59 protein-coding genes, 1 tRNA gene and 1 pseudogene are annotated in these 54,581 nt (G+C 63.9%); 40 read left to right on the plus strand and 21 right to left on the minus strand.

Annotated elements, in window-relative coordinates:
- The first annotated feature begins 164 nt into the window (after positions 1–164).
- The 4 genes from AC5I5I_RS03000 to AC5I5I_RS03015 all read left to right on the plus strand — a co-directional run bounded on the left by AC5I5I_RS03000 (position 165) and on the right by AC5I5I_RS03015 (position 3,351).
- Positions 165–1,538 carry an aromatic ring-hydroxylating oxygenase subunit alpha gene (locus AC5I5I_RS03000; protein WP_495969693.1) on the plus strand — a complete coding sequence of 458 codons (1,374 nt, stop codon included), beginning with the start codon at positions 165–167 and terminating at the stop codon, positions 1,536–1,538.
- 2 nt (positions 1,539–1,540) lie between these two features.
- A complete protein-coding gene (locus tag AC5I5I_RS03005) occupies positions 1,541–2,134 on the plus strand; it encodes an aromatic-ring-hydroxylating dioxygenase subunit beta (protein WP_495969695.1) in 594 nt (197 codons plus the stop codon).
- A 210-nt stretch (positions 2,135–2,344) separates the two neighbouring features.
- Positions 2,345–2,863: a hypothetical protein gene (locus AC5I5I_RS03010; RefSeq protein WP_495969697.1), complete on the plus strand. Its 519-nt coding sequence runs from the start codon at positions 2,345–2,347 to the stop codon at positions 2,861–2,863.
- Positions 2,864–2,892: 29 nt separating this feature from the next.
- Positions 2,893–3,351, plus strand: coding sequence for a YybH family protein (locus tag AC5I5I_RS03015; protein WP_495969699.1), 459 nt, complete (start codon positions 2,893–2,895; stop codon positions 3,349–3,351).
- A 165-nt stretch (positions 3,352–3,516) separates the two neighbouring features.
- Here AC5I5I_RS03015 and AC5I5I_RS03020 read toward each other — a convergent pair whose 3' ends face one another.
- Entirely contained in the window at positions 3,517–5,214 is a 1,698-nt protein-coding gene (locus tag AC5I5I_RS03020) for a 4-hydroxyphenylacetate 3-hydroxylase N-terminal domain-containing protein (protein WP_495969701.1), read from the minus strand.
- A 212-nt stretch (positions 5,215–5,426) separates the two neighbouring features.
- Here AC5I5I_RS03020 and AC5I5I_RS03025 point away from each other — a divergent pair, with 212 nt between their 5' ends.
- From AC5I5I_RS03025 to AC5I5I_RS03050, 6 genes are all read left to right on the plus strand, one after another.
- A complete protein-coding gene (locus AC5I5I_RS03025; protein WP_495969703.1) occupies positions 5,427–7,118 on the plus strand; it encodes an ATP-binding protein in 1,692 nt (563 codons plus the stop codon).
- 25 nt (positions 7,119–7,143) lie between these two features.
- The gene (locus AC5I5I_RS03030; protein WP_495969705.1) at positions 7,144–7,758 is read left to right on the plus strand and encodes a response regulator transcription factor; all 615 of its coding nucleotides are present in this window, start codon (positions 7,144–7,146) and stop codon (positions 7,756–7,758) included.
- Between the two features lie 151 nt (positions 7,759–7,909).
- Positions 7,910–8,245 carry a hypothetical protein gene (locus AC5I5I_RS03035; RefSeq protein WP_495969707.1) on the plus strand — a complete coding sequence of 112 codons (336 nt, stop codon included), beginning with the start codon at positions 7,910–7,912 and terminating at the stop codon, positions 8,243–8,245.
- 211 nt (positions 8,246–8,456) lie between these two features.
- A complete protein-coding gene (locus tag AC5I5I_RS03040) occupies positions 8,457–9,068 on the plus strand; it encodes a TerC family protein (protein ID WP_495969847.1) in 612 nt (203 codons plus the stop codon).
- A 114-nt stretch (positions 9,069–9,182) separates the two neighbouring features.
- A complete protein-coding gene (locus AC5I5I_RS03045) occupies positions 9,183–10,367 on the plus strand; it encodes an FAD-dependent monooxygenase (RefSeq protein ID WP_495758588.1) in 1,185 nt (394 codons plus the stop codon).
- Positions 10,364–11,446 carry an enolase C-terminal domain-like protein gene (locus tag AC5I5I_RS03050; protein WP_495969710.1) on the plus strand — a complete coding sequence of 361 codons (1,083 nt, stop codon included), beginning with the start codon at positions 10,364–10,366 and terminating at the stop codon, positions 11,444–11,446. Before AC5I5I_RS03045 ends, AC5I5I_RS03050 begins: the two co-directional genes overlap by 4 nt.
- A gap of 124 nt (positions 11,447–11,570) precedes the next feature.
- On the opposite strand, the gene AC5I5I_RS03055 is transcribed toward AC5I5I_RS03050, so the two are convergent.
- On the minus strand, positions 11,571–12,401 hold the full coding sequence (locus AC5I5I_RS03055; RefSeq protein WP_495969712.1) for an alpha/beta fold hydrolase: 831 nt from the start codon (positions 12,399–12,401) through the stop codon (positions 11,571–11,573).
- 191 nt (positions 12,402–12,592) lie between these two features.
- Between AC5I5I_RS03055 and AC5I5I_RS03060 the strand changes: the two genes are divergently transcribed.
- Positions 12,593–13,063 (plus strand): MarR family winged helix-turn-helix transcriptional regulator, encoded by a 471-nt coding sequence (locus AC5I5I_RS03060; protein ID WP_495969714.1) that lies wholly within the window; start codon positions 12,593–12,595, stop codon positions 13,061–13,063.
- A gap of 34 nt (positions 13,064–13,097) precedes the next feature.
- Here the strand turns inward: AC5I5I_RS03060 and ppk2 are convergent, their stop codons facing one another.
- Positions 13,098–14,270, minus strand: coding sequence for a polyphosphate kinase 2 (gene ppk2, locus AC5I5I_RS03065; RefSeq protein ID WP_495969716.1), 1,173 nt, complete (start codon positions 14,268–14,270; stop codon positions 13,098–13,100).
- Between the two features lie 167 nt (positions 14,271–14,437).
- Positions 14,438–14,728: a hypothetical protein gene (locus AC5I5I_RS03070; protein ID WP_495969718.1), complete on the minus strand. Its 291-nt coding sequence runs from the start codon at positions 14,726–14,728 to the stop codon at positions 14,438–14,440.
- Positions 14,729–14,818: 90 nt separating this feature from the next.
- Between AC5I5I_RS03070 and AC5I5I_RS03075 the strand changes: the two genes are divergently transcribed.
- The 6 genes from AC5I5I_RS03075 to AC5I5I_RS03100 all read left to right on the plus strand — a co-directional run bounded on the left by AC5I5I_RS03075 (position 14,819) and on the right by AC5I5I_RS03100 (position 20,932).
- Complete coding sequence (locus AC5I5I_RS03075) at positions 14,819–15,661, plus strand: GNAT family N-acetyltransferase (protein ID WP_495969719.1); 843 nt, start codon at positions 14,819–14,821, stop codon at positions 15,659–15,661.
- 127 nt (positions 15,662–15,788) lie between these two features.
- On the plus strand, positions 15,789–17,168 hold the full coding sequence (locus AC5I5I_RS03080) for a PQQ-dependent sugar dehydrogenase (protein WP_495969721.1): 1,380 nt from the start codon (positions 15,789–15,791) through the stop codon (positions 17,166–17,168).
- Positions 17,169–17,249: 81 nt separating this feature from the next.
- On the plus strand, positions 17,250–18,392 hold the full coding sequence (locus AC5I5I_RS03085) for a WD40/YVTN/BNR-like repeat-containing protein (protein ID WP_495765307.1): 1,143 nt from the start codon (positions 17,250–17,252) through the stop codon (positions 18,390–18,392).
- Positions 18,393–18,491: 99 nt separating this feature from the next.
- Positions 18,492–19,313 (plus strand): LssY C-terminal domain-containing protein, encoded by an 822-nt coding sequence (locus AC5I5I_RS03090; RefSeq protein WP_495969724.1) that lies wholly within the window; start codon positions 18,492–18,494, stop codon positions 19,311–19,313.
- Positions 19,314–19,430: 117 nt separating this feature from the next.
- Positions 19,431–20,465 (plus strand): SPFH domain-containing protein, encoded by a 1,035-nt coding sequence (locus tag AC5I5I_RS03095; RefSeq protein WP_495969726.1) that lies wholly within the window; start codon positions 19,431–19,433, stop codon positions 20,463–20,465.
- Positions 20,466–20,488: 23 nt separating this feature from the next.
- Positions 20,489–20,932: an NfeD family protein gene (locus tag AC5I5I_RS03100; protein WP_495969728.1), complete on the plus strand. Its 444-nt coding sequence runs from the start codon at positions 20,489–20,491 to the stop codon at positions 20,930–20,932.
- A gap of 15 nt (positions 20,933–20,947) precedes the next feature.
- Here AC5I5I_RS03100 and AC5I5I_RS03105 read toward each other — a convergent pair.
- Positions 20,948–21,037: transfer RNA gene (locus AC5I5I_RS03105), tRNA-Ser, on the minus strand.
- Positions 21,038–21,239: 202 nt separating this feature from the next.
- Positions 21,240–22,151 (minus strand): LysR family transcriptional regulator, encoded by a 912-nt coding sequence (locus AC5I5I_RS03110; protein ID WP_495969730.1) that lies wholly within the window; start codon positions 22,149–22,151, stop codon positions 21,240–21,242.
- Between the two features lie 219 nt (positions 22,152–22,370).
- Between AC5I5I_RS03110 and AC5I5I_RS03115 the strand changes: the two are divergent.
- The 6 genes and pseudogenes from AC5I5I_RS03115 to AC5I5I_RS03140 all read left to right on the plus strand — a co-directional run.
- Positions 22,371–22,541: pseudogene (locus AC5I5I_RS03115) on the plus strand (YjiS-like domain-containing protein); the annotation flags it as partial.
- Positions 22,542–22,682: 141 nt separating this feature from the next.
- Positions 22,683–23,213, plus strand: coding sequence for a c-type cytochrome (locus AC5I5I_RS03120; protein ID WP_495969849.1), 531 nt, complete (start codon positions 22,683–22,685; stop codon positions 23,211–23,213).
- Between the two features lie 258 nt (positions 23,214–23,471).
- Positions 23,472–24,434 carry a Bug family tripartite tricarboxylate transporter substrate binding protein gene (locus AC5I5I_RS03125; protein ID WP_495969732.1) on the plus strand — a complete coding sequence of 321 codons (963 nt, stop codon included), beginning with the start codon at positions 23,472–23,474 and terminating at the stop codon, positions 24,432–24,434.
- Between the two features lie 24 nt (positions 24,435–24,458).
- Positions 24,459–25,268, plus strand: coding sequence for an alpha/beta fold hydrolase (locus AC5I5I_RS03130; RefSeq protein ID WP_495969734.1), 810 nt, complete (start codon positions 24,459–24,461; stop codon positions 25,266–25,268).
- Between the two features lie 97 nt (positions 25,269–25,365).
- Entirely contained in the window at positions 25,366–25,602 is a 237-nt protein-coding gene (locus AC5I5I_RS03135; protein WP_495969736.1) for an antitoxin, read from the plus strand.
- 14 nt (positions 25,603–25,616) lie between these two features.
- Entirely contained in the window at positions 25,617–26,015 is a 399-nt protein-coding gene (locus tag AC5I5I_RS03140; protein ID WP_495969738.1) for a type II toxin-antitoxin system VapC family toxin, read from the plus strand.
- A gap of 69 nt (positions 26,016–26,084) precedes the next feature.
- On the opposite strand, the gene AC5I5I_RS03145 is transcribed toward AC5I5I_RS03140, so the two are convergent.
- Entirely contained in the window at positions 26,085–27,071 is a 987-nt protein-coding gene (locus AC5I5I_RS03145) for an amidohydrolase family protein (RefSeq protein WP_495969740.1), read from the minus strand.
- A gap of 222 nt (positions 27,072–27,293) precedes the next feature.
- Here AC5I5I_RS03145 and AC5I5I_RS03150 point away from each other — a divergent pair, with 222 nt between their 5' ends.
- From AC5I5I_RS03150 to AC5I5I_RS03170, 5 genes are all read left to right on the plus strand, one after another.
- Positions 27,294–27,821 (plus strand): methyltransferase family protein, encoded by a 528-nt coding sequence (locus AC5I5I_RS03150; protein WP_495969742.1) that lies wholly within the window; start codon positions 27,294–27,296, stop codon positions 27,819–27,821.
- Between the two features lie 179 nt (positions 27,822–28,000).
- Positions 28,001–28,399: a 50S ribosomal protein L21 gene (rplU, locus tag AC5I5I_RS03155; protein WP_495969744.1), complete on the plus strand. Its 399-nt coding sequence runs from the start codon at positions 28,001–28,003 to the stop codon at positions 28,397–28,399.
- 150 nt (positions 28,400–28,549) lie between these two features.
- A complete protein-coding gene (rpmA, locus tag AC5I5I_RS03160; protein WP_495969746.1) occupies positions 28,550–28,822 on the plus strand; it encodes a 50S ribosomal protein L27 in 273 nt (90 codons plus the stop codon).
- 127 nt (positions 28,823–28,949) lie between these two features.
- On the plus strand, positions 28,950–29,561 hold the full coding sequence (locus AC5I5I_RS03165) for a GNAT family N-acetyltransferase (protein ID WP_495969748.1): 612 nt from the start codon (positions 28,950–28,952) through the stop codon (positions 29,559–29,561).
- 154 nt (positions 29,562–29,715) lie between these two features.
- A complete protein-coding gene (locus AC5I5I_RS03170; RefSeq protein ID WP_495969750.1) occupies positions 29,716–29,916 on the plus strand; it encodes a cold-shock protein in 201 nt (66 codons plus the stop codon).
- A gap of 123 nt (positions 29,917–30,039) precedes the next feature.
- On the opposite strand, the gene AC5I5I_RS03175 is transcribed toward AC5I5I_RS03170, so the two are convergent.
- Positions 30,040–30,999, minus strand: a complete 960-nt coding sequence (locus AC5I5I_RS03175) for a homocysteine S-methyltransferase family protein (protein WP_495969752.1) — start codon at positions 30,997–30,999, stop codon at positions 30,040–30,042.
- Between the two features lie 252 nt (positions 31,000–31,251).
- Here AC5I5I_RS03175 and AC5I5I_RS03180 point away from each other — a divergent pair, with 252 nt between their 5' ends.
- Positions 31,252–31,443: a hypothetical protein gene (locus AC5I5I_RS03180; RefSeq protein ID WP_495969754.1), complete on the plus strand. Its 192-nt coding sequence runs from the start codon at positions 31,252–31,254 to the stop codon at positions 31,441–31,443.
- A 119-nt stretch (positions 31,444–31,562) separates the two neighbouring features.
- Here AC5I5I_RS03180 and AC5I5I_RS03185 read toward each other — a convergent pair whose 3' ends face one another.
- From AC5I5I_RS03185 to AC5I5I_RS03205, 5 genes are read right to left on the minus strand one after another with little or no spacing between them, the layout of a single operon-like run.
- Positions 31,563–32,546, minus strand: coding sequence for a DUF1775 domain-containing protein (locus tag AC5I5I_RS03185; protein ID WP_495969756.1), 984 nt, complete (start codon positions 32,544–32,546; stop codon positions 31,563–31,565).
- Between the two features lie 52 nt (positions 32,547–32,598).
- Positions 32,599–33,045: a DUF2946 family protein gene (locus AC5I5I_RS03190; protein ID WP_495969758.1), complete on the minus strand. Its 447-nt coding sequence runs from the start codon at positions 33,043–33,045 to the stop codon at positions 32,599–32,601.
- Positions 33,029–33,517, minus strand: coding sequence for a copper uptake system-associated protein (locus AC5I5I_RS03195; RefSeq protein ID WP_495969760.1), 489 nt, complete (start codon positions 33,515–33,517; stop codon positions 33,029–33,031). Before AC5I5I_RS03195 ends, AC5I5I_RS03190 begins: the two co-directional genes overlap by 17 nt.
- 4 nt (positions 33,518–33,521) lie before the next feature.
- A complete protein-coding gene (locus tag AC5I5I_RS03200; protein ID WP_495969762.1) occupies positions 33,522–35,705 on the minus strand; it encodes a TonB-dependent receptor domain-containing protein in 2,184 nt (727 codons plus the stop codon).
- 50 nt (positions 35,706–35,755) lie between these two features.
- Entirely contained in the window at positions 35,756–36,154 is a 399-nt protein-coding gene (locus AC5I5I_RS03205) for a DUF2946 family protein (protein WP_495969764.1), read from the minus strand.
- A 78-nt stretch (positions 36,155–36,232) separates the two neighbouring features.
- On the opposite strand from AC5I5I_RS03205, the gene obgE reads away from it, so the two are divergent.
- Positions 36,233–37,270, plus strand: a complete 1,038-nt coding sequence (gene obgE / locus AC5I5I_RS03210) for a GTPase ObgE (protein ID WP_495969766.1) — start codon at positions 36,233–36,235, stop codon at positions 37,268–37,270.
- Between the two features lie 264 nt (positions 37,271–37,534).
- Positions 37,535–38,662, plus strand: coding sequence for a glutamate 5-kinase (gene proB, locus AC5I5I_RS03215; RefSeq protein ID WP_495969768.1), 1,128 nt, complete (start codon positions 37,535–37,537; stop codon positions 38,660–38,662).
- A gap of 462 nt (positions 38,663–39,124) precedes the next feature.
- Here proB and AC5I5I_RS03220 read toward each other — a convergent pair whose 3' ends face one another.
- Positions 39,125–39,754: a M15 family metallopeptidase gene (locus AC5I5I_RS03220; protein WP_495969770.1), complete on the minus strand. Its 630-nt coding sequence runs from the start codon at positions 39,752–39,754 to the stop codon at positions 39,125–39,127.
- Positions 39,755–39,978: 224 nt separating this feature from the next.
- On the opposite strand from AC5I5I_RS03220, the gene AC5I5I_RS03225 reads away from it, so the two are divergent.
- From AC5I5I_RS03225 to rlmH, 4 genes are all read left to right on the plus strand, one after another.
- On the plus strand, positions 39,979–41,271 hold the full coding sequence (locus tag AC5I5I_RS03225) for a glutamate-5-semialdehyde dehydrogenase (protein ID WP_495969772.1): 1,293 nt from the start codon (positions 39,979–39,981) through the stop codon (positions 41,269–41,271).
- Positions 41,272–41,281: 10 nt separating this feature from the next.
- Positions 41,282–41,959, plus strand: a complete 678-nt coding sequence (locus AC5I5I_RS03230; protein ID WP_495969774.1) for a nicotinate-nucleotide adenylyltransferase — start codon at positions 41,282–41,284, stop codon at positions 41,957–41,959.
- A 96-nt stretch (positions 41,960–42,055) separates the two neighbouring features.
- Entirely contained in the window at positions 42,056–42,472 is a 417-nt protein-coding gene (gene rsfS / locus AC5I5I_RS03235; RefSeq protein ID WP_495969851.1) for a ribosome silencing factor, read from the plus strand.
- A gap of 15 nt (positions 42,473–42,487) precedes the next feature.
- Positions 42,488–42,970: a 23S rRNA (pseudouridine(1915)-N(3))-methyltransferase RlmH gene (gene rlmH / locus AC5I5I_RS03240; RefSeq protein WP_495969776.1), complete on the plus strand. Its 483-nt coding sequence runs from the start codon at positions 42,488–42,490 to the stop codon at positions 42,968–42,970.
- On the opposite strand, the gene AC5I5I_RS03245 is transcribed toward rlmH, so the two are convergent.
- Complete coding sequence (locus tag AC5I5I_RS03245) at positions 42,958–43,101, minus strand: hypothetical protein (protein ID WP_495969778.1); 144 nt, start codon at positions 43,099–43,101, stop codon at positions 42,958–42,960. The two genes, rlmH and AC5I5I_RS03245, sit on opposite strands and share 13 nt — an antisense overlap.
- On the opposite strand from AC5I5I_RS03245, the gene AC5I5I_RS03250 reads away from it, so the two are divergent.
- The 3 genes from AC5I5I_RS03250 to AC5I5I_RS03260 all read left to right on the plus strand — a co-directional run bounded on the left by AC5I5I_RS03250 (position 43,100) and on the right by AC5I5I_RS03260 (position 47,018).
- Entirely contained in the window at positions 43,100–44,392 is a 1,293-nt protein-coding gene (locus tag AC5I5I_RS03250) for a murein hydrolase activator EnvC family protein (protein ID WP_495969780.1), read from the plus strand. The genes AC5I5I_RS03245 and AC5I5I_RS03250 overlap by 2 nt on opposite strands.
- Entirely contained in the window at positions 44,389–45,732 is a 1,344-nt protein-coding gene (locus AC5I5I_RS03255) for a S41 family peptidase (protein ID WP_495969782.1), read from the plus strand. Before AC5I5I_RS03250 ends, AC5I5I_RS03255 begins: the two co-directional genes overlap by 4 nt.
- Positions 45,733–45,863: 131 nt before the next feature.
- Entirely contained in the window at positions 45,864–47,018 is a 1,155-nt protein-coding gene (locus AC5I5I_RS03260; protein WP_495969784.1) for a divergent polysaccharide deacetylase family protein, read from the plus strand.
- A gap of 12 nt (positions 47,019–47,030) precedes the next feature.
- Here the strand turns inward: AC5I5I_RS03260 and AC5I5I_RS03265 are convergent, their stop codons facing one another.
- Positions 47,031–48,398, minus strand: coding sequence for a caspase family protein (locus AC5I5I_RS03265; RefSeq protein WP_495969786.1), 1,368 nt, complete (start codon positions 48,396–48,398; stop codon positions 47,031–47,033).
- 116 nt (positions 48,399–48,514) lie between these two features.
- Here AC5I5I_RS03265 and AC5I5I_RS03270 point away from each other — a divergent pair, with 116 nt between their 5' ends.
- Together AC5I5I_RS03270 and AC5I5I_RS03275 are read left to right on the plus strand one after the other, a co-directional pair.
- Positions 48,515–49,018, plus strand: coding sequence for an RNA pyrophosphohydrolase (locus AC5I5I_RS03270; protein ID WP_495969788.1), 504 nt, complete (start codon positions 48,515–48,517; stop codon positions 49,016–49,018).
- A gap of 132 nt (positions 49,019–49,150) precedes the next feature.
- Positions 49,151–49,951, plus strand: coding sequence for a tellurite resistance TerB family protein (locus tag AC5I5I_RS03275; RefSeq protein WP_495969790.1), 801 nt, complete (start codon positions 49,151–49,153; stop codon positions 49,949–49,951).
- A 101-nt stretch (positions 49,952–50,052) separates the two neighbouring features.
- Here the strand turns inward: AC5I5I_RS03275 and AC5I5I_RS03280 are convergent, their stop codons facing one another.
- The 5 genes from AC5I5I_RS03280 to atpA all read right to left on the minus strand — a co-directional run.
- Positions 50,053–50,463, minus strand: a complete 411-nt coding sequence (locus AC5I5I_RS03280) for a F0F1 ATP synthase subunit epsilon (RefSeq protein WP_495969792.1) — start codon at positions 50,461–50,463, stop codon at positions 50,053–50,055.
- A 140-nt stretch (positions 50,464–50,603) separates the two neighbouring features.
- Entirely contained in the window at positions 50,604–52,043 is a 1,440-nt protein-coding gene (gene atpD, locus AC5I5I_RS03285) for a F0F1 ATP synthase subunit beta (RefSeq protein ID WP_495969793.1), read from the minus strand.
- A gap of 22 nt (positions 52,044–52,065) precedes the next feature.
- Positions 52,066–52,470 (minus strand): organic hydroperoxide resistance protein, encoded by a 405-nt coding sequence (locus tag AC5I5I_RS03290; RefSeq protein ID WP_495969795.1) that lies wholly within the window; start codon positions 52,468–52,470, stop codon positions 52,066–52,068.
- 10 nt (positions 52,471–52,480) lie between these two features.
- Positions 52,481–53,359, minus strand: coding sequence for a F0F1 ATP synthase subunit gamma (locus AC5I5I_RS03295; protein ID WP_495969797.1), 879 nt, complete (start codon positions 53,357–53,359; stop codon positions 52,481–52,483).
- 167 nt (positions 53,360–53,526) lie between these two features.
- A partial coding sequence (gene atpA, locus AC5I5I_RS03300) for a F0F1 ATP synthase subunit alpha (protein ID WP_495969799.1) occupies positions 53,527–54,581 on the minus strand: 1,055 nt, incomplete at its 5' end.

The following is a 54,581-nucleotide window of genomic DNA, read 5'->3' on the forward strand; positions in this document are numbered from 1 at the left end:
GGCAAAACGCGACTCTCTCTCCCCGTCATCCTGAGGTGACCGGCGAAGCCGGGCCTCGAAGGATGCACGGCTGCTGACCGGGCCGTCGCCCTTCGAGGGCCGCCTTCGGCGGCCACCTCAGGGTGATGGATCAAGAATAACCTCACAGCACAGGACCTGACGCCATGCTGGAAAAAACCACAAACCTGACGCGCACCGCCTATCTGTCGCCGCCCTACGATTACGACGAACTCGTGCAGCGCGACCGCGTGCATCAGCTGATCTATACCGACCCCGCGATCTTCACCGCCGAGATGACGCACATTTTTGGCGCGGTCTGGGTCTATCTCGCGCACGAGAGCCAGATTCCGAACAACGACGATTACGTCCTGAGCAAGCTCGGCCTGCGGCCGATCATCGTGCTGCGCGATTCAAAAGGACAGATCCGCGCGCTGTACAATCGCTGCACCCATCGCGGCACCACCCTCTGCCGGCTGGAAAAGGGCAATTCCAATGTCTTCCGCTGCCCCTATCACGGCTGGACCTTCAACAATGACGGTTCGATCCGCAACGTGCCGTGGCCGGACGGCTATGCGAACGACGTGACCGAGACGCGCTTCAACGCCGCGCAGATCCCGCGCGTCGAAAGCTATCGCGGCTTCATCTTCGGCACCCTCAACATGGATATGCCGCCGCTCACCGAATATCTCGGCGACGTGAAAAAGCCGCTCGACGAATGGCTCGACCGCCATCCCGGCGGCAAGGTCGCGATCTGCGAAGCCAATCGCCTGAAATACAACGGCAACTGGAAGCTCGCCTACGACAATTCATGCGACGGCTATCATGTCGTGTTCTCGCACCGCTCGCTGCTCGACATGGAGAACCGGCTGGTCGAGGAAGGCGCCAAGGGCATGTCCTATTACAAGGGACGCCCTGACGAGCAGCCGATGTACATGAAGTATTTCGGCCACGGCCATCACTTCAAGGACAAGCGCCCGAACATGGAGATCAAGCCGGGCGCGATGTGGGCCGTGGAAAGCCCGCATCCCGGCATGGAGCATTACGAAGCCGAATTGCGCCGCCGTCTCGGCGACCGCGCGCCTTTGGCGCTCGATCTCGCCTCGTCCGAGCCCGTGAACATCAACATCTTTCCGAATCTCTCGATTCTCGGAAACCACTTCCAGGTGTTCGAACCGCTCAGCGTCACCGAAACCAACGCGGTCTGGTACGGCACCGCCGTGGTCGACGAGGAAGGCGTGTGGGGCGACGAACTCCATCTGATCAATGCGCTGCGCATGCGCACGCAGGAAGGCTTCCCGAATTTCGGCGAGGTCGACGACCTCGCCAATTTCGAGGAGATCCAGCGCGGGCTCGGAGCTTTCGAGGACGAATGGGTCTACATGCATCGCGGCATGGATATTCCAGGCCGCACCGTCGATTGCGGCGACGGGGTGCTGAAAGCGCCCGCCACCGACGAGATGTTCATGCGCGAATACATCCAGTACTGGAAGCGGCTGATGCAGACCGAGCCCAACGTCCAGATCAAGCGGGAGCCGTGACGATGAACGCACCCGTCAAGCACGATCCGCACAAGACCTCGTTCTACATCACCGATGCGCTGTACGAAGAGATCATCGGGAATTTCTCGATCTGGCAGCGCGACGATCTCGTCATCAACGACCATGTCGAGCGCGATCTGTTCCGTGGCCTGCTGGAACACGAAGCACGACTACTCGATCAGGATCGTCTCGAGGACTGGCTGACGCTGTTCACCCCGGAATGCGTGTACTGGCTGCCGTCGACGCCGACCGGCGGCGATCCGCGCAAGGAGATTGCCATCACCTTCGATGACCGGCGCCGGCTGGAGGATCGCATCTATCGCCTGCGCACCGGCTATGCCTGGTCGCAGAAGCCGAAGTCGCGCACGGTGCGGCTGGTGACCAATGTCGAGGTGTTCGATGCCGGCCGCGCCGATACCCGCATGGTGCGGTCCAATATCATGATCGCGGAATTCCGCGGCTTCGAGACGCGCTGCCTGTACGGCTGGTGCGGCCATCGCTACGTGAAGCAGGACGGCCGGTGGATGATCGCGGTGCGCCAGCTCAACCTGATCGATTGCGACCAGTGCATCCGTAATCCGAGCATCGTGTTGTGATCTGACCTCGCGAGCGCCGCTGCTACTCCCCTCCCCCCGCGAGCGGAAGCGGGTGTGGGGCCAAACCGACATCACGGCCAAGATACGCGCCCCACCCCGGTTCCCGTCGCTACGCGACGCGAACGGACCCTCCCCGCCGCTTCGCGGAGGAGGGAAAAGAAAGGTGGCGTGCTATAAGCGCCGCTGTCGTTGTTCTCTGGACGCAATCGCATGCCCCGGCTCGCCTCCGCCTTTCTCATCGCCTTTTCATTTCTGCTGCTGCCGTCGATCGGCGCGGCCTTCGCCCAGGACAAATCGAAGCTGCCGCTGCAGGGCAACTGGCGCTTCGAGAAGGACGCGGCCGACGCCGCGAACCTCTCCTTTGTCAGTGACGGCAGGGTGGTCTTTCTGGTGCGCGCCGGCCGCACCATCAGCATCTGGTTCGCCTATCCGCAGGGGGTGCAGACCAAGGGCGCGGCGCGCGTCCAAATCGATACCGGCAAGAAGCGCTGGCGGATGGACGGTGACCTGACCACCGAGGAGCAGGGCGGCAAACCGGCGGTCTATTTCATGCAGAACGACTTCGGCATGAGCGAGCGCAAGAAGAAATGGGGCAACCTGGTCCAGCGCTACAACCAGTTCATCGAGGGCCTGACGACGGCACCCGTGATCGTCATCACCACCAAGCAAGGGGTGATCCGCCTCCCCGCCGTCGACATCCCCGATGCGCGGCAGCAGATGCAGCTATAATCCTCGACGTCCGTACGCGAGCATGACGCATGAAGCGCCTGCCTGTTTTCGACGAAGACCGACATTCGCTCGAAGCTTTTTTCGAGCGCTGGGGCAGTCTGGTCGGCAACGTCGATTTCAGGCGCGCCCGCGATCTCTACACCGATGACGTGATCGCCTTCGGTTCGCTCGGCAAGATGATGACGTCGCGTGACGCGCTGGAAGCCGAGCAATGGCGTGCGGTATGGCCGACGCTGGCCGACTACACGCACGATCTGTCGACGCTCGAAGTCATTGTCTCGCCGGACCGGCTGATGGCGATGGGCGCGGTGATGGCGCGCACCATCGGCATTCACAAGGATGGCTCGCATTTCGACCGGCCGGTCCGCGTGACCGCAACGCTCATGCGCGAGGCGGTGGACGCACCGTGGCTCATGACGCACACGCATGTGTCGCTGGTGCCGGGCACGCCGGCGCCATCATACGGCAGGCGGCCGGAGGCAGAATAACCATCCATCCCTATCTATCGGGATCCGATCGAGGGCCTGAGTGCGCAGCCCGTGCTCCGGATTAACCTGAAGCCGGCCAGATTTTCCCCACCATCGTCACCCTCCCCTGGACGGGGAGGGTAAGACGCGTCACAGCACCGCTTACGGTTTGCGGAAGCAGCCGGACTAGGTGCTGCTGGCAAAATCCCCGCCCTGGGTCCGGACCGGGTGCAGCTTCGGCGCCGACTCCTGCTCGTGCGCGACCTTCGGTGACACCATGCCGGCGCTACGGATCGCATGATAGCTGAGTTCGTCCGGATCGATCAGGTCCGGCACCTTCCAGCCGTCGAGATCGTATTCGGCCATGCATTGTTCGGCGAAGCCCTGCAGGTTCTTCGCCGTGCCGCCAGCCATTGCGCCGAACAGAACGTAGCGGCGGATTTCCTCGGTCGAGCCGCCGTAATTGATCTCGTAGAGTTCGTGGCGGCCGCCGAATTCGGTGCCGATCGTGTCCCACAAGAGCTTGAGCAGCTTGACCCGGCCTTCCGCGTCATAGCCGTTGGAGCCGCGCATATATTTGTCGATATACGGGCGGATCTCCGGATTCTTGAAGTCGCGCGCCGACGAATTCAGATAGATCAGGCCCGAGGCCACCGTCTGCTCGATGATGTATTTGACCCGCGTGTAGGCCATGGTCGACACGATCTGATATGCGCCGGCGGGTTCGATATCCGGCAACAAATATTCGCCCACCCACGGTTTCGGATTGCGCGCCATCGCCTCGGTCAGGCCCCAGAACAGGTTGCGCCAGACCAGCACCTCGCCGACATTCGCCTGCACGCCGCGGAAGTCTTTCGACCCCGTGGCTTCCACGGCCTTGAGCAAAAGTCCCGCAATGAAGTCGAGCTTCACAGCGAGACGCGTGCAGCCATGCAGCAGCGCGCGCGGCAGGAAGCCGGTGCGCGGGAAGAAATTGTTCGCCTTCTCCACGTCGCCGTAGCAGAACACGTTCTCCCAGGGGATCAGCACCTTGTCGAGAATGAACACGGCGTCGTTCTCGTCGATGCGGCTCGACAGCGGATAATCGAACGGCGAGCCCATCGCGGTCGAGGTCATTTCATACGACGGGCGGCAGATCAGCTTCACGCCCGGCGCATTGGTCGGGATCATGAAGATCGCGGCGAAGTTCTTATCCTGCACCGGGATCAGGCCGTGATGGGCGACGAAGGTGTAGTTGGTCAGCGCCGAACCGGTCGCGACGACCTTGGCGCCCGAGACGATGATGCCGGCATCGGTTTCCTTCTCGACATGGCAGCACACATCACCCACTTCGTTCGGCGGCAGATTGCGGTCGATCGGCGGATGGATGATGGCGTGATTGACGAACGGCACACGCTCCTGGCTGAACTGGTACCAGCGCTTGGCATTGGCTTGCCAGGGATCGTAGAAGTCGGCATTGGCGCCCAGCGTGCCGAGGAACGCGGCCTTGTAGTCCGGCGCGCGGCCGAGCCAGCCATAGGTGATCTTTGCCCACTCGGCGATCGCGTCGCGTCCCGCAACCGATTCCGCAACAGTCTTGGGCGCCTTGAAATAGGCCTGCGTCATCCCGCCATTGCCGGTATCGGTCGGCACCAGCAGCTTGTCCTTGTGTTTTGGATCGTGCAGCGCATCGTACAATCGCGCGACCATGCGCGAGGTATTGCGGAAGGCCGGATGCGTCGTCACATCCTTCACCCGCTCGCCGTAGATATAGATCTCGCGGCCATCGCGCAGCGACTCGAGGAACTCATCGCCCCTCATCGGCGTCGAAACCTTGATCTTTCCGGTGGTCGTCGGATCGGCCGCAAAGGCCACCTTGTCGTCGCGAAGCGCCGCTCGAGACATGTCTCAGTTCCTCCCGAAAAGGCCGCGTTAGCGCGGCTCGTAGGGCTTAGAATGCCTGATTGAAATCAAGCCGCTAGCCTCGTGATACGGATACGATATGGAAGCGGTTTTGCGGATGCAAGCGCGCTGCGCGAGCGGCCCTGTGCGCCGCGCCGGCGCCGGGCTAGACTGCCGCACGATGCCGCCCGCGTGGGCAAGGATGCCGGCCTGACATGACATTCACCGTCCGATCCCTGACCGGCAACCTGAATTCGATCACCCAATCCCCGTCATGGATCGGCCGGGCCGGTCTCGGCCTGGCGCTGGTCGCGGCTTTCGTGGCGCTCGAATGGGTCAGTTCGATCCACGAATTCATGAGCGTTCCGATCACGGCCTGGAATCCGGGCCTGGGCGTCGTGTTCGCGTTCATGCTGCTGCGCGGACCGATTTATGGTCTGGTGCTGTTCGCCGGAATGATTGCGTCCGAACTGCTCGTGGTCCGGACCGAATTGCAATGGCCGCTCATTGCCGCGATCTCCGCCATCATCTCGCTGGTCTACAGCAGCGCCGCCATCGTGATCCGGCGCGCTCTGCATCTGGATGCCGGCCTGCACCACCTGCGCGATCTGATGGTTCTCCTGTCCGCCGGCATTTTCGCCGCGTTGGTCAGTTCGGCGCTGGTCGCTTTACTGCTTTTGCTCGATGAGCGCATCGCACTCGACAACATCCTGATCGCCGCAGCGCCGCTCCTGGTCGGCGACCTGATCGGCATCGCGGTCATGACACCGCTCACGCTGCGTCTCGTCATGCTGCTGCATGGCCACGCGACGCTGGCGGGCTATTCACGGCCGCTCGCGATCGAGGCCTCGCTTTATGCCGTGCTGAGCTGCCTCGCGCTGTTCGTGATCGTCGGCGGTCCGAGCGGAAGCGGGCTGCGGTATTTCTATCTCCTGTTCGTGCCCGTGGTGCTCGCGGCGGTGCGTCATGGCTTCGACGGCGCCTGCGCCGCGCTCGCCATCACGCAGTTCGCGCTGGCCGGGCTGATGCACCATTTCGGCTACGACGCGCAGGCGTTTACCGAGATGCAGACACTGATGCTGGTGCTGACCGGCACCGGACTTGTGGTCGGCGCCGTGGTGAGCGAGCGGCAGAACGCCGATATCCTGCGGCGGCGCGCGGAAGATCGCCTGCGCGAAAAGGAAATGGATGCCAGCCGCGCCGCGCGCTTCACGCTCGTCAGCGGCATGACGTCGGCGCTGGCGCATGAGATCAACCAGCCGATGACAGCCGCCCGTGCGTCGGCGCGTTCGGCACAGCATCTGATCGAGAGCGCAGTGCCCGACTTGCCACGGGCCAGCAGCAATCTGGCCACCGCGATTGCCCAGATCGATCTGGCGGGCGGCGTGATGCGACGGATGCATGAGTTTCTGCAACGCGGCCGCCCGCATGCCGCGAGCTTCGATGTCTCCACCATGATCGAGGACGCGCTGACGCTCGCGCGGCCCGATGCAGCCGCGCGCGGGATCGAGATCGTGTCCGATATTACCGCCAATCTGCCACTGGCGCGCGGCGACCGGATCCAGATCGAACAGGTGGTGCTGAACCTCATCCGCAATGCGACCGAGGCGATCTCCGCAACGGCTCAGAAGGACGGGGTGATCCGGCTGTCCGCTGTGACCCTGTCGGAGCCGCGGCGGATCGAAATCGCGGTGGCAGACAATGGCCCCGGCGTCGCACCGGATTTCGCGCAAAGCATGTTCGAGCCGATGACCACGTCCAAGCAGGAAGGCCTCGGGCTCGGCCTGTCGATCTGCCTGACTATCGTCGAATCGCATGGCGGCCGGATCTGGCTACATTCCGGCGAACCGGGACACACCGAATTCCGGTTTTGGCTACCTCTTGAACCGCCTCACAACCTCCAATAACAGAAGTGACGCGAGACCTGCCGGGATGAGTTCCCCCACCATATTCGTGATCGACGACCAGCCATCGGTCCGGGATGCCATCGGCGAAATGCTGAGCGTGTTCGGATTCGTGGTCGAGGTTTTCGATTCGGCGAGCGCCTTTCTCGACAAGGTGTCCGCCACCCGCCCGGGATGCGTGGTAGCCGATGTCCGCATGCCGGGCATCGATGGAATCGCGCTGGTCGGCGAAATGGCCCGCCGCGCGATCGGAATCCCGGTCATTCTGATTTCCGGGCATGCTGATGTTCCGATGGCCGTCGCCGGCATCAAGGCCGGTGCGGATGATTTCATCGAGAAGCCGATCGACGACGCGAGGCTTGTCGCCGCCATCAATCGCGCGCTGGCGCGGGTGTTCTCGGCGCAGGACTCGTCGAAACAGCATGACGATCTGGCCGAGCGCTTTGCACGCCTCACTCCGCGGCAGGCCGAGATTTTCGACCTTGTCGCCGGCGGCTTCACCAGCCAGGCCATCGCCGCGAAACTCGACCTGTCGACCCGGACCGTCGAGAGCTATCGCGCCCAGATCATGGAAAAGATGCAGGCCGAAAGCGTCGCTGTTCTGGTGCGTCAGGCGATCCGCCTGCGCCGGATCGAGCCTTAAACGCACCCGCCTGCTCTAGTCGGAACTCCGCCGGCATGGCGGTCGCTGCAGGCACCGTAATTATACGCCCCAACCGATACGAATGCCGGATTTCGGCTTGTGCGCCTAGCGTGCCGTTCGGATCTCGCATCCGGGCGGCACGGGGCAACACATGAAGCGCGGCCTGACACAAGGCACATCGCGACGGCTGACTCGGCTGTCGCCGATCGACATTCCGTTGGCGGCTGCGGTTGCAGCCATGCCGGCGGTGTTGCTGGCGGCGCATCTACCGTCGGATTTGCTGATGCCTGCAATGGCGGTTCTGGCGTTCGCGACGGCGCTGGTCGCGTCGGTCGCGGGGTGGCTGACCCGTGCGTCGCGCCAGGCGGCCACTGTCACGATCTGGGACTTTGCCGGCGCCTGTGTGCTGATCGGCATCGCCGCCGGGACGTTCAGCGAATCTGTTCAAGTCTCACAACTTCTCGGGATCGCAACCACGACCCCGTGATATAGACCTCACCTTATCCAGGCCGGGCCCCTCTGGCGATCTGCAAGCAGGTCGCGATGTCGGACTGGAATTCCGCAAGGAATGGCCCCGCCAGGATGGGATGCGAATCCCGCACTCCGACGACCGGACCAGTCCTGTAAACAACGAGAGGAGTCCGGTCGTGTTCGACCTCATTACGCCTTCGGTTCTTACTGCCCTGTTCCAGGTCATCATGATCGACCTGGTGCTCGCCGGCGACAACGCCATCGTCATCGGTCTCGCGGCCGCGGGCCTGCCCAAGGAACAGCGCGCGAAAGTCATCCTGATCGGCATCGGCGCCGCAACGGTGCTGCGCATCATCTTCGCATTGCTGACGACGCAACTGCTGCAGATCGTCGGACTACTGCTGGCGGGCGGCCTGCTGCTGCTCTGGGTGTGCTGGAAGATGTGGCGCGAACTGCGCACGCCGCACGAGGAGGTTGTCGAAGCGGAAGAAGCGCTGTCCGACACCGATATCAACAAGGACGGCACGGTCGGGTCCAAGGCGCCGCGCAAGACATTCGCGCAGGCCACTTGGCAGATCATCATCGCCGACGTCTCGATGTCGCTCGACAACGTCCTTGCGGTTGCCGGCGCCGCCCGCGACCATCCCTATGTGCTGATCTTCGGCCTGGTTCTGTCGATCGCGCTGATGGGCGTCGCCGCCAGCTTCATCGCCAACCTGCTGCAGAAGCATCGCTGGATCGCCTATGTCGGCCTCGCGGTCATCCTCTATGTCGCGCTCGACATGATTTATCGCGGCTTCAACGAGGTCCTGCCCTACGCCATCAACTATATGGGCTAACCCGCTCCTGCGCCGCGCGGATGCCATGGCACGCCGCCATGCGCTCCGCGCGGTTGCCTCCTTGCGTGCTGAAATGCCAAGTTCCCGCCGGACATGAGCGGGGCACATTGGCCGATGGCGGATAAGAAGATTCTGATTGTGGGCGCGGGTCTTGGAGGGCTGGCGGCCGCTGCATGCCTGCTGAAGGCAGGTTTCGATGTCGAGGTCTACGAGCAGGCCCCGATGCTTGCCGAAGTTGGCGCCGGCATCCAGATGAGCGCCAATCCGATGCATGTGCTTCGTCATCTCGGGCTCGAGGATGACGTGCTGCGGCTCGGGGTCCAGCCGGGCGCCTATGTCTTCCGGTTGCACGATACCGGCGAGGTCATCCAGGACTTTCCGCTTGCCGCCGAGCATCAGCGCCAGCACGGCGCACCCTATGTGCAGTTGCATCGCGCCGACCTGCATGAATTGCTGGCCACGGCCGCCAGCAAACTCAAGCCCGACCTGATCCGGCTGAACCAGCGCGCCACTGGCTTCACCGAGACCGACGACGGCGTCACGCTGCATTTTGCCGACGGCAGCAGCGCCGAGGGCGATATCCTGGTCGGAGCCGACGGGCTGAAGTCGACCATCGCGCGGCAGATCGTCGGCGAGATCCCGGCGAGCTATACCGGCGACGGCGCCTGGCGCATCACCGTGCCGATCGAGCGATTGCCGAAGCCGTTCCTGCCGCAGGTCATGTCGGTCTTCATGGGTCCGGGCGGACACGCCGTCTGCTATTACCTGCGTGGCGGCGCGTTGCTGAATTTCGTCGGCATCATCGAGACCGAGCTGGCATCCGAGGAATCCTGGACGCAGAAATTCCCCTGGGACATGCTCAAGAAGGATTACGAGGGCTGGCATCCTGCGATCCAGACCATCATCGATGCCGCCGACCACGACCAATGCTATCGCTGGTCGCTGCACAATCGCCCGCCGGTTCGCAACTGGAGCACGAAGCGCGCCACCATTCTCGGCGACGCCGCGCATGCAACACTGCCATATCTCGCGCAGGGCGCGGCCATGGCAATCGAGGACGGTGCGGTGCTGGCGCGCGCGCTGCGGCAGAAGGACGATATCGCCGAAGCGCTCGATCTCTATCAGCGCAACCGCGTCGACCGCACCGCGCGCATTGTCGAGACCTCGACGCAGAACCGCCGTCTGTTCCATCTGCCGTCGGAGGCAGCGATCAGGGCCGAATTCTCCAAGCGCAACGAAGGCGAAAGCCGCAACCGCTGGCTCTACTCATACAATCCGCTGACGGTCGAGCTGACATGACTGCCCGCACCAGGGGCGTCACGGCCAGGGTCAGTCTGATCCCGTTCAAGCTGACTCAGGCGGTCGGCGGCTCAGGCGTCTCCGCCGTCGATGTCATCGTTGTTGAGCTGACCGACGCGGACGGTGCCCGCGGCCTCGGCTTCTCCTATGTGATTGGCGGCCATGGCGGCGTCGCGTACAAAGCCGCGCAGGACCAGGTCGCACGCTTCGTCGACGGGCAACAGCTTCCGCCGCCGGCGGCGCTCTGGCGCAAGATCAACGCAAGCTTCAACCGCACCGGGCCGGGGCCGAACCTCGTCGCACTCGCCGCGATGGATGTCGCCGCCTGGGACCTGCACGCGCGCAAGCTCGGTCTGCCGCTCGGCGTCGCGATGGGCGGCGAATTGCGCGCTGTTCCGGTATACGGCAGCGGCGGCTTCAACACCACGCAGCCACCGGAAGCGGCCGCAGATGTCGCCGCCGAGCAGGCTGCGCGCGGCCTGACGGCGGTGAAACCGCGCGTGAAAGGCATGCCGTCCGACGCCGCTGTGCTGGGCGCCGTTCGCAACGCGCTTCCTGCGCATGCGCAGATCATGGCCGACGCCAACGAGAAATGCGACCTGTCGCAGGCGTTGTGGCTGATGGCGCTGGCGCGCGAACACAGCCTGCTGTTCGTCGAGGAATTGTTGCCGGCGCGAGCGCTGGAAGGCTATCGCAGGCTTGCAGCGTCGGGCGGAGCGGCGATCGCCACCGGCGAGCATCTGCAGACGCGTGCGGACTTCCTGCCCTTCATCTCCGAACGCATTGCCAGCGTAATCCAGCCGGATCTTGCGATGGCTGGCGGGCTCACGCCGGTGCTGGAGATCGCAACGATCGCCGAGGCGTTCGACGCGATCGTCTCGCCGCATTTCCTGCCCGGCCTGTTTGCGCATGTTGCGGCGGCAGCACCCGCGTTGCGCTGGCTCGAGGAATTTCCGCTGCTGGAGCCGCTGTTCGAGGGCTGGCCCGGTGTCGATGCGAACGGGACCATGACGGCCTTGTCCGCACCGGGACACGGGCTTGCATTGAGCGAGCGCTACCGGCGCGAGATGGTGCAGTAACGATCGTACACGACCTTGGATGATCTTCCTGCGTCGACGCAACGTCATTGCGAGCGAAGCGAAGCAATCCACCTTTCACGTACAGGAGGATTGCTTCGTCGCCGACATTCCGTCTGCTTAAGCTTTAGCCCTCGATAAAGGCGAGCAGATCGGCGTTGATCGTCTCTGCATTCACCGTCGCCATGCCGTGCGGAAAGCCCGGATAGACCTTGAGCTCACCCTTCTTGAGCAGCTTGACGGCAAGCTTGGCGCTGTTGTCGATCGGCACGATCTGATCGTCATCGCCATGCATCACCAAGGTCGGCACGTCGATGGCCTTGAGATCGTCGGTGAAGTCGGTCTCGGAGAAGGCCTTGATCCCGTCGTAATGCGCCTTGGCGCCGCCCATCATGCCCTGCCGCCACCAGTTATCGACCACCGCGGGAAGAGTTTCGATACCCGGACGGTTGAAGCCATAGAACGGTCCGGATGCCACGTCGCGATAGAAGCTGGCGCGGTCCGCAGCCAGAGACTTGCGGAAGCCGTCGAACACCTCGATCGGCAATCCGTTCGGATAAGCCGCGGTCTTCAGCATGATCGGCGGCACCGCGCCGATCAGGACGGCCTTCGAGACGCGGCCGGGCTTGGCGCGCGCGACATAGCGCGTCACCTCGCCGCCGCCGGTGGAGTGTCCGATATGGACCACGTTCTTCAGATCGAGCGCCTCGACCACGGCCTCGGCATCGGCCGCATAATGGTCCATGTCGTGGCCATCGGCGACCTGCGAGGAGCGGCCATGGCCGCGGCGGTCATGGGCGATGACGCGATAGCCGCGATTGACGAAGAACACGAGTTGCGCGTCCCAGTCGTCCGAGCTCAGGGGCCAGCCATGATGGAACATGAGCGCCTGGGCGGTCTTCGGTCCCCAATCCTTGAAGTAGATGTCAACGCCGTCTTTGGTGGTCGCGTAGGCCATGGTGGTTTCTCCGGTTTGCGAGGTCGTAGGCGCATCGGTCGGCACACCAGCCGGTTTTAGATCGCGCCCTATTATTTATCGTGCGATTTAATTAGCGCGGCCGCATTTGGATGTCAATCGCTTGCGATTAGATCGCTTACGATTTATTTATGACAGGCGAGTTACCTGTTCCCATTGGAAAAGCCAACGCCTTGACCAAAAAGAGAGAGAAATCGTCCGAACTCGAGCTGGCCGCGTCGCTGCCAGATTTCCTGTGCTTCGCGGTCTATTCGACCAATCTGGCCTTTCATAAGGTCTACAAGCCGCTGTTCGACGAACTGGGGCTCACCTACCCGCAATATGTGACGCTTGTTGCGCTGAACGACGAAGCCGATCAGACCGTCGGTCAGCTCGGCGAAAAGCTGTTCCTTGAATCGAGCACGCTGACGCCATTGCTGAAGCGGCTTGAGGCGATGGGCTATGTCACGCGCAAACGCGATAGCGAGGACGAGCGCCAGGTTCGCGTCAGCCTCACGTCCAAGGGCAAGACGATTTTCGAGAAGGCATTCTGTGGCCGCGAAACCGTGATCGACGCGACCGGGCTCGATCCGGAATCGTTCGCGCGCCTGCAGCGCGATCTGATCAAGCTGCGCGACAATCTGCTGGCATGGTCGAAGACTTAGCGGCCGGCCGCAGCCTTTGCGTGGCGAACCGCGGTCAGCCCTGAGTCACGCCGGCCAGCAAATCTTCGCCGACACTCGACACCAGCGCGGGCCGACCCACAATCAGCGGATCCGCGGTCCCGATCCGTGTCAGATCGCGATTGTCATAAGGAATGCGGCCCAGAACGAAGCGCATCGCGTTCAGGCGCGCGCGCTTCTTGCAATCGCTCTTGATGACGGTCCATGGCGCGTCCGACGTGTCGGTATGCAGGAACATGGCTTCCTTCGCGCGCGTATAATCGTCCCAGCGATCGAGCGATTCCAGATCGATCGGGCTGAGCTTCCACTGCTTGAGCGGATGCAGATTGCGCTCCTTGAACCGACGACGCTGCTCGGCGCGCCCGACCGAAAACCACATCTTGAAAAGATGCACGCCGCTGCGCACGAGCTGCCGCTCGAATTCCGGCGTCTGCCTCAGAAACTCGTCATATTCCGCGGGCGTGCAGAAGCCCATGACGCGCTCCACACCGGCGCGGTTGTACCAGGAGCGATCGAATAGCACGATTTCGCCGCGCGTCGGCAAGTGCTGCACATAGCGCTGGAAGAACCATTGCCCTCGCTCGGTCTCGCTCGGTTTTTCCAGAGCCACGACGCGCGCACCGCGTGGATTGAGATGCTCCATGAACCGCTTGATCGCGCCGCCCTTGCCGGCCGCATCGCGTCCCTCGAACAGAATGACGATGCGCGCTCCGGTCGCCTTCACCCAAGCCTGCAGCTTCAGAAGCTCGACCTGAAGATCGTATTTCTGGCGTTCGTACGACTTCCGCGACATCAGGTTTTTGTACGGATAGGCGCCGCTGCGCCAGCCGGCAGACAACTCGGTGTCGGGATCTAGCCTGTCGGTGCCGCCGGCTTCGGCCGCACCGGTCAGCAGCTTGCGCAACGCACGGCGCTCGTCGGGCGACGCGCCATCCATCAGGGTGCGCAATTGTGCGATCAGGCCGGATGGCGGTGCGGTCCTGGCGTGCTGCTCCAGCAACTCCTTGAGTGTCGCGGCCTGAACAATCCGCTGTCTCACGACCTTGCGGGTGACAATCTCGTTCTTGATGTTGGCTGGATTGAGCGTGGCGACTGTGTCACCCTCACTGACGCGGCGCGCATTCCGCTTGGCTTTGCCGTTTCCGCGGCCACGCGACACCGGCGTTCGAACCCCGATCGATTCCGCCATTGCAGACTCCGCCGTTGCGACACACGATCCGTCACAAAAGCTTCATATTGCGCCCGGGAGCCGAACGGTTGACCCAAATCAAACCGCGGTACGGATCGGACGGGATGGAGACGTGCTCCCGGCAATGCCGCCTTGCATCGCCGAACCAAGGCAGCTCTGTCGGTCAACTAGCTGCCGAGATACTTCAACGCGACCGCCGAGATGACGATAATGATGGCAACGGCGGCCAGGGAGATTCCGGGCCCGTGATCGACGCTTCGATACTTCATTTTCAAAAACAACGTACGGGGAGGTTCAGCAAGCAGAGACGTTGGCGGTCTCGCGCAGGACTTCCCTTGGGAGGAAGCGGCGGCCGCCGCCGATGCGAGGAACATGATCCCATCGCCGGACGGGACACAACCGCCCAGCGCGAACGCCTGGCAGTCTTCCACACGAAAGTCGGCGATCCGAGCGCTCATGGCGCGCCATCTTCACGCGATGCGTGCAATACCCCACAAACGCATCCTTGATAAGGTCTCTGCGAGCAGCAAACCAGCGACAGGCCCCGCATGAGCACCCTGCACATCCGGCCAATGCGGCCCGACGAGATATCGATCGCGATCGGCTGGGCCGCCACCGAGGGCTGGAATCCCGGCCTGAACGATGCCGCGTGCTTCGCTGCCGTGGATCCGGACGGATTTCTGATCGGCGAGATCGACGGCGCACCGGCAGCAACCATTTCCTGCGTGAATTACGACGCGCACTTTTCCTTTCTCGGCTTCTACATCGTGCGACCGGATTTACGTGGCCGCGGCTTCGGGCTGCAAATCTGGAACGCGGCGATCGCCCATGCCGGCGCGCGCATCATCGGACTTGATGGCGTGGTCGCGCAGCAGCGCAACTACGAGCGATCCGGCTTCGTCCACGCCTATGCCAATGTCCGCTACGGCGGCATTGTTGCCAAGCCGCAAGCACCGCGCGGCGATGTCGTTGATCTGACCACGGTGCCATTGGGGCAGATCGAGGCGAGCGACGCGATGGTTTTCCCTGCCCCGCGCTCCGCGTTTTTGCGCCGCTGGGTCGGTGCGCCAGGACATACCGGACGCGCCTTGCTGCGCGATGGGGAATTGACGGCCTGGGGCGTGATCCGCCCCTGCCGGTCCGGCCACAAGATCGGGCCGCTGGTCGCGGTCGACCGCAACGCGGCGGAAGCCGTACTCGCCGCACTGCTCGACGCCATCGGCGGCGGCGAAGTGTTTCTTGATGTACCGGCCGTCAATGCGGACGCGACCGCATTGGCAAAGGAACTGGGTCTCGCCCCGGTCTTCGAAACCGCGCGCATGTATACCGCTCCGGTCTCGATACCACGGCTCGAACGCGTGTTCGGGGTCACTACATTCGAGCTGGGCTAGCGCCGCAGCCGCGCCATGCGGCGTTCGGCCTCGGATGCGGTCCGAATTCGCGCGGAACCCTGCAAGGAACAGCATCGTTGGCTCCCGTTGGGGCAGGCAGAGGCCGTCCTGACGACGGAGACAGTCTATGATCAATGCCAGCGTCGTATTGTTTGCCACCCTGTCCATCGCAGCCACCGGGGTGCTGTGGCCGGCCGTCGCGTCGGCGCAAGGCGAGATTCCCGCTCAGTCCACCGGACAGGAACCGAAACTGCCCGAGCCGAACGAAGGCCTTATTCCCACAATCAACTGGGCGCGGGCGGAACCGTGGCCAAACGGCGCGATGCCGAAGGCCGCCGCCGGACTGTCGGTGAAGGCGTTTGCCCGCGATCTCAAACATCCGCGCTGGATCTACGTGCTTCCGAACGGCGACGTGTTGGTGGCCGAAGCCGCCAGCCTGCCGTCGCCGTCATGGAGTCCGCGAGCGCTGGTTCAGAACTGGGTGATGCGGCGCGCCGGTTCGATCGTCGAAAACGCCAATCGCATTTCGCTGCTGCGCGACACCAACGGCGACGGCGTTGCCGACGAGCGCCATGTATTTCTGGAAGGTTTGCGTCAGCCGTTCGGGATGGCGCTGATCGGCGACCAGTTCTACGTCGCCAATACCGACAGCGTGGTGCGCTACCCCTACAAGGAGGGCGAGACGTCGATCACGGCGGAAGGCACCAAGCTCGTCGATATCCCGGTGGGTCATCACTGGACCCGCAACATCATGCCGTCCGCCGACAATACGAAGCTTTTCATCACCGTCGGCTCGGGCAGCAATATCGGTGAGAAGGGCATGGAGATCGAACAGGCCCGCGCGACCATCTGGGAGCTCGATCTCGCATCCGGCAAGCATCGCATCTTCGCGTCCGGCCTGCGCAATGCCAACGGCATGGCGATCGAACCCGAAACCGGCGCGCTGTGGACGTCAGTCAACGAGCGCGACGAAATCGGCGACGACGTGCCGCCGGATTATCTGACATCGGTGCAGGACGGTGGCTTCTATGGCTGGCCCTACAGCTATTGGGGCAAAATCGTCGACGAGCGTGTGCAGCCGCAGCGCCCGGATCTGGTCGCGCAATCGATCACGCCGGACTACGCGCTGGGCGGGCATACATCGGCGATCGGACTGGCTTGGTATGGCGGCGATGCGCTGCCGCAGCCGTTCCGCAACGGCATGTTCGTCGGACTGCACGGCTCTTGGAATCGCTCCGACCTGAGCGGCTATCGCGTGGTGTTCGTGCCGTTCCAGGGTGGCCGCCCGTCCGGCGATCCGATCGACGTTCTCACCGGCTTTCTCAAGGATGGCGAGTCGGTCGCCTACGGACGGCCGGTCGGCGTCACCGTGACGCGCGCGGGCAGCCTTCTGGTTGCCGACGACGCCGGCAATGCGATCTGGCATGTGACGGCAGGCAACGGCGGAGCGCCGACCACGAGCGCGGCGCCGCCTACAACGTCGGGAGCCGCCAACGACGCGCAATAGGCGCGCGCTGCCCAAGACTTCACGAGACGAGTTCCCTCGGCTATCACTCGCCGCGCACATCTGTCGCGGCGAGTGAAGCTCATGATCCTCCTGTCGAATGGCGGCACGAATATCCAGCGTGCCGCCGCCCCTTCCGACACCATTGCCGTCGGCACGGTGGATGGCGTTGCCATTCTTTCGCGGTCCGACAAGGGCTGGACCGTGACGCACCGCGCGCTGCAGGGGGTGTTCGTCAGTGCGGTCACGGCGCTGGATGACGGCACATTGTTTGCCGCCACCCGCGGCATCGGCATCGCCCGCAGCGACGATGGCGGCATCACCTGGCGATGGGTGAATAACGGCCTGGCGCATTATGAATTCTGGTCGGCCCGCGCCGGCAAGCTTCAGGGACGCGACGTGGTGTTTGCCGGCGCGCTGCCGGCGCATCTCTATGTCAGCGAGGACAAGGGCGAGACCTGGCGCGAGTTGCCAGCTTTGCGCAAGGCCGACAGCGTCGCGAAATGGACGTTTCCGCCGCCGCCGCGTGTCGGCCACATCAAGGATATCGTGCTGGACGGCGACCGCCTGCTGGTCGGCATCGAGATCGGCGCGCTGCTGGTCTCGACCGATTTCGGCGAAAGCTTCACCGATCTCAAAGTCGATCCCGATCCGCAGGAATGCGACATCCATCGCATTCTCGTGCATCCCGCGCGGCCGGAGCGGCTCATCGTCGCCAACGGCATTGTCGGCATGATGACGAGCGAGGACGGCGGCAAGACCTGGACGAAAATTCCGATGCCGCCGGCCGCCGATTACCCGGATGCGATCGCGATCCATCCGGAGCAACCGGATTTGCTGTTCATGACCGCGGGCGTGGGCTGGCCATTGCACTGGTACGAGCGCGGCCGCGCCCGCGGCAAGCTGTTCCGCAGCCCCGATGCCGGCAAGACCTGGCAGCGGCTGCTCGGGGGCTTGCCGAACGGCCAGCGCGCGCTGTTCTCCGCGCTCACCATCGAGGCGCGACCCGACGGATACGGACTCTATGCTGCCGACACCGACGGCCAGGTGTTCGAAAGCCTCGATGGCGGCGATTCCTGGACCATCATTGCCGACGTCGCGCCGGTGTCGAAGGGTGAGTTCTACAAGGGCCTGGTGCGCGACCGCGTCAAGCTTGCGGGCGTCGACGACATCGTCGCCAATGCCAAGGCGAGCAAGCGCTGGGACGAGGCTGGCAAGAAAATCTAGCGTCACGCCAGCGACGGTTTGGCGTCCCCACAACCGTCGTGCAACCGCGCCGCCTGCGTCGTAGGATGATGTCGAGGGTATGACTCGGGGTCGGAAGGCATGAGACTGCTGCGGCGTCTGCTCCAGCGCCTGCTTGTTGTCGCGGTAGGCGCCGTCACGGTCTGGCTGATCGTGTTCGTTGTCTTCGATTTCGCCGATCGCCGACTGCCCTGGGCGATCGCGCTGGCCGTGACCTATGCCATCGCGGCCTATGTTGTCCTGCCGCGCGCCATCCGTCTCGGACTGCGCATCCTGCAGCGCGGCCGGGTGCCGAGTTACACCCTGACCGGTGACGGACTCCCCGGCGATCCGGTGAACATCGGACTGATCGGCACGAGGCGTCAGCTGTGCGAAGCCTTCGCCGCCATGGGCTGGTCGGAAGCGGACCCGCTCGACCTGAAAAGCTCCATACGAATGGCGCGCGCCTTCGTGCTGAACGAGACCTACCCGAAAGCGCCCTTCAGCACGCTGTACCTGTTTGGACGCGGTCAGGACATCGGCTTCCAGCTTCCGATCGATAACAGCCCGCGCAAGCGGCACCACGTCCGCTTCTGGGGCCGTCCAACGGCGCGCGCGGAGCAGATGATCGATACGCCGGGCTTCTGGCTCGGCACCGATCGTCCGGGGCCGGACGAAGAGGCGCTCTGGGTGGGCGCCGCGACCAAGGACATCGGCTTTTCGCTCACGCGCCTGAGCTTCCAGATCACCCACGCGACCGATGACAACACCAACGAGGAACGTGACTTCCTGATACAGGAACTGGTCCGGCGCGATGCCGTTGGCAACGTGCGCTCGCATCGGTCCGGCGAGCATTTGCAGATCGGCAAGGTCAACAAATACGTCACGGATGGTGAGATCGCCGTCGCCGATTTGAAGGCATAATCGCTCTCAGACTTCGGAAGGCACTGCATCGCTGTGTATTGGGACGTGTGGGCGCGTTCGACACTTGCGGCCAATTCGGGCTTTGGTCACACTGCATGACCATCGTGGGAGCATGCCATGCTGTTTGGCCTTGATATTTTCGCCCTTGTGCTGGTCGTGCTCGCGATCATCACCCTGTTCGCCGGCGTCAAGACCGTATCGCAGGGCTACAACTGGACTGTCGAACGGTTCGGCAAATACACCCGCACCTTGCAGCCCGGGCTTACGTTCATCATTCCGTATATCGACCGCGTCGGCACCAAGATGAACATGATGGAGCAGGTGATCGACATCCCGCAGCAGGACGTCATCTCCAAGGACAACGCCACCGTCACGGTCGACGGACTCGCCTTCTTCCAGGTGTTCGATGCTGCAAAAGCCAGTTACGAAGTCGCCGACCTGCAGGAATCCATCGTCAAGCTGACCATGACCAATATCCGCTCGGTGATGGGCGGCATGGACCTCGACGAGATGCTGTCGCATCGCGACGTGATCAACGAACGGCTGCTGCGCGTGGTCGACGCGGCGGTCTCGCCTTGGGGCGTCAAGGTCAACCGCATCGAGATCAAGGATATCGTCCCGCCTGCCGATCTGGTGCAGGCGATGGGACGGCAGATGAAGGCCGAGCGCGAGAAGCGCGCCGAGATCTTGCAGGCGGAGGGGCAGCGCGCCTCCGAAATCCTGCGTGCCGAGGGCGCCAAGCAGGCGCAGATTCTGGAAGCCGAGGGCCGCAAGGAGGCCGCTTTCCGCGATGCCGAGGCGCGCGAGCGCACCGCGCAGGCGGAAGCGAAGGCGACCGAACTGGTCAGCGAAGCGATCGCCCGCGGTGACGTCGCCGCCATCAACTATTTCGTCGCCGAAAAATATCTGACCGCGTTCGGACGCTTCGCCGATTCCGACAACCAGAAAGTCCTGCTGCTGCCGGTCGAAACCATGGGCGTGCTCGGTTCGCTTGCCGGCATCGGCGAAATCGCCAAGGCGACGTTTGGTGGCGATGGCGCGGGCGGCTCGCCCTCGCCGCAGCCGCGGCGTCCGCTCGCCCCGGCAGGTCAGCCCGGCCCCACGGGCCCGGCCGTTCCCGGAGCCCCGGTTTTCACCACGCAGCGCCCATAGCCGCCGCCTGACCGGAGCTTGCCATGCTGGCCTGGATCGTTTCGCTCGGCGCCTGGAACTGGTTCATCCTGGCGGCGCTCCTGCTGCTGCTGGAAGTGCTGACGCCCGGCATGTACATGCTCTGGCTCGGACTTACGGCCATCGTGGTCGGCGCGCTGGCGAGCGCGATGACGATCCCTTGGCAGATGCAATTGATCCTGTTTGCGGTGTTGTCGATCGCGCTTGTGCCGGTGTGGTGGCATTTCGCCCGCAAGGCAGAAAAGCCGCAGGACAACCCGTTCCTCAATCGACGCGCGGAAGGCTATGTCGGCCGGGTGTTCACGCTCGAGACGGCGATCGTCAACGGTGTCGGCGCAATCCGCATCGACGATACGGTGTGGCGCGTCAGCGGTCCGGATTGCCCGGCGGGCGCCAAAGTGCGCGTCGTCCACAGCGACGGGCCGAATCTGACGGTCGAGGCGGAATAAACGCCGGCCGGAATATGGCGGAGAGGGAGGGATTCGAACCCCCGGTACCCTTGCGAGCACGCCGCATTTCGAGTGCGGTGCTTTCAACCACTCAGCCACCTCTCCGCGGGGCCGAACGGGGCGAACCGCCCCAGGACGGGGCGTTACTTAGCCAAGCTGGGTTAACGAAACAAGGGCGGCGCACGCTCCACCAAGGAGGATTCCCGGAACCGCGATGCCATGGACGGGGTCTTGGACCGTGTCTTGGCCGCCGTGTCACCGGAACCCGGTTGGCAGGACGCGCCTGGCCCTCTCCCTGCGATTTGCGTCATGCCCGCGGGGTCGCGGCGCCAGCCAATTGTCCCCGCATAAGCTGGATCTGAGCCGCGAGGAAATCGGCGAAGGCACGCACGTGCGGCACCGATCTGACCTCCTCGCGCACGATCATCCACATCTCCGATTCAACGCCTTTGACCGGCGGCAGACAGCGCACCAGATCGGACTCTTCATCGCCAACGAGGCAAGGCAGCATGGCGATGCCGAGACCCGCCTTCAGCGCCGAGACCAGATTGGCAAGGCTGTTGCTGCGCGCGCTCACCGTCGAATTCGGCGCCGCCTGCATCAGGAAAAGCTGAGCCGGACGCTCGGCAAGCGCGCCATCCATGCCGAGGATCGGATGACCGTCGATCGCCCGCGCGGAATCCGGCGCACCATTCTCGTCGGCATAGGACCGGCTGCAATATACACTCCAGGCTACGTCCGGCAGCCTGCGCGCAACGATGCCGGCGCCATCGGGTCGCGAGCCCGTGCGCAACGCAATGTCGGCGTCACCGCGGGCCAGATCGAAGCGGCGATCGTCGGCCGCCAGTTCGATCAGGATTGCAGGATGCCGTTTTCGAAAATCCGACAACAACGGCGCGACCAACAGACTCGCGAGCGCCTCGCTGGTGGTGAGCCGCACGCGGCCTGACAGCACGCGTTGCTCGGCGTCGATTGCGCTCTCCAGCGCCTTAACCTCGTCCTCGATGCGGTCCGCGACCGCGGCGATGCGCTCACCAAGCGACGTCGGATGATAGCCGCTCTGCCTGCGTTCGAAGAGCGTCACGCCGAGTGCGGATTCAAGTTGGGTTATCCGCCGCATCACCGTCGTCTGGTTGACACCGAGCGCATGCGCGGCACGCAGCGCCGAGCCACCGCGCGCAACAGCCAGGACAATACGAAGGTCCGACCACTCGAGCATCCGCCATTCTGCAAAAACGCAGAACGACTTGGCAATATCGCTGATTGTTGCAGAACGCCGCCGGACGTATCTCAGCCTCATCGGCGAATGAACAATCGCCAAGGAAAACAGAGGGTTGGCTCTCCGCAAAGGACCCGCGAAGAGCGCTGACCCGTCCCGAACGCTGCTTCACCTTCGACTGCAACCGCGCGCATTGACGCGCCACAGATGGAGTCTGCCATGACCGATCTTGTTGTTTATCGCCCCGTCAAGGAACAGAGTCTGGCGGCCCGCGCCCGACAAATCGTCGCCCGGATTGCGCAGGCCATCGAGCGCGCCCTCGTTGCCGCACGGATTAAGCGCGAACTGAGCGCGCTGCCGGACCTGATGCTGCGCGATATCGGGCTCAATCGCAGCGACATCGGCTTTGTCGCCGATGCGCTTGCCTCGGGCCAGAGCGACCCTTCGCGTCCTGCCGTCGATCGCATCAACCGCAGCGCGGCCCGGCGGCGATTGTCACACGGCCGCGACGACCGTCCGGCGCCGCGGGCAATGTTCCGCATGCTGTTCTCGGCGGCCGCTGTTGCAGTCTGCGTGTTGAGCGCCAATTCCGATGCCGGACTGGCACAGGACGCGCAGATCAAGCGCGGGCAGTATCTCGTCACGTTCGGCGGCTGCAACGATTGCCATACGCCAGGTTATTTCTTCGGCAAGCCGGACATGTCGCGCTTTCTGGGCGGTTCGGACGTCGGCTTCGAAATCCCCGGTCTTGGCGTCTTTCACGGCCCCAACCTGACGCCCGATCCCGAGACCGGCCTCGGAGGATGGTCGAGCGATCAGATCGTCGCCGCCATTACCAAAGGCCAGCGTCCGGACGGACGTGAGCTTGCACCGATCATGCCCTGGCACGCTTTCGCGAACCTGACCGCGCAGGATGTGCGCGCCATCGCCGCCTACCTCAAGAGTCTGCCGCCGGTGAAGAACAAGGTGCCGGGACCGTTCGGACCGGACGAGCCGGCGACATCGTTCGTGATGAAGATCGTGCCACCGGCAAAGACCACCGAAGGCACGGCGCCGCAATGACGCGCGCGCCAACCTTGCTCAGCGTTTCAGACAGCGAAGCAGCCATGTCCACGATACAAGGCGCTCATCTCCGTTCCGGGTCATCGTCCGCCTCGAATGTACGCCTTCGCGAGTGCAGGCCTTCGCGAGCGCAAGCCTTTGGTGCTGGGTCTGCTCCATGATCAACTCGCTGGTTTGACAAACCGATCCCGAGCGTCGAAAAATGACGCAAATGCGAAACGAGTTTCGCTGCAGCGAAAATAATGACGGGAGGACGCGATGTTCAAACGGATTGCCGGGATGCTGGCGCTATGTGCCCTGCCGCTGCTGGCGCCGGCGGCATCCGCGCAGCAATTCCCGCAGGGACCGGTCACGATCGTCGTTCCCTATCCCGCCGGCGGCGCCACCGACCTCGTGGCGCGGCTGGTGCAGCCGAAACTGTCCGAGGCCCTCGGCCAGCCGGTTGTGATCGAGAATCGTCCCGGCGCGAGCGGCAATACCGCGACCGCGGCCGTGCTGCGCGGCAAGCCGGACGGGCAGACGATCGTGCTGACCACCAACGCGGTGATGACGCTCAATCCGCATCTGTCCGATCTCGGCTTCGATCCGCTGACGCAGGCCGCGCCGATCACACGCACGTCGCAGTCGGGATTGCTGCTCGCTGTCCACCCTTCGGTGCCGGCGAACACGGTGCAGGAATTCATCGCCTATGCTGCGAAAAATCCCGGCAAGGCGACGTTCGGTACCGGCGGCGCGCCCATGCAGATCATCGGCGAGATGATGGCCAAGCGCGGCAACGTGCAGATGCAGCACATTCCCTATAAGGGCGCAGCGCCGGCCATCAACGATGCGGTCGGCGGGCATATCAATGCCGTGATCATGCAGATCGCGTCGATCACGCCGTTCATCCAGAGCAAGACGTTGCGGCCGCTCGCCGTGACCACCGCGCAGCCGGTCAAGACCTTCCCGGATGTGCCGACGCTGGCCAGCACGTTCCCCGGCATCGAAGGCGTCAACTGGTACGGGTTCTTCGCGCCGGCCGGCACGCCGAAGCCCGTCATCGACAAGCTGAATACAGCCATCGTCGCCGCGCTGAAGGATCCCGCCGTGGTCCAGAAGCTCACCGGCTCCGGCGAAGAGGTGATTGCCGGCACGCCGGAGGAGCTTGCCGAGACGGTACGTCGCGATCACGCCCGCTGGGCCGACTTCCTGAAGCAGCTTCCCGATCTGAAATTGCAGTGATGCGGCTGCGGACAGGCCTTTGCCATGCTTGAAGCAGTGCTCCCGGACGGTGCCAGGCTCGCCTACGACGTTTACGATTTCACCGATCCGTGGCGCGACGCCGAGCCGCTGATCTTCGTCCACGGCTTCAGCAAGAACCGCAAGTTCTGGTACGAATGGCTGCCGGAATTCGCGCGCGATTACCGGGTCTATAATCTCGATATGCGCGGGCACGGCGACTCCAGCGCCGTTGCGCCCGACTTCAAGATGTCGCTCGCACCGTTTGCGCGCGACATCGTCGACTTCATGGACGCGCTCAACATCGACAGCGCGCATTTCATCATGGCAGAGTTCGCGTCCGCCATCGCGATCGAACTCGCGGCCGATTACCCCGATCGCGTCCGCAGCGTCACCATGCCGGGCTTCGGCTATAACTGGCGCGCCGGCACCGTCAGTGCCAAGGCATGGGCCGATCTTCTGCGCGAGAAGGGCACCGCGGCCTGGGCTCAGGAAACCAACACACACCGTCTTCCGGCCGACGCCGATCCGGGCCTGCGTGCCTGGTATATCGCGCAGCAATCGCGGATGCCGGTCGACCTGATGATCAAACTGTTCGACCATGCGATCGATCTCGATCAGACCGAACGCTTGCAGCATTTCAAGGCGCCGGCGCTGATCATGAGCGGCACCAACGCACAACAGGCGACGGCCGACAGCACGCGCCGGGCGGTGGAGCTGATGCCGAATTGCAAGGCCGTGCTGATGGAGGGCATGCCGTTCAACGTCATGACCGCCTGTCCGCAGGCCTGCATCGCCGCGACGAAGGATTTTCTGAGATCGCTGCGCGCGGTTTGAGCGGCGGCTGACCCCAGCCGCATGTATATACATGGATTGACATGTTGTGGGCGTCTGCTATCGTGCGACCTACAACCAATCGCGTCTGCAGCTTCAAATGTCCCGCACCCGCGTATTCAAATCCGGAAACAGCCAGGCGGTCCGCATTCCCGCGGAGATCGCCTACGACAATACGGACATCGAACTCGAAATCTCGCGGATGGGCGACGTCATCACCATCATGCCAGCTCGCGAAAGCTTGCGCGATGTGGTGGCGGCGCTCCGCGAAATGCCGAAGCCGCCGGCCGTCGAGAAGCGCGATCCGATCGACGTGCCGCTGCGCAGACACGACTGACGGCGCGTTAACCGGTGCCGTTCCTGATCGACACGAATATCGCCATTCACGCGCGCGACGGCACTGAGACGGTGCTCGACAAGCTTGCCGAGCATGACGGCGAAATCCTGCTGTCGTCGTTGAGCCTGGCCGAATTGCAGCGCGGCGTATTCAAGGACGCGCGATTCACAGCAATCCGGCAAACGCGGCTTGAGCTTTTGTTGCGCGGCATTCCCGTCATCCCGTTCGACGCCTCCGCAGCGCTCGCCTATGGCCGCATTATCGCGCAATGCGGCTGGGCGAAGGGCCGCGACTTCGACCGCATGATCGCGGCGCACGCGATCTCCAGCGGATCGGTTGTAGTGACCAACAACGAAACGGACTTTCGCGACATTCCAGGGTTGACGATGCAGAACTGGAAGGTGGGAAGATAAAAGCCCGCATGAGCGCAACGAAACCGGGGCAATCACCCGCTCTTGCTACGCTCACACGACCTCGCCTCCTCACAACTTGAACAACGCCTCCGCATTCTTGCCGGAGATTTTCTTCGCCTGATCCGGCGGCAGCGCGTTGACCCGCGCAAGGCAGCCGATCATGTCACCGATATTGTGCGGATAGTCCGAGCCGTAGAGCACGCGATCGGGCGAGCCCGCCACCGAGATGCAAAGCTCCAGCGCGCGCGGATCGTACACCACGGTGTCGTACCAGATGCGCTGCAGATAGGATGATGGCTTGTCCTTGATCACCTCGGCGCAGCCGGGGATCATTTCCCAGCAGCGGTCGAGCCGGCCTGCGAGATAGGGCAGCGTGGCACCGCCATGCGAGGCGATCAGCTTGATGTTCGAATAGGTGTCGAGGAAGCCGGAATAGATCATGCGCGCGAAGGCGAGCGTGGTGTCGCACATGAACCCGATCGGCGGGATCATGTTGAACTGATCCATGTTCTGCTCGCGCACGCCTTGCGGCGCGCCGGGATGCACCAGCACCGGCAGCCCGAGCCTGTCGATTTCCGCCCAAACCGGCGCGAATTTCGGATTGGTGAGGTCCTCGCCATCGATATTGGCAATCACCATCACGCCGACCGCACCATTCTTGACGCAGCGCGCCAGCTCGGACTTGGCATCGTCGGCATATTGGAACGGCAGCGACGCGAACCAGCGGATGCGGTCCGGCTTGGCGCGCTGCTGCTCGGCCATCGAATCGTTGACGATCTGCGCCGCCTTCAGCGCGACCTCGCGCCCACCCCAATAGGCGTTCGGACAGGTCAGCGAGACGATCGCGACATCGACCTTGGCCTCGTCCATTTTCTTGATGCGCAGCTCGTAATCCCACATGCCGGGAAACAGCGTCATGAACGGCGCATCGTAAAGGTGCACCGCGTCCTGGCCGGCGCGGGTCTTTTTCAGTGTGTATTTGCCGGTGCCGTTGGCGCGCAGAAGCTCGAGATAGTCGAGCGTGAGCATGTGGGTGTGAACGTCAATTACTGGCATGCGATGTCCTTTGGAATTTCCTCAGTGCTTTTCTTGCGCGACAATTGTAAAGCCTCGAAGCCGCGACGATCACGCCTACGAATTGCCGCTTTGTTCACTTGATTGAAGGCGGGGAAGATATGGGGTTCTATGGCTATCGCATTTGATCTGGTCGGCCAACAATGGCAGCGGAAGATTATTGTCGTCGCGGCGGCGACAGTCGGAGTGGCTGTCCTGATATCCATGCGGTCGGCGTCGCCTGAAGGCGATTATTGGCACGAGGCGATCGAGCGCATCGGCATCTTCCTCATCCTGGTGGGCATCGTCGGCCGCACCTGGTGCGCCATGTATATCGGCGGCAGCAAGCTCAACCGGCTGGTTACCGAGGGGCCCTATTCGCTGACGCGTAATCCGCTCTACGTCTTTTCCGCGATTGCCGCCTTCGGCCTTGGCGCTCAACTCGGCAGCATCGTTTTCGCGCTGATCTGCGCCGTCGCGACTCTGATGATCTTCGCCCTCGTCATCAGCCACGAGGAGCGGGCGCTGGCGGAGCGCTTTCCCGTGGAGTTTGCCCGCTACAAGGCCCGGGTGCCGCGCCTGCTCCCGGATTTCCGCGGATGGCAGGATGTCGAAACCCTTCTGGTCCGGCCGGCGCTGGTTCGCCGGACCTTCTGGGACGCCTCCTTATTTCTGCTGGCCGCTCCTGGCCTCAAGGCGCTCGAAGCGCTGCGGGACGCCGCTCTGTTTCCGGCACTTTTTCAGCTTTACTGACGGTCTGACAGCCCCATTTCCTTGACTCCGCGGGCTGATCCCCCCATAAACCCGTCCAACGGCGGGCCCCTCTGGGGCCCTTTTCGTGCTGTTTCAGCACGTGCCGGACACCCAGATTTAGACTGAAAGAAGCCGGTCCGGCCTGTCCGAGCCCGGGAACCGAACACGAGGGAAAAACGATGTTCGCAGTCATCAAGACCGGCGGCCTGCAATATTCGGTCGCCGAAGACCAGGTGGTCCGTATTGGCCGCATCGAAGGCGAGCCGGGCCAGATTGTCCAGATCGGCGATGTGCTGATGCTGGGCGGAGACAAGCCGGAATTGGGCGGCCCGACGGTTTCGGGTGCCTCGGTTGCGGTCGAGATCGTGGAACAGAGCCGCGGCCCGAAGGTGATCGCCTTCAAGAAGCGCCGCCGCAAGAATTCCCGGCGCAAGCGCGGCCATCGGCAGGACTATACCGTTGTGCGGGTCTCCGAGATCCTCACCGGCGGCGCCAAGCCGACCAAGGGCCCGAAGCCGAAGCCGGAACGCAAGGCTCCTCCGGCCAAGAAGCCTGCTGAGGACGCCGAAGCGGCGTAGCACCGTCCCCGCGCAGGCGGGGACCTGTAACCGGGCTGCTGGTTATGGATTCCGGTCCCTGGCGTCGCCTCGGCTGGAATGATGACGACAAATGAGATGATTCCGTCACGGAATCGGGTTATGAGACTTTCGAACGAAGGATTTTGAGCCATGGCTCACAAAAAAGCAGGCGGATCATCCCGAAACGGCCGCGACTCCAAGGGTCGCCGGCTCGGCCTGAAGCTGTTCGGCGGCCAGATCGCCATTCCGGGCAATATCATCGCGCGTCAGCGCGGCACCGTGTGGCATCCGGGCGCCAATGTCGGCATCGGCAAGGACCATACGCTGTTCGCTCTCACCGAAGGCCGCGTTGCGTTCACGGCGAAAGCCAACGGCCGCACGCTGATTTCCGTCGTACCGATGACGGAAGCAGCGGCAGAGTAAACGGCGCATCTCTCGATCGAGGTCCGCCGGTTCACAGTCGAACCCGGGGGACCGCAAAGGGCTCCAAGTTTGAGGGGGAGACGGGTGAACCGGCTCCCCCTCAAACTTTTTGGAAAGGAGCCTGACCATGACCTGCCTGGACCTCGAAACCCGAACCTATCGGGAAGGCTGTATCCCCGTCCTCGAGACCGAGCGGCTGATGTTGCGCGCGCCGAAACTCGAGGACGCTAAGCACGTAGCCGCGCTCGCCAACGACAGGCGTATTGCCGAAAACACGCGACGAATCCCGCATCCCTATACGCTCGCCGATGCGGAGGATTTCATCGCCACCGCCAACACGCCACAAGGCCCGCACGCGCGGAGCCTGACCTTTCTGATCGCGACCCATCGCGGCCTGCCGGTCGGCGCCTGCGGCATTGCAACGCATGACGAAGCCGCGCCGGAGATCGGCTATTGGCTCGGGGTCAAGCATTGGGGCCAGGGTTATGCCACCGAGGCGGTGCGCGCCGTCATCGACTTCGCCTTCACCGAACTCGCGCATGACAGCCTCTGCGCCGGCGCCCGCGTGACCAACCCGGCATCGCGCCGGGTTCTGGAAAAATGCGGGTTCCAGTGGACCGGCGTCGGGCTCTGCCGCATCCACGCGCTCAATTCATCGGCGCCGATCGACCGCTTCCGGCTGGACCGCGGATTGTGGACCGCGCTCCGCCGCTGGAGCGATGTGAAACGGGTCTCCTGACGCGGCCGCCAGTTCCGGACGGGGCCCCGCCCTGTCCGGACCGCCAATGAGCGGTGGAAATTTTCCCCGTTTTCTGGTAGGAACCCAAGGCCTTGCGAGATGTTCTCCTGGACGCTCGTGGCGGCGGACATCTCGTTAATTTGGGGAAATAGACGTGGCTACAGGTACCGTGAAGTGGTTCAACGCGACCAAGGGTTTTGGCTTCATCCAGCCGCAAGGCGGCGGCAAGGATGTGTTCGTGCACATTTCTGCAGTGCAGCGGGCAGGCCTGACCGGTCTGAATGAAGGCCAGCAGATCGAATACGAAATCGTGTCCAATCGCGGACGCGAGTCGGCGGAAAATCTGAAGGTTTAATCGGTTCGAATGCGGCCCGGCTTGAGCCAGCCGCTGCCGGACCATCGAGGTCGAAAAGCCCGGCGCGCCAGCCGGGCTTTTTTAATGCGGAACCCGCGATGGTAACCCGCATGCGCGACGGCGTTACGCCGCCGCCCGCAGCGGCAAACAAGCCTCCGCGATCGCGGTGACATGCCGGTGATCGGTGCCGCAACAACCGCCCATGATATTAAAGCGGGTGCCTAGCGCCCCACGCAGATTGGCGTAGCGGCGGCCGAGATCGACCGGATCGCCGGCATCGAGATCGGTCGAATTGTCGAGTTCGGCATGACTGCGCGTCGATGCATTGGCGCGCAATCCGCGCAGCCGCATCAGCCAGGCTTCGCCCTTCTCCAGCGCATCCACGAAGTGGGTCGGGTGGGCGCAGTTGATCATGTAATAGGCCGGCGCGCCGGACGTGGCATCGTCGGTCTTCTCGATCGCCTCGCGCATGGTTTCACCGCTCGGCAATCGCCCGTCAGTCTCTGTGGTGAACGAGATCACGACCGGCATCTCCACCGCCGCGGCCGCGCGCGCGATGCCGATCGCCTCGCCGGAATGCGTCATGGTGAAGCCGCTGATCAGATCGGCCTCGGTGTCGGCGAACAGGTCGCACTGGAAGGCGTGATAGCGCATCGCCTCCGCGCCGGTCATCATCCGGTCCGCGGAATAGCCGTCGCCGCGCGGACCGATATTGCCGGAGATCGGCATCGGACATTGCGGCGTTTCGTGCTCGTCACGCAGCGCCACCAGGAGCGCGATGGCCTTGCGGTTCAGCGCGATGAGGTCGGACGGCGAGTAGCCGAGCTTGGCACCCCAGTCCGGGCTTGCGCGCCAGGACGTGCTTTCCAGAATGAAGCCGGCATTGCGCGCTTTGGCGATGGCGATGTGGCGCACGAAATAGTCGCGCAGCCGCCGCTCGCCCTCTTCGCTGTCATGCAGCGCGATCGATGCAAAATGCGGCAGGTCGATGCCATCATGGAATATCAGTGTGGTTTCGAGCCCTGAATCGGTCAGAAACATCCTGTCGCCGAGTTGCGGCAAATTGGAGCGATATTTCGCCATCGTCGGAATCCTTCCTCTGGACACAGCAAACCGGCGCGCAGCGGGATCGCGGCCGGCGGGCTTGTTTAGTCGCGCCGGAATAGACTTGGGTTCACGCACAAACCACCGGGTGCATGGTGCAGACAAGGCAAAACATCGGTTTTGGCCGTACTTGCAAGGCTTTACGGACGATCTGCAAAGCGGTCTGACGGCCTTCGCAGCACCAGAAGCGGTTTCGAACTCGCCAAGCGTTGCTGCTGCGCTACCTCGGCCATGACCAGCAGGTACTGGACGATCTATTCAATCGCGAGGTGCACGAGCGATCTCGATGCACTGGCAGACATGGCCGCGATTTTGATCCAGGGCGCGCTGGTGCTGTCACGTGCGTTGCGCGATCCGAAAATCCCGGCGCAGCAGGTGATGCTGTATCGCGACTTCGTGCGCTGCGTGTTTGCTAAGGGTTAGCATCGTCGACTCCCTCCCCCTGAAAGGGGGAGGGCTGGGGAGGGGGTCGGGCACGCGATGACCCCACCCGACTCCCTTCGGCAGTCGACCTCCCCCGTTCAGGGGGAGGTCGAGTTCATTCAGTGATGCGAATGCCCGCCGCCTGCGGGTGCACCGCCGCCGATCGGCCCGACCTTGTATTCGACGTCGACCTTGCCGGCCTTCTCGAACACCAGCGTGCCCTTCACCGCCTCGCCTTCCTTCAGGCCGGTCTTCAGGTCCATGAACATGACATGAAAACCGCCGGGCTTCAGTTCGACCGTTTCGCCCGGCTTGATCTCGAGCCCCTTCGACAACTCGCGCATCTTCATGATGCCGCCTTCGACTGCCATTTCGTGAACTTCGAAGCGTCCGGCGAACGGCACCGTGCCGCCGATCAGCCGGTCCGGCTCCTTGCCGGTATTGGTGATCTTCATGAAGCCGCCCGCGACCTTGGCGCCGCCCGGCGTCGCGCGCGCCCACGGCGCCTCGATGGTCAGCGATCCGACCTTGTAGACCTTGCTGTCCGCCATCGCAGCATGACCGCCGCCGTGCCCGCTGTGCTGCGCGAGGATGATCAGCGCCGGCGCCGGAGCCTTCAGCGCGTGCCGGTCCTGCCCCGGCGCCGGAATGTCGGCCCAGCGCGCTTCGCCCTTCTCGCATTCCTGCGTCACCGGGATGTAGAGCGGCCCTGGCTTGAGATCGCCGGCCAGAAATCCGGCGAACACGAACTCATCGTAATGTTCGTCCGGCAGCTTGCCGCCGCTCCACACGATTTCCCTCACGCCTTCGCTGAGCTGCTGGCCGTGATAATAGGGATAGGTCTTGTCGTATTTTCCCGTCACCGTCTCGAGCTGCCAGCCCGGCTTGGGCATCGGCTTCACGGCGATGACGCCATCGGGAATTTGTGCGCGCACCTTCAGGGTGGCGGCACCGTCGCAGCCATGCGGGATCCGCAGCGTCGCCTTGTAGGGCGCGCCGGCTTTCGCCTCGCGGACTTCGAGTGTGACATGAGCCAGCGCCGAAGCCGCAGCAAACGTGACGCCAAATGCGATGGACGATGCAAGCAAGGTCTTGCGGGACATGATTTCTCTCCAGTGATCTGTGTGGGGTTGCGCCGCGCAAGGCGGCCGGCAGTCACACAGTTAGCGGAGGCGCGCGCGCGGGTCCGTCGCGCGCAGGACTTTCAGCCTGCCTGCCGCGCGATCTTTCGACATCGGGCGCGATCGGTTGCGCAACCGTCAGGTAAGCCGGCGTCACCGTGCCGGGCAACAGGACGGCGGCGGGGCCGCAGGCGCCACAAAAGACGCATTGCAACTTGCCCTTGGCCGGGGGCCCGGCCGGATCGTCCGCGTCGGGCGCCACCGCGTTTGCACTGACGGAGCAATAGACGGCGAGGGTGCCGTCGGCGCGCACCTGCATCGGCGCCAACGTCGCGAACACCGCCTGCAACGCGAGTGCATAGGCCGCGACCAAAGCGGCCATCGCACGCAGTTTTCCGAGCGGAAAGGCGTCCATCATGCGGAAGGCGATAGCAAATCCGCGCGCCGGACACCACCGCAACCGGTCACGGCTTGCGGCCATGCGGATGATGGCCGTCCGCCGCACCATGCCCGGGGCCGTGATGTGCGTCGCCGCTGACCATCACCAGACCCTCGAATTTCGAGAACAAGGCCAGGCGCTCCGGCGGAATTCTGGCTTCCGCCGCGGCGAGGCTGGTGGACAGCGTTTTTGCCGCCGCCGCCGGAAGACCGACCTTGGTCAGGACCTCGGTCTTCTTCAGATCGTCGCCCGCGCACAGCACGACGTCCCAGGCCTGCCCCTTCTTGCGCAGCAAGGCGCGGCCGCCCATGTCGCCCTGCGACCAGCCGGCAATGGCGTGATCGCCCGACACCACCACAGGATCGACGACAAGCCGGGACTCCGGCTTGTCGAAGGTGGACATCAGGACATGGCGGATGGCGTCCTGATCGGACGCGGCAGCCGGTACGGTCCAGGTCAGCGCCACCATTGCAGCTGCGGCGCAAACACTCAGGAGCTTCGATTTGTGGTTCATGACATCACCATTTCATCTTCATGCCGGCAAAAACCGCGCGCCCGGTGCCAGGCTCGAACAGGGCCGACTGTTTCGTCGCAACATCGATGATGCTCGCGCTTGCGATATAGGTCTTGTTCGCAAGATTGCGGCCCTCGATATAAACTGAGAAGTTGGTGTCGCGCTCGAAGCCGGCGCGGATGCCCCAGAGCATATAGGGATCCGTCATCATCGAATTCACGCTGTCGACGAAATAGCCCTGCGGGATCCACTCGATATTGGGGCCCAAAAAGATCCCCGACGGATGCTTGTAGAGCAACTCTGCCCGCATCACCTGAGGCGGAATCCCCGGCAGATCGTTGTTGCCGAACCGCGCATCGTTGTCGAAGTAAAAATCGTTATAGGTATAGGCCAGTTGAAGCCACAGCTTGTCCGGATCGGGTCCATGCACGAACATGGACTTGAGCACATTGGCGCCGATGCCGAATTCGAAACCCTGATGGATGGTGCGGTCGGCATTGGTGACGTTGCAATTGCCGAACGTGCTGTAGAGGCATTGCAGCTCGTTCTGGATTTCGGAGCGGTACAGCGCGATGTCCCATGAGTAATCCGGCCTCTTGCCGCGCGTTCCGATCTCATAGGTCGTCGCCCGCTGCGCCTTGATATCGGTGAAGGGTATATTCGGCAGGTTCGGCGCGACAAACGGGATCGGCGCGACGCTTTCGCCGAAGCTTGGCACTTCGGCGCTGCGCGAGATATTCGCGTAGACCTGCGCGGTCGGATCAACATCCCAGAGAAATCCGAACTTCGGACTCCAGATTTCGAAATTGCTTTCGCCCGACTGATCGCCGTTCGACAGAAACCGGTCGGTTCGCTGGCGCGAGGCGCGCAGGAACTGGGTGCCGGCGACCGCTGCCACGTTTGGAAGGAAATAGAACGAGTTCTCGGCATAGGCCGAGGTATTCTTCGACTTGTCGAGCGACGCCGAGAGCAGTGCGCCCTTGATCGCCAACGGGCCGTTGCCGAATTGCTGGTTGTCGATCTGACCATTGTGAATATTGACGCCGGCCACCAGCCGATTGCGGAAGCCATAGAGGTTGCGGTCGTCGACCACCCGGCCGAAGCCACCGTAATCGTCGTAGGAATAGTCGAGCCACTGGAAGATCGGATGCATCAGGTGCCGATCGACATTGAATGCACCGAATTCGACGGTCGTCGTCTCGCTCAGCCTGATCGCGGTCTTGTTGGCGATGCGGTTGGAGTTGATGTTGCGCTGCCAGTCGTTGGCCGTGTTCACGGTCGCCGCTTTGCGGGGATCGTTGAGCGCCGCATCTTTGGTCACCGAGCCCGGAATCCGCTGCTCGATTGTATTGCCGTTGAAGTAGAAGCGGGTCTCGATGTCCGGCGTAATCTTGTAGCCAAAGTTGGCTGAACCCCGCATCAGGTTGCCGTTGCTGTGGTCGCGGAACCCGTCCTGCACCTGATAGGAGCCGGTGACGAAATAGTCGAACGGGCCGACCGCCGCGCCGGAACTCGCCTGGATACGGCGATAGCCAAAGCTTCCGACGTCGGCACTCATCGCGAAGGGTCGCGCATCGCGACCGCTCGGCGTCACGAAGTTGATCGCACCGCCGAGCGAATTCGCACCGAATTGCACCGCGCTTGCTCCGCGCCAGACCTCGGTAAAGCGATACGCCGTCGGATCGATTTCCTGGAAATCGAAATAGCCGTCGGCAGTGTTGATCGGGATGACGCCGTCCATATAGAGCTGCAAGGAGCGGCCGTGGAAGTTGCGCGATAGCCCCGAACCGCGGATCGACAGCCGCGTGTCCTCGCCCCATTTCGGCTGCGCCCAGACGCCGGGAACATATTCCAGAATGTCCTTGATCGTGGATACGTTGCGATCCCGGAGCTCATCCGACGGCACGATGGCGACCGCGCCGAGCGACTGGTTCAGCTCGCGGCGCGCTAAGTCCACGGTCGGGACGGTAAGGCTCTGGGTTGCCGGTGCGGCCGGTTCGCCTTGCCCGGCGGCCGGCGTGGCGCCGGGAGCAGATTGTGCCGGCGCGGGCTGACGGCGCGCGGTTGTTGCGGCGGGCGCGGATTCAACGGTGATGGGCGGAAGCGTGGAATTTTGCGCAGCCGCCATCTGCGGCAGAATCGCCGCGGCGGCCGACAGCGCGCAGGATGCGCGCCACAGACGTGACATGATCAATCTCCGGTAACGATGCGATGGATGCGGCCAGAGGCCGCGTTCGATCAGACCGTCAGCGGAGGCGCGCGGATGGACCCGGAACGGATCGCATGCCGGACCGGCGCAACATCCGGCGCCGGCGCGAACACGACGAGAGAAGCGGAATGGAGCGGCGCCGGTTCGGCAACCGGATCGGGCAGAACCGCTGCTGCGGCCAGAGCCGATCCGCACAGGACGCAATGAAATTTGCCGGCTGCGGGCGCGGGTGCATCAGGATTGGCGGGGTCCGCCGGACCTGCGTTACCGCTGCCGAAACAGAGAACGTGCCAGCCGGCGATATCGGAGGCCTGAGCATTGGCCGGAAGTGGCGCGAAGGCCGCGAACAGGGTCTGCAGCGCAATGGCATAGGCCGCGATCAGACCGATCGCTGCCCGAAACCGCACGCTTTTGACGAAACCCGACATTCCAACCCCACCCGGATTTACCCTTATCAGCGATAAATTCGCGGGTGAAGTCCTGCATCCTCACCTATATTGACGCACATGAAATTCCTCGACGAAGCCAAGATCTATATCCAGTCCGGCGCAGGCGGAAACGGCTGCGTCTCGTTCCGGCGCGAAAAATTCATTGAGTTCGGCGGGCCCAATGGCGGCGATGGCGGGCATGGTGGCGACGTGATTGCGCGCGCAGTGGACGGGCTCAACACCCTGATCGACTACCGCTATCTGCAGCACCACAAGGCGGAGCGCGGCGGCAACGGCATGGGCAAGGACCGCCATGGCGCCAACGGCAAGGACCTGATCCTGAAGGTGCCGGTCGGCACCCAGATCTATGAGGAAGACGGCGAGACGCTGCTGGCCGATCTCGATCACCTCGGCGCCGAGGTGCTGCTGGCCAAGGGCGGCAATGGCGGCTTCGGCAACGCGCACTTCAAGTCATCAACCAATCGCGCACCGCGCCACGCCAATCCCGGTCAGCCTGCGGTCGAGATGACGATCCGGCTACGTCTCAAGCTGATCGCGGATGCCGGCCTGGTCGGCCTGCCGAATGCCGGCAAGTCGACATTCCTGGCCACCGTCAGCGCCGCCAAACCGAAGATTGCGGATTATCCGTTCACCACGCTGCATCCGCAGCTTGGCGTGTTCGCGGTCGACGGCCGCGAATTCGTGATGGCCGACCTGCCCGGCCTGATCGAGGGCGCGCATGAGGGGATCGGCCTCGGCGATCGCTTCCTCGGTCATATCGAACGCTGCCGGGTGGTGCTGCATCTTGTCGATGGCACATCAGAGGATGTCGGCGCCGCCTATCGCGTCGTGCGCCACGAACTCGAAGCCTATGGCGAAGGTCTGGCCGACAAGCCGGAAATCTTGGCGCTGTCGAAATGCGACGCCATGACCGAGGACGAGATCAAGGCCCAGATCAAGGCGCTGAAGAAAGCCGCCAAGAAGACGCCGCTGGTGCTGTCGTCGCAATCGGGCCAGGGCGTGAAGGAGGTGCTGCGCGCGCTGCTCGACGTGATCGACGAATCGCGCGCGGAGGCCGAGCCCAGTCCGGAAGAAGCGGAAGCCTGGCAGCCGTAGCTTAGCGTTTCTTTTCCTCTCCCCAGTCTCCGTTCTTAACCCTCCCCCTTGTGGGGAGGGTCGGCCGGCCCGCGACGCGGGCCGGACGGGGTCGGGGTCGTCATTGAGACTCCGGCGGCGCCGCGACTTTATCGCTATCATTCCCCACCCCGATCTCCTTCGCTTGCGCTCAGTCGATCGACCCTCCCCACAAGGGGGCGGGTGAACTGATGCCTGCGGCTGATGCATTGCCCCACCGTTTAGGGAAGGGTAGGAACCACCGTCATGCCTCGCCTTCTCGCCCTCACCGATTTCCGCCGCATCGTCATCAAGGTCGGCTCGTCGCTGCTCGTCGATTCCGCCGCCGGCCGGCTGCGCGAGGATTGGCTGCGCGCGCTGTGCGAGGACATCGCCTGGCTGCATGGCGGCAGGCGCGACGTCCTGGCGGTCTCGTCCGGCGCGATCGCGCTCGGCCGCTCGGTGCTCAAGCTGCCCAAGGGCGCGCTGGCGCTGGAAGATTCGCAGGCCGCCGCCGCGGTCGGGCAGATCGCGCTCGCCCGCATCTGGGCGGAGATGCTGGGCACCCACGGCATCACCGCCGGGCAGATCCTGGTGACGCTCGGCGACACCGAAGAGCGGCGCCGCTATCTCAACGCACGCTCGACCATCGACCGGCTGCTGCAATGGAAGAGCGTGCCGGTGATCAACGAGAACGACACCGTCGCCACCACCGAAATCCGTTATGGCGACAACGACCGGCTCGCCGCGCGCGTCGCCACCATGATGAGCGCGGATCTGCTGGTGCTGCTCTCCGACATCGACGGGCTTTACGATGCGCCGCCGGGCGCGGGCACCAGCGCCAATCTGATTCCCGTCGTCGAGCGCATCACGCCGCAGATCGAAGCGATGGCCGGCGCCTCCGGCTCGGAATTGTCGCGCGGCGGCATGGTCACCAAGATCGAGGCCGGCAAGATCGCGACCAGTGCCGGCACGCACATGGTGATCGCATCGGGCAAGACGATGCATCCGCTGCGCGCGATCGCCGACGGCGGACGCTGCACCTGGTTTCTGACGCCGGCCAATCCGGTGACCGCGCGCAAGAAGTGGATCGCCGGCGCGCTCGAGCCGAAAGGCACCTTGCATATCGATGCCGGTGCGGTCGCAGCGCTGCGCCGCGGCGCCAGTCTTCTGCCGGCAGGCGTCAAGCGTCTCGACGGTGCGTTCCAGCGCGGCGATGCGGTGACGATCCGCGATCTCGAAGGCGCCGAAATCGGACGCGGCCTCATTGCCTATGACGCCGAGGACGCGGGCAAGATCGTCGGCCGTTCAAAGGCCGATATCATGCTCATTCTCGGCTTTTCCGGCCGCACCGAAATCATCCACCGCGACGATCTCGTTCTGTCCGGGCGCTGAAGCGTAACGGTCGCCGCATGTGCGGCGCACCAACGGCCGGAATGTGTCGCTGGTATCGTTTGCTACAGCCATACCGCAACGATGTTGCAAAACTGCCGCGAGTGTTGCGCATCGGCATGTTGATCAATTGTGGCGGGCTTAAATGATACCGTAGCGCTTTATCGCGCCGCGCGTAACCTCCGACCAGTGGTGTCGCGTATGAGGGTCGCTTTAAGTACCGGCCGTTACTGGTCGGAATGTGTCAGTTGCGTATGCGTTTCGACGGACGGTTCGCCGATCCGTTTTTGGGCAGGGACTCCCCTGAACCGTACCTGCCCGCGGTTTCGTCGAATGGCTGGGGGCGATTCTTCGTCCGGTACGCCGCCACTACGTCGATGATAACGAGACATTCCGGTGCCTCCCGGGATGTCTCGTTATTTTTTTTCCGAAGATGCCCTGCGACTGAAGGCCAATCCTCGCGCGCTAGCGCACCGGAAAATCGAAATAGCTGTTCGGGAACGGTTCGTTGCGCAAGCTGAAGTGCCACCATTCCTTGTCGTAAGGGATGAAGCCACGCACCCGCATCGCGTCGGCCAGAATTTTACGATTGGCGCGCGCCTCGGCACTCACCTTGCCGTTCTGTCCCGATTGCGGTGACAGGAAATCGAACGGCGTGCCCATGTCGAGAGCCGCACCGCCCGGCATCCTTACCAGCGTCAGATCGACAGTGGAGCCGCGCGAATGGCCGGAGCGCGAGGCGATATAGCCTTCGCGGAACAGATTGCCCTTGGCGACATGCGGATAATATTCGGCCTTGGTGCTGGTATCGGGATCGCGCGCCCAGCGCACGAAATGGCGCACGCCGCGTGCCGGCCGGTAGCAATCGAACACCTTCAACCCGAGCCCGCGAGGCCTGAGGTCGCGCTGCACCGCCGCCAGCGCCGTGGCCGCCTGCTGGGTCAGGACGCAGACCGGCGCCTCGTAGCCGTCGACGCGCGCACCGACGAAATTGTCGGTGCCGAAATAGCGCATGTCGACGACCAGCTCGGGGATGACCGTCGCGGCATCGACAAAGGCCGGCGGCCTGGCAGGCGGGCTTTGTTGTGCGTCCACAATTGTCCCCGACAGGAGCAGAGCTGGGAGCGCGAAGCGGAGCGATCTCCGAATCATCCTCGCGCCCCGGCCAGACTGCCGGTCCGCCGCCGATTCTTCAATTTTTACAATCGGATCCATCTCAAATCCTGATCGGCCCGGCGGCCCTGTCGGGCCCCTGACGCTCGCCCCGGCGAAGCGTTACATGATAGAAGCAAATTCAAGCATACACCCGACAGGGCACCATGACCGCGCCGCTCAAATCCGTCGATTCGACCGCCTCCGTTGCGAGCCTGATGCAGGACATCGGGCAGCGGGCCCGCAAGGCCGCCCGCGCGCTGGCGCTGGCGCCGCGCGAGCAGAAAGACGCGGCGCTTCACGCGATGGCGAAGGCCATTCGCGCCACCACGCCGGAGATCCTCACCGCCAACGAAGGCGACGTGGCCGAGGCCAAAGCCGCAGGCGTGACCGGCTCGTTCCTCGACCGGCTCACCCTCGATGCCAAGCGCGTCGACGCCATGGCCGAAGGACTGGAGGTGGTCGCGCAGCTCGACGATCCGGTCGGCGAGATCGTGTCGAGCTGGAAGCGCCCGAACGGCATGAGCATCGAACGGGTCCGCACCCCGATCGGCGTCATCGGCGTGATCTATGAAAGCCGCCCGAACGTCACCGCCGATGCCGGTGCGCTGTGCCTGAAGGCCGGCAATGCCGCGATCCTGCGCGGCGGCTCGGATTCGCATCGCTCGTCGCGTGCGATCCATGCCGCCATGGTGGCCGGCCTTCGCGCCGCCGGGCTGCCCGAAGATGCGATCCAGCTCGTCCCGGTGCGCGATCGCGCCGCCGTCGGCGAGATGCTGTCCGGCCTCGGCGGCAATATCGACGTGATCGTGCCGCGCGGCGGAAAAAGCCTGGTCGCACGCGTGCAGGAGGAAGCACGCGTTCCGGTCTTCGCGCATCTCGAAGGCATCTGCCACGTCTATATCGACAAGGCGGCGAAGCCCGCGATGGCGCAAGAGATCGCGCTCAATGCCAAGATGCGGCGCACCGGCGTGTGCGGCGCTGCCGAGACGTTGCTGATCGACAAGGCCGCGGGGCAAGAGGTTTACAAGCCGGCCATCGAAGCGCTGCTCGATGCCGGCTGCGAGATACGCGGCGACGATGCCGTGCGCGCGCTCGATCCGCGCGTGAAGCCCGCAGGCCCGGAGGATTTCGGCAAGGAATTCCTCGACGCGATCATCGCCGCGCGCTTCGTCGACGGCGTCGACGGCGCGATGGCGCATATCGGGCAATACGGCTCGCAGCATACCGACGCCATCGTCACGCAGGACGATAAAGCCGCCGAGCGTTTCCTCAACGAGGTCGATTCCGCCATCGTTCTGCACAATGCCTCGACGCAATTCGCCGATGGTGGCGAGTTCGGCTTTGGCGCCGAGATCGGCATCGCCACCGGCCGCATGCATGCGCGCGGTCCGGTCGGCGTCGAGCAGCTGACGTCGTTCAAGTATCGCGTGCGCGGCAGCGGGCAGACCCGGCCGTGATATCGCTCTGATGGCAATGAAGCCCGGCGATTCGCCCCCGCGCACCCTGGTCAAGAGCGTCACCAAGGCCCGCGTCACGCTGCCTCCGCACGCGCCCGGCATGCGCATCGGATTGTTCGGCGGTTCGTTCAATCCGCCGCATGAGGCGCATCGCGCCGCCAGCCTGCTGGCGATGAAGAAGCTGCAACTCGATCGCATGTGGTGGCTGGTGACGCCCGGCAATCCGCTGAAGGACACACGCACGCTGCCGTCACTCGAAGCGCGGATCGAACAGGCGGCGGCGCTCGCGGATCATCCCCGCATCGACGTGACCGGCTTCGAATCCGTCATCGGCGCGAAATATTCCTGCGATACGATTCGCTGGCTTCTGAACGAGGCTCCAGGAACCCATTTCGTCTGGGTCATGGGGGCCGACAATCTCAAGGACTTCCATCGCTGGAAGAACTGGCGCGATATCTTCCTGATGCTCCCCGTCGCGGTGGTGGATCGCGGCGGCCTGAGCCTCAAGGCCGCATCGGGACCCGCGGCGATCAGCTTCGCGCGAGCCCGGCTCCCCGAAAACAAGGCGTCCGCCCTGCCCGGCCTGCCGCCACCGGCCTGGGTTTACCTCCACGGCGTCAAATCCGACCTGTCCTCCACCGCCATCCGGGAGGCCAGAGAGCGTGGTGAGGAACGGAAGGATGGTTGAAAGTATTCACCCAACGTGCCTACATTTGCGGGTGTTGAGTCCCCATATCTGCCGGGCACAACGTCAGAAGGAAAGGATCCCCTGAGCACACAAGCCATCGCGCGGACTCGTGCCAAATCCAGTGCCGTACCGCGAACCGTCTCGGAGGCGCGTGATGCCTCTCAGACCTTGAAGATTGTCCTCGATCGCCTCGAAGAGATGAAGGCGGAGGACATTGTCAGCATCGACCTCACCGGCAAATCATCGATCGCAGACTTCATGGTGGTGGCCTCCGGCCGCTCGAATCGCCATGTCGGCTCGGTTGCGGACGATGTCGTTGAGCATCTCAAGAAGGCCGGGCTGAACAACATCCGGATCGAAGGGCAGCCGCATTGCGACTGGGTCCTGGTCGATGCGGGTGACGTGATCGTCCACGTTTTCCGTCCGGAAGTCCGCGACTTCTACGCCATCGAGAAGATGTGGGCGGGCGGCAAAGGTAATTCGCAAGACGCCGCTCCGCGTAAGTCGAGCTGACGGCGAATCGCACCGATGCGCGTGCTCGTGCTCGCGGTCGGCCGCATGAAGAAAGGCGCGGAGGCGGAGATCGCCGACCGCTATCTGAAGCGCGCTGTGCAAGCGGGCCGCGCGGTCGGCATTCGCAATATCGAGATCGTCGAAATCCGCGAAAGCCGGGCTCAGGACGCCGAGCGCCGCAAGCTCGAAGAATCCATCGCCATCGCCAATCTGATTGCGGATGACGCCGCGGTCGTGCTGCTGGACGAGCGCGGCGAAGGGATCGGCAGTGCAGCCTTCGCCGACCAGATCGGCCGCTGGCGCGACGGCGGCCAGGCGGTCGCGGCGTTTGTCATCGGTGGCGCCGACGGCTTGGCCGAAACGCTGCGGGACCGCGCCCGGCTCACATTAAATTTCGGACAGGCAACATGGCCGCATCAATTGGTCCGGATCATGCTTCTGGAACAGCTCTACCGGGCTGTTACAATTCTGTCCGGGCACCCATATCACCGCGAGTAGCGCAGAATCTTTAATGCGCCGGCATAAGATGGCCGCGATTGGGCGGCACAAAGAAGCTGAATGAACGGGTCGCTCACGAAAACGACGGCTTTCCGCCCGGTTGTGGCGGGAACGGTCATGTTTGCGGCCATGATTGCACTCCCCCCAGAGAGCGTGGCCCAGTCGAGCGCCACAAAGTCGGAGCTCCCGGGCAGTGCCGACAACGACATCCTGAAGGCGCGCGCACTGGAGCTGGCGGCTATACGAGCCGAGCAGCAGCGCGCTGCCGAAACCGAAGCCCGGCTGCGCCGCGAAATCGAAGCGCTGGGAACCGACCGCCGCAAGCTCAACACCGACCTGATCGGCACCGCCGCCCGCATGCGCGACGTCGAAGCCCGGCTGTCGGCGACCGAGGCGCGCGTCGCGCCGCTGGAAGCGCAGGAACAGGATCTCCGCCAGTCGCTCAGCGACCGCCGCGGAACAATCGCAGAAATTCTGGCCGCGCTTCAGCGCATGGGGCGGCGGCCACCACCGGCTTTGCTGGTCAGCCCGGAAGATGCGGCAAAATCCCTGCGCAGCGCCATTGTGCTTGGCGCCTTCGTACCGGAATTGCGCGACCGGGCCGAGCGGATCTCCACCGACCTCCTGGCCTTGCAGCGGCTGCGTGGCGACATCGCCAGCGAGCGCAGCAAGCTTTCCGACGACCTCAAGACGCTGGGCGAGGATCAGAAGCGCATGACGCTGCTGGTCGAGGAGCGCCAGAAACAGCAAGCGGAATCGGAAAAGGCTCTCGAACAGAGCCGCACCCAGGCAGCCACCCTCGCCCGGCAGGCCGAAAGCCTAAACGATTTGGTCGCGCGGTTGGAGCAAGGGCTCGACAGCGCCGCCCGCGCGGCCCGCAAGGCGCCGGAACCCGATCACAAGGGCGCGACCAGACCGTCTCTGGCGGCGCTCAATGATCCTGGCCGGATGTCTCCGGCGATCAATTTTGCCACCGCCCGGGCCATGCTGCCGATGCCGGTTAATGGCGTCAAAATTCGCGATTTCGGTGCCTCCGACGGGCTTGGCGGCACGGAACGCGGTATTTCGGTCGCGACGCGGCCGGGTGCCCAGGTAACCTCACCCTGCGACGGCTGGGTGGTCTATGCCGGCCCGTTCCGCTCCTATGGGCAACTCTTGATCCTGAATGCCGGCGGTGGGTATCATGTCGTTATCGCGGGAATGGATCGGATTTCCGTCGAAATCGGACAGTTTATTCTGACCGGCGAGCCGATCGCCGTAATGGGTAGCGGCACAACAAAAGTGGCGGTTGCCTCGTCCGTTGAAGCGCGCCAGATGGGGACCAGCCAGCCGGTGCTCTACGTAGAATTTCGCAAAGACGGGACACCCGTCGATTCAGGCCCGTGGTGGGTCAAGAAAGAAAGTGAGAAGGTCCGCGGATGATGCGCAAGACATTCCTCGTACTCGTCGGTGCGGCGACAGGCGCAGCGCTCACACTGGTCGCAGTCCAGCCGCGGCTTGTGTTTTCAGGCATGAGCGCCAGCGCTGCGGCATCGGCCGACACCTATCGCAACCTCAATCTGTTCGGCGACGTGTTCGAACGCGTGCGCGCCGATTATGTCGAGCGGCCTGACGACGCAAAGCTCGTCGAAACCGCGATCAACGGCATGCTGGCCGGGCTCGATCCGCATTCGAGCTACATGGACGGCAAGAGCTTCCGTGACATGCAGATCCAGACCCGCGGCGAATTCGGCGGGCTCGGCATCGAAGTCACGATGGAAGACGGTCTCGTGAAAGTGGTGGCGCCGATCGACGAGACGCCCGCCGCCAAGGCCGGCATCATGGCAAACGACATCATCACCCATCTCGACGAGGAAGCGGTGCAGGGCCTGACCCTGAACCAGGCCGTCGAAAAGATGCGTGGACCGGTCAACACCAAGATCAAGCTTCGGGTGATGCGCAAGGGCGCGGAGAAGCCGGTCGAGATCAGCATCACGCGCGACATCATCCGCGTGCGGTCGGTGCGCTCGCGCCAGGAAGGCGATGACGTGGCCTATATCCGCGTCACGCAGTTCAACGAGCAGACCACCGAAGGCGTGAAGAAGATGATCGCCGACCTGACCAGCCAGATTCCGGCGGACAAGCTGAAAGGCTTCGTCCTCGATCTGCGCAACAACCCGGGCGGTCTGCTCGATCAGGCAATCTCGGTGTCCGACATCTTCCTCGATCGCGGCGAAATCGTCTCGACCCGCGGCCGCAATGTCGAGGAAACCCAGCGCTTCAATGCGCGCTCGGGCGACCTGACCAAGGGCAAGCCGATCATCGTGCTGGTCAATGGCGGTTCGGCATCGGCGTCCGAAATCGTTGCCGGCGCGCTGCAGGACCACAAGCGGGCGACCGTGCTCGGCACCCGCTCCTTCGGCAAGGGATCGGTGCAGACCATCATCCCGCTCGGCGCCGGCAATGGCGCGCTGCGGCTGACCACGGCGCGCTACTACACGCCGTCCGGCAAGTCGATCCAGGCCAAGGGCATCACCCCGGATATCGAGGTGCTGCAGGATGTGCCGGATGACATGAAGGCACGGGCCGATTCCAAGGGCGAATCCTCGCTGCGCGGCCACCTGAAGGCCGATGGCGACGAGCAGACCGGCTCGCAGTCCTACATCCCGCCGGAAGCCAAGGACGACAAGGCGCTGAAAATGGCGGTCGATCTGCTGCGCGGCACCGTGACCAACTCGGCCTTCCCGCCGACCGGCAAGCGCGCCGAGGCGCCGAAGCCCTAAAATTACCGGAGCGCTTTCTCCGGACCCGACGGGGCGGCCTTTGGCCGCCCCGTTTTCGTTTGGCCGGACCGGCCGCATCATACTCCGTGCTAGACTTGCCGGATGATTCGCGAATCCCGGGCACAGCCGCCGTGGATGATCTGAACACACCGCTCGGCCAGACCCGATCTCCCAAGCCCCGGTTCCCGATCTCGAGACTGGCGGCGTATGGTCTCGCCACAACGCTCGGCGCCGCCCTGACGGGCTTCGTGCTGTGGGCTGCGGTCGTGCGCGATCCGCTGGGTGGCGAACCCAGCGCGCAGGTGTCCCTGCCACCGGTCGCAGTCGCCGAAGCGCCGCCCCCGCAACAGCCCGCGACGGTCGACACACCGAAAAAAGACGCAACGCCGCCCGGAACGCAGACCGTCAACATCATCGACGGTTCGACCGGCAAGAAGCAGGAGGTGGTGATCGGGGGCACCGCCGAAAGCAAGCGCAGCGTCGCCGATCCGCGACTGATCGAGTCGTCGCGCCATGGATCGATCCCCCGGATCGCGGCCGACGGCCTGCGGCCGTTCGAGGCTTATGCCAGCAAGCCGGTTGCCGGGAAGTCCAACCCGGACGGCCCGCAGATCGCGATCGTCGTCGGCGGGCTCGGCATCAGCGCGACCGCCACCGCGAACGCGTTGTCGAAACTTCCCAACGCCGTGAGCTTCGCCTTTACCCCCTATGGCACCGACCTCGACATGCTGGTCGCGCAGGCCCGCGAGAAGGGCCACGAAGTGCTGCTGCAGGTGCCGATGGAGCCGCACGATTATCCAGAGAACGATCCCGGTCCGCAGACGCTGTTGTCATCGCTGTCGGCCGAGCAGAATGTCGATCGTCTGCATTGGCTGTTCAGCCGCATGCAGGGCTATGTCGGCGTCAGTAATTTCATGGGCGCGCGTTTCACTGCGTCCGATCATGCGCTCGCGCCGGTGCTGCGTGAATTGTCCAAGCGCGGCCTGATCTATGTCGATGACGGCTCGTCGCCGCGCAGCCAGGCCGGTCAGATCGCCGGCGCCAACAAGCTGCCCTATGCCAAGGCCGAGGTGGTGATCGACGCGACCCCGAGCGCGGCCGAAATCGACAACGCACTGAGGCGGCTCGAAACGATGGCGCGCGGCGGCAGCGGCGTCGTGGTCGGGTATTCCTCGGCTCTGCCGGCCAGCATCGACCGGATCGCCAAATGGGCGAAAGCGGCGCAGGGCCGCGGTATCGTGCTGGTTCCGATCACCACGGCTGCGGTGCGGGCGCGCTCGAGTTGATCTCGCACGAGATCACCGCGCCAGCACCACTTCGCCAAGCAGCGACGAATGATCCCAAGGCACTTGGCGACCTTGCGTAACCTGGACGACATCGGCGCGCACACGCCGCATCAGCGCGCTGATTTCGAGACCGGGCGTCGCCAGATGCCTCAGCATCGCGGTCGTGAACGGGCTGTTGCGTCCATCGCCGTCCAGGGCAACGGCATCCGGCTGCGTCGCATAGCCGATCAGGGTGCCGAGCGCGCTGCGCACCTGTGCGAGACCCGAGCCGATCGAGGCCGACCGCGTTCCCATCGAGCGCGCTAACGAGCGCGATAGGGGATTGTCGCGGCAGGCATCGAGGAAGATCAGATTGACGCGCTGCTCGGCTTCCATCTGTCCAAGCACGACGCCAATATCGAGGGTTTCGAAGTCGAGATCGGCAGGACGTTCGAGCTTGCTGTCGACCGGAACGATGTAGTTCTTGCCGCCGACCTGGAGGCCATGTCCGGCATAGAAGAACAAGGCGAGGCTGGCGCGGTCGAGCTTGCGTCCGAATTCGCGAATCTTGTCTTCCATGCCGCGCTTGTCGAGATCGATCCCCTCGATGACCTCGAAGCCGAGCTTGCGCAAGGCGGTTGCGATATCAGCGGCATCGTTCGCCGGGTTGACTAGCGGGGTGGCGTGCCGATAGCGGCCGTTGCCAATCACGAGCGCAACTCGCGGACCTGCGGACACCGGCGCGAGCGCGGATGGCTGCGGTGCGGTGACCAGCGATTGCTGCGGCGCCGCCGCGCGTTTCTGTTCATATTGCCGGAGCAGTTCGTTGCCGTCCTTCAAGCCGCGGGAGATCGCCGCTTGCAGATCGGACGTGGCACGGTCGAAATCGCTCTTCGCTGCATGGGAAAGGGCGCGGCTGCGCAGATACAGCGCGTTCGACGGATCGATTCGCAGAGCTTCACTGATATCGACGATAGCGCGATCATGTTCGCCGGTAAAGGACCAGGCGAGCCCGCGCGAGTGATAAAACTGCGCGTAGTTCGGATTGAGACGTATCGCTTCGGTGAAGTCGGCGATCGCCCTGCGATATTCGCCGGTATCGATGTAAGCGAAACCGCGTCCGCCATAGGCGAAGGCATATTCCGGGTCGAGCCGGATCGCCGCGTCGAGATCGGCGATTGCCCGGCCGGTGTCTTTCTTCCGGCGGTGAGAGGCGGCGCGGAAAGCGTGCACTTGCGCAAGCGCTGTACCCTTCTGGGTTCCGGACGCGATGATCCGGGCGCAGGCAGCGATCGCGTCGTCCGGCGTGGGCGCTCCGCGATTCGCACAAAGCAGTTCGTCGTTTGCGATGGCTGGCGACGCCAGAGCTATTAGCCCCGCAGCAAACAAATATCGGCGCATCGGTGTCACAGCTTGCCCATCCGGTTGGTTATCCGTCGCAGTCTAGACGCCGGTGGTTCAAAAAGGCTATGGAGCCCGGTCTTGAAAATGATTGCGATGACCGGCACAAACCCGTCATGCCAGACAAATACGACGACCTACCTTATCGCGCCTGCGTCGGGATGATGGTGCTGAACCCCGCCGGTCTGGTCTTCATCGGCCGGCGCACCAACGGCCCTGAGCATGTCGACGCGATCCATTCCTGGCAGATGCCGCAAGGTGGCGTCGACGACGGCGAAGACCTGTACGCGGCCGCGCTGCGTGAGTTGCAGGAAGAGACCAGCATCCGTTCGGTGGTGAAACTTGGCGAGGTCGACGACTGGCTGACCTACGACATCCCGCGACAGATCGCCGGCCGCGCATGGAAGGGCCGCTATCGCGGCCAGAAGCAGAAATGGTTCGCCTTCCGCTTCACCGGCAACGAGAAGGAAATCAACATCCTCAATCCCGCCGGCGGCCATAAGCCGGAATTCGTCGAGTGGCGCTGGGAGCCGATGCACAATCTTCCCGGCCTTATCATCCCGTTCAAGCGTCCGGTCTACGAAGCCGTGGTGAAGTCGTTTTCGCGCTTTGCGACGTGAGCCTTTCGCAGCAGGCGTCACGGATCGAACCGGTAGAAATGCGGCGGGGCGTTTCGCCGCATCCGGACGCCGTGGCGCTGCCATTTCGCATTCCTAGCTCACTCCGGTCGAACCCGGAGGATGACCCCGACCATGCTGGACGCGAAACGCCTGCTCGATCAATTTCTCGGCGCCCCCATGCAGGGCGGCCTGCCGCAGGGTCAGAATCGCGGCGGCGTTCCGGCCCGGCAGCCGCAGCAGGGCGGTATCGGTGACATCGCCGGCGGTTTGGCCGGTAGCCTTGGCAACGTGCTCGGCGGCAGCATGGGCGGCATCGGCGGCGGTGCGGTCGCCGGCGGTCTTGCCGCCTTGCTGATGGGCTCGAAGTCCGGACGCAAGATGGCCGGCACAGCGCTGCAGCTCGGCGGCATGGCCGTGGTCGGTGCGATCGCCTACAAGGCCTATCGCGACTGGCAGGGCGGCAAGACGGTGACGCAGTCGACGATCCCCGCCGGACCTGCTTCGCTGCAGCAGCCGCCGGCCGATACGCCGTTCGCGCCGGGCAGCGAAGCCGAACAGCAATCGCTCAGCCGGCATCTGCTGCGTGCGATGATCGCCGCGGCCAAGGCCGACGGCCATATCGACGCGAAGGAGCAGGCTGCGATCTTCGCCGAGATGGACAAGCTGCCGCTCGATACCGATGACAAGGCCTTCGTGATGGATGAGTTGCGCAAGCCGCTCGATGTCGACGCGGTGGCCCGCGCCGCCCGCACGCCGGAGGAAGCGGCGAGCATCTACGCCGCCTCGCTGCTGGCGATCGACATCGACAATCCGTCGGAGCGCGCCTATCTCGGCCTGCTCGCGGCGCGGCTCAATCTCGACGATGCGCTGGTCAGGCACCTGCACGCGACCGTCGAGGCCGCTTCATTGCCGGCGAAAGTAAACGCGGCGTAAGCGGTCAATCCGCCTGCTCGGCAGCGGCCACGCCGGCGGCCCGAGTCGCAAACAAAAAAGCCGGGCATTGCCCGGCTTTTGCATCTCAATCAGCATCGCGCTCAGTGCAGGCCGGTACCCTGCAGGTGATAATCCAGCGCCTTGAAATGATCGAGCCGGGCGATCTCCTTGTCCAGCACTTCGCTCGCATCCATCTTCGCCACCTTTTCCTCGACGGCCTTGATGTGCGTCGCGAGCACGGCGCGATCGAAGTCCTCAACCGAGGCCGCCGTATCGGCCAGCACCGTGAGGCCGGCCGGCGACACTTCGGCAAAGCCGCCGAGGATCACGATCTTGATCTCTTCGCCGCCGCGCATGATGGTGAGGATGCCCGGACGCAACGCCGCCACCAATGGCGCGTGACCGGCCAGCACGCCGAAATAACCCTCCGAGCCCGGCACGTCGACCTGGTCGACTTCGCCCGACAGGAGAAGCTTTTCGGGAGAGACGAGATCGAATTGGAATGTGGCCATTGAATCTTACCGCGTTCTCAAACCGTCATCCTGAGGTGGCCGCTGGAAGCGGCCCTCGAAGGATGGCGGTTCGAGCCGTCGCCCTTCGAGGCTCGCTGCGCTCGCACCTCAGGGTGACGGCGCAGCGTTGATCGTGTCGGCTAAGCCGCTTCCGCCGCGAGCTTCTTGCCCTTTTCGACGGCCTCTTCGATGGTGCCGACCATGTAGAAGGCCGCTTCCGGCAGATAGTCGTACTTGCCTTCGACCAGGCCCTTGAAGCCCTTGATGGTGTCGGCGAGGTCGACCAGCTTGCCCGGCGCGCCGGTGAACACTTCCGCGACATGGAACGGCTGCGACAGGAAGCGCTCGATCTTGCGGGCGCGCGCCACCGTCACCTTGTCCTCTTCAGACAGTTCGTCCATGCCCAGGATGGCGATGATGTCCTGCAGCGCCTTGTAGCGCTGCAGCACCTGCTGCACCGAACGTGCGACGTTGTAATGCTCCTCGCCCACGACCAGCGGGGTCAGCATGCGCGAGGTCGAGTCGAGCGGGTCCACCGCCGGATAGATGCCCTTCGCGGCAATGTCGCGCGACAGCACGGTGGTGGCATCCAAGTGGGCGAACGAGGTGGCGGGCGCCGGATCGGTCAAGTCGTCCGCCGGCACGTAAATCGCCTGCACCGAGGTAATCGATCCCTTGGTGGTGGTGGTGATGCGCTCCTGCAGCGCGCCCATGTCGGTTGCGAGCGTCGGCTGATAGCCCACCGCCGAGGGAATACGGCCGAGCAGCGCCGACACTTCCGAGCCCGCCTGCGTGAAGCGGAAGATGTTGTCGACGAAGAAAAGCACGTCCTGGCCCTGGTCGCGGAAATATTCCGACAGGGTCAGCCCGGTGAGGCCGACGCGGGCGCGCGCTCCGGGCGGCTCGTTCATCTGGCCGAACACCAGCGCGCATTTGGAGCCTTCGCCGCCGCCCTTCTTGTTGACGCCGGACTCGATGAACTCGTGATAGAGGTCGTTGCCTTCGCGGGTCCGCTCGCCGACGCCGGCGAACACCGAGTAGCCACCGTGAGCCTTGGCGACGTTATTGATCAGCTCCTGGATCAGCACGGTCTTGCCCACGCCGGCGCCGCCGAACAGGCCGATCTTGCCGCCCTTGGCATACGGCGCGAGCAGGTCCACGACCTTGATGCCGGTGACGAGAATTTCCGCGTCGGTCGACTGGTCGGTATAGGCCGGCGCTTCCGCGTGAATCGGCCGCTTGTCGTCCGACTTGACCGGACCGGCTTCGTCGATCGGCTCGCCGATGACGTTGATGATGCGACCGAGCAGGCCGGGGCCGACCGGCACCGCGATCGGCAGGCCGGTATCGGTGACGTCCTGGCCGCGGACCAGACCCTCGGTCACGTCCATCGCGATGGTGCGAACCGTCGACTCGCCGAGATGCTGCGCGACTTCCAGCACCAGCCGGTTGCCGCCGTTGTTGGTCTCGAGCGCATTCAGGATCGCCGGCAGATGACCGTCGAACTGTACGTCGACGACCGCGCCGATCACCTGGGTGATTTTTCCGGACTGGTTTGCGCCTGCCTGTGGTGTGGCCATTTCGGTCTCCTTGAAGCTTCTATCAAACGGCGGTCAGCGTGACCGGCACGTTGTTGCGCGTGGCGCGCGAATACGGGCAAATGGTGTGGGCGTCTTCGATCAGTGCCTGCAGCTTGGCCTTGTCGGCACCCGGCAGCGCGACCTTGATCTCGGCCTTGAAGCCGAAGCTGATCTCATCCTTGTCCATCGACAGCGCGACGGTGACTCGCGCGTCCTGGCCGTCGAGGCCGTGCTTCTTGGCCAGCGCCAGGATTGCCTGTCCGAAGCAAGCCGACCAGCCGAGCGCGAAAAGCTGCTCGGGATTGTGGCCTTCGCCGTTGCCGCCGAATTCCTTCTGCAGGCCCATGGCGAGCCCGAGCCCGCCATTGTCGAGAATGGCGCGGCCGTTGCGGCCGCCCTTGGTCGTCGCGGAAACGGAATAAGCCATGACGGTCTCTCTACAGAGCCTCCGCGCCGGAGATGATCTCGATCAGTTCCTTGGTGATCATCGCCTGACGGGTGCGGTTATAGGTGATGGTCTGCTTGCGGATCATATCGCCGGCGTTACGGGTGGCGTTGTCCATCGCCGACATCTGCGAGCCGTAGAACGAGGCATTGTTCTCGAGCAGCGCGCGGAAAATCTGGGTCGCGACGTAGCGCGGCAGCAGCTCGGCCAGCAATTCTTCTTCGTCGGGCTCGTATTCATAGATCGCGGTGGCGCCGGCCGTTGCCGCGGGAGCCTCGAATTTCGGCGGCACGATCTGCTGCGCTGTCGGGATCTGCGAGATCACGGTCTTGAAGCGCGCATAGAACAGCGTCGCAACGTCGAACTCGCCGCGATTATACATCTCGATCACGGTGTTGGCGATGTCCGCACCGTTTGCGTAACCCAGCGTCCGCACGCCGCGCAGTTCGATTCGCTCGACGATGTTCTTCTCGTAATTGCGGCGAAGCTGCTCGTAACCTTTTTTGCCGACGGTGAGGATTTTCACCTCTTTGCCTTCGGCGAGCAGGCGATTGATGTGCTCGCGGGCCAGACGCACGATCGAAGAGTTGAAGGCGCCGGCCAGGCCGCGCTCACCGGTCGCAACGACCAGCAGATGAACCTTGTCGTTGCCGGTGCCGGCCAGCAGGCGCGGCGCGCTGTCGGAGCCGGCCATGCCGGCCGCGATATTCTGCAGCACCGCCTCCATCCGCTCGGCGAACGGACGGGCGGCCTCGGCGGCCGCCTGCGCACGGCGCAGCTTGGACGCCGCCACCATCTGCATGGCCTTGGTGATCTTCTGCGTCGCCTTGGTCGCGGCGATGCGCACGCGCATGTCTTTGAGGCTGGCCACGAACTACCCTCTTGCTCCGTGGGATTCCCTCGCCCCTTGCGGGGGAGGGTTAGGGAGGGGGGTAAACTGCAAGCTCTGAACTTGCGGCTTACCCCCCTCCCGGCTCGCTTCGCTCGCCGACCTCCCCCTCAAGGGGGGAGGTGAAGAAAGAAGCGACATGAAAATCATCACGCAAACGACTTGGCGTAACCGTCGACGATGCCCTTGAGCTGAGCCGCCGCGGCATCGTCGAGATCGTTGGTATCGCGGATCTTGTTGAGCAGATCGCTATGCTTGCCGCGCATCAGCGACAGCAGGCCGCTCTCGAATTCCTTGACCTTGTTGACCGGCAGCGCGTCGAGATAGCCGTTGACGCCGGCATAGATCACGACCACCTGCTCCTGCATCGTCAGCGGCGAGAATTGCGCCTGCTTGAGCAGTTCGGTCAGACGCGAACCCCGCGCCAGGAGACGCTGGGTGGTGGCGTCGAGGTCGGAGCCGAACTGAGCGAACGCAGCCATTTCGCGATACTGCGCCAGCTCGCCCTTGATCTTGCCGGCGACCTTCTTCATCGCCTTGGTCTGGGCGGCAGAGCCCACGCGCGACACCGAAAGACCCACGTTCACCGCAGGACGAATGCCCTGATAGAACAGGTCGGTCTCGAGGAAGATCTGGCCGTCGGTGATCGAGATCACGTTGGTCGGAATATAGGCCGACACGTCGTTGGCCTGGGTTTCGATCACCGGCAGCGCGGTGAGCGAGCCCGCGCCCATTTCGTCGTTCATCTTCGCCGCGCGCTCGAGCAGGCGCGAATGCAGATAGAACACGTCGCCCGGATAGGCTTCGCGGCCAGGCGGACGGCGCAGCAACAGCGACATCTGGCGATAGGCGACGGCCTGCTTCGACAGATCGTCATAAATGATCACGGCGTGCATGCCGTTGTCGCGGAAATACTCGCCCATGGTGCAGCCGGTGAACGGCGCCAGGAACTGCATCGGCGCCGGATCGGAGGCCGTGGCCGCAATCACGATGGAGTATTCCAGCGCGCCCTGCTCTTCCAGAACCTTCACGAATTGCGCGACGGTGGAACGCTTCTGGCCGACCGCCACATAGACGCAATACAGCTTGATCTTCTCGTCGGGCTGCGCGTTGAGCGGCTTCTGGTTGAGGATGGTGTCGAGCGCGATCGCGGTCTTGCCGGTCTGGCGGTCGCCGATGATCAGTTCGCGCTGGCCGCGGCCGA

The sequence above is a fragment of the Pseudorhodoplanes sp. genome (assembly GCF_059499825.1).

What these genes read in the sequence shown, in the direction of transcription:
- AC5I5I_RS03000 (WP_495969693.1), top strand. Translation starts at nt 165, where the DNA reads ATGCTGGAAAAAACCACAAACCTGACGCGCACCGCCTATCTGTCGCCG.
- AC5I5I_RS03005 (WP_495969695.1), top strand. Translation starts at nt 1,541, where the DNA reads ATGAACGCACCCGTCAAGCACGATCCGCACAAGACCTCGTTCTACATC.
- AC5I5I_RS03010 (WP_495969697.1), top strand. Translation starts at nt 2,345, where the DNA reads ATGCCCCGGCTCGCCTCCGCCTTTCTCATCGCCTTTTCATTTCTGCTG.
- AC5I5I_RS03015 (WP_495969699.1), top strand. Translation starts at nt 2,893, where the DNA reads ATGAAGCGCCTGCCTGTTTTCGACGAAGACCGACATTCGCTCGAAGCT.
- AC5I5I_RS03020 (WP_495969701.1), bottom strand. Translation starts at nt 5,214, where the DNA reads ATGTCTCGAGCGGCGCTTCGCGACGACAAGGTGGCCTTTGCGGCCGAT.
- AC5I5I_RS03025 (WP_495969703.1), top strand. Translation starts at nt 5,427, where the DNA reads ATGACATTCACCGTCCGATCCCTGACCGGCAACCTGAATTCGATCACC.
- AC5I5I_RS03030 (WP_495969705.1), top strand. Translation starts at nt 7,144, where the DNA reads ATGAGTTCCCCCACCATATTCGTGATCGACGACCAGCCATCGGTCCGG.
- AC5I5I_RS03035 (WP_495969707.1), top strand. Translation starts at nt 7,910, where the DNA reads ATGAAGCGCGGCCTGACACAAGGCACATCGCGACGGCTGACTCGGCTG.
- AC5I5I_RS03040 (WP_495969847.1), top strand. Translation starts at nt 8,457, where the DNA reads ATGATCGACCTGGTGCTCGCCGGCGACAACGCCATCGTCATCGGTCTC.
- AC5I5I_RS03045 (WP_495758588.1), top strand. Translation starts at nt 9,183, where the DNA reads ATGGCGGATAAGAAGATTCTGATTGTGGGCGCGGGTCTTGGAGGGCTG.
- AC5I5I_RS03050 (WP_495969710.1), top strand. Translation starts at nt 10,364, where the DNA reads ATGACTGCCCGCACCAGGGGCGTCACGGCCAGGGTCAGTCTGATCCCG.
- AC5I5I_RS03055 (WP_495969712.1), bottom strand. Translation starts at nt 12,401, where the DNA reads ATGGCCTACGCGACCACCAAAGACGGCGTTGACATCTACTTCAAGGAT.
- ppk2 (WP_495969716.1), bottom strand. Translation starts at nt 14,270, where the DNA reads ATGGCGGAATCGATCGGGGTTCGAACGCCGGTGTCGCGTGGCCGCGGA.
- AC5I5I_RS03070 (WP_495969718.1), bottom strand. Translation starts at nt 14,728, where the DNA reads ATGAGCGCTCGGATCGCCGACTTTCGTGTGGAAGACTGCCAGGCGTTC.
- AC5I5I_RS03075 (WP_495969719.1), top strand. Translation starts at nt 14,819, where the DNA reads ATGAGCACCCTGCACATCCGGCCAATGCGGCCCGACGAGATATCGATC.
- AC5I5I_RS03080 (WP_495969721.1), top strand. Translation starts at nt 15,789, where the DNA reads ATGATCAATGCCAGCGTCGTATTGTTTGCCACCCTGTCCATCGCAGCC.
- AC5I5I_RS03085 (WP_495765307.1), top strand. Translation starts at nt 17,250, where the DNA reads ATGATCCTCCTGTCGAATGGCGGCACGAATATCCAGCGTGCCGCCGCC.
- AC5I5I_RS03090 (WP_495969724.1), top strand. Translation starts at nt 18,492, where the DNA reads ATGAGACTGCTGCGGCGTCTGCTCCAGCGCCTGCTTGTTGTCGCGGTA.
- AC5I5I_RS03095 (WP_495969726.1), top strand. Translation starts at nt 19,431, where the DNA reads ATGCTGTTTGGCCTTGATATTTTCGCCCTTGTGCTGGTCGTGCTCGCG.
- AC5I5I_RS03100 (WP_495969728.1), top strand. Translation starts at nt 20,489, where the DNA reads ATGCTGGCCTGGATCGTTTCGCTCGGCGCCTGGAACTGGTTCATCCTG.
- AC5I5I_RS03110 (WP_495969730.1), bottom strand. Translation starts at nt 22,151, where the DNA reads ATGCTCGAGTGGTCGGACCTTCGTATTGTCCTGGCTGTTGCGCGCGGT.
- AC5I5I_RS03120 (WP_495969849.1), top strand. Translation starts at nt 22,683, where the DNA reads ATGTTCCGCATGCTGTTCTCGGCGGCCGCTGTTGCAGTCTGCGTGTTG.
- AC5I5I_RS03125 (WP_495969732.1), top strand. Translation starts at nt 23,472, where the DNA reads ATGTTCAAACGGATTGCCGGGATGCTGGCGCTATGTGCCCTGCCGCTG.
- AC5I5I_RS03130 (WP_495969734.1), top strand. Translation starts at nt 24,459, where the DNA reads ATGCTTGAAGCAGTGCTCCCGGACGGTGCCAGGCTCGCCTACGACGTT.
- AC5I5I_RS03135 (WP_495969736.1), top strand. Translation starts at nt 25,366, where the DNA reads ATGTCCCGCACCCGCGTATTCAAATCCGGAAACAGCCAGGCGGTCCGC.
- AC5I5I_RS03145 (WP_495969740.1), bottom strand. Translation starts at nt 27,071, where the DNA reads ATGCCAGTAATTGACGTTCACACCCACATGCTCACGCTCGACTATCTC.
- AC5I5I_RS03150 (WP_495969742.1), top strand. Translation starts at nt 27,294, where the DNA reads ATGCGGTCGGCGTCGCCTGAAGGCGATTATTGGCACGAGGCGATCGAG.
- rplU (WP_495969744.1), top strand. Translation starts at nt 28,001, where the DNA reads ATGTTCGCAGTCATCAAGACCGGCGGCCTGCAATATTCGGTCGCCGAA.
- rpmA (WP_495969746.1), top strand. Translation starts at nt 28,550, where the DNA reads ATGGCTCACAAAAAAGCAGGCGGATCATCCCGAAACGGCCGCGACTCC.
- AC5I5I_RS03165 (WP_495969748.1), top strand. Translation starts at nt 28,950, where the DNA reads ATGACCTGCCTGGACCTCGAAACCCGAACCTATCGGGAAGGCTGTATC.
- AC5I5I_RS03175 (WP_495969752.1), bottom strand. Translation starts at nt 30,999, where the DNA reads ATGGCGAAATATCGCTCCAATTTGCCGCAACTCGGCGACAGGATGTTT.
- AC5I5I_RS03180 (WP_495969754.1), top strand. Translation starts at nt 31,252, where the DNA reads ATGACCAGCAGGTACTGGACGATCTATTCAATCGCGAGGTGCACGAGC.
- AC5I5I_RS03185 (WP_495969756.1), bottom strand. Translation starts at nt 32,546, where the DNA reads ATGTCCCGCAAGACCTTGCTTGCATCGTCCATCGCATTTGGCGTCACG.
- AC5I5I_RS03190 (WP_495969758.1), bottom strand. Translation starts at nt 33,045, where the DNA reads ATGGCCGCAAGCCGTGACCGGTTGCGGTGGTGTCCGGCGCGCGGATTT.
- AC5I5I_RS03195 (WP_495969760.1), bottom strand. Translation starts at nt 33,517, where the DNA reads ATGAACCACAAATCGAAGCTCCTGAGTGTTTGCGCCGCAGCTGCAATG.
- AC5I5I_RS03200 (WP_495969762.1), bottom strand. Translation starts at nt 35,705, where the DNA reads ATGTCACGTCTGTGGCGCGCATCCTGCGCGCTGTCGGCCGCCGCGGCG.
- AC5I5I_RS03205 (WP_495969764.1), bottom strand. Translation starts at nt 36,154, where the DNA reads ATGTCGGGTTTCGTCAAAAGCGTGCGGTTTCGGGCAGCGATCGGTCTG.
- obgE (WP_495969766.1), top strand. Translation starts at nt 36,233, where the DNA reads ATGAAATTCCTCGACGAAGCCAAGATCTATATCCAGTCCGGCGCAGGC.
- proB (WP_495969768.1), top strand. Translation starts at nt 37,535, where the DNA reads ATGCCTCGCCTTCTCGCCCTCACCGATTTCCGCCGCATCGTCATCAAG.
- AC5I5I_RS03225 (WP_495969772.1), top strand. Translation starts at nt 39,979, where the DNA reads ATGACCGCGCCGCTCAAATCCGTCGATTCGACCGCCTCCGTTGCGAGC.
- AC5I5I_RS03230 (WP_495969774.1), top strand. Translation starts at nt 41,282, where the DNA reads ATGGCAATGAAGCCCGGCGATTCGCCCCCGCGCACCCTGGTCAAGAGC.
- rlmH (WP_495969776.1), top strand. Translation starts at nt 42,488, where the DNA reads ATGCGCGTGCTCGTGCTCGCGGTCGGCCGCATGAAGAAAGGCGCGGAG.
- AC5I5I_RS03250 (WP_495969780.1), top strand. Translation starts at nt 43,100, where the DNA reads ATGATTGCACTCCCCCCAGAGAGCGTGGCCCAGTCGAGCGCCACAAAG.
- AC5I5I_RS03245 (WP_495969778.1), bottom strand. Translation starts at nt 43,101, where the DNA reads ATGGCCGCAAACATGACCGTTCCCGCCACAACCGGGCGGAAAGCCGTC.
- AC5I5I_RS03255 (WP_495969782.1), top strand. Translation starts at nt 44,389, where the DNA reads ATGATGCGCAAGACATTCCTCGTACTCGTCGGTGCGGCGACAGGCGCA.
- AC5I5I_RS03265 (WP_495969786.1), bottom strand. Translation starts at nt 48,398, where the DNA reads ATGCGCCGATATTTGTTTGCTGCGGGGCTAATAGCTCTGGCGTCGCCA.
- AC5I5I_RS03270 (WP_495969788.1), top strand. Translation starts at nt 48,515, where the DNA reads ATGCCAGACAAATACGACGACCTACCTTATCGCGCCTGCGTCGGGATG.
- AC5I5I_RS03275 (WP_495969790.1), top strand. Translation starts at nt 49,151, where the DNA reads ATGCTGGACGCGAAACGCCTGCTCGATCAATTTCTCGGCGCCCCCATG.
- AC5I5I_RS03280 (WP_495969792.1), bottom strand. Translation starts at nt 50,463, where the DNA reads ATGGCCACATTCCAATTCGATCTCGTCTCTCCCGAAAAGCTTCTCCTG.
- atpD (WP_495969793.1), bottom strand. Translation starts at nt 52,043, where the DNA reads ATGGCCACACCACAGGCAGGCGCAAACCAGTCCGGAAAAATCACCCAG.
- AC5I5I_RS03290 (WP_495969795.1), bottom strand. Translation starts at nt 52,470, where the DNA reads ATGGCTTATTCCGTTTCCGCGACGACCAAGGGCGGCCGCAACGGCCGC.